We start from the raw sequence: 57,069 nt of genomic DNA, 5'->3' as shown, positions 1-57,069 counted from the left end.
AGTAGGGGCGGGGCCACCAATGGCCTCGATCCGGCACTATTGCGGGCCGCCCGCCCCATCGGCGGCCATGGGATGATCACTGTCGTCGGCGAGTTGCGCCAGAACCAGCCTCGCATAAGGCCCGTTCGCTGCAACGAGATCGCGATGCCGACCCGATTCGACGAGTGCCCCGTCCTCGAGCACGCAGATGAGGTCCGCATTCTGTACCGTCGAAAGGCGGTGCGCGATCACCAACGTGGTCCGGTTCCGCGCGAACCGCGCCAGCGCTTCCTGCACCGCGCGCTCCGATTGGGTGTCGAGCGCGCTGGTCGCCTCGTCGAGCAGCAGAATGGGCGCCCCCTTGAGGATCGCGCGTGCGAGCGCGATACGCTGGCGCTGGCCGCCGGAAAGGCGCATGCCGCGATCGCCGAGCACTGTCTGGTAGCCATCCGGCAACTGGCGAACGAACTCGTCCGCCATCGCCTGCTCGCTGGCCGCCACGATCTCGGCCTCGCTGGCGCCGAGGCGGCCGAGCGCGATGTTGGCGCTCACCGTATCGTTGAACAGAGTGATGTCCTGGCTGACCAGGGCGATCGCCTGCCGTAGGCTCGCGACCGTCACGTCGCGCACGTCCTGGCCATCGATGAGGATCGCCCCCGCGGTGACGTCGAAGAGCCGTGGCACGAGGTTGATGATCGTCGACTTGCCGGCCCCCGACCGCCCGACGAGCGCCACTGTCCGCCCGCCCTCGACCGCGAGGCTGAACGCGCGAACCGCCGCAGGCTCGTCCGCCGCATAGGCGAACGACACGTCACGAAATTCGATCGCGCCCGCCGGAACCTCCAGCGGCCGCGCCCCGGGCTTGTCGACGATGGTCGGCTTCTCGTCGAGCACGGCATAGATGCGCTCGACCGCCGCCAATCCCTCCTGCAGGCGGGCGTTGAGATTGCCGAGGCCACGGATCGGCTGCGCCGCCATGAAGAGCGCGGTGAGGAATGCCATGAAGTCCCCGACGGTCAGCACGCCGGCCGCGATGCGATAGGTGATGAGCGCGATGACCCCGGCGACCGCGAAGCCGCCCAGCGCCTCGAGCATCGGATCGAGTGCCGAGCGCGCGCGCACCGCCTTCATGCGCAAACGGAAGATGTCGTCGAAGCGCCGGTTGAGCCGTCCGGCGACATGCTTTTCGAGCCCGAATGCCTTGATGAGACGTACCCCCGAGATGCTCTCGGACAGTTCCGCCGTCATGTCTCCGAGGCCGGACTGCGTGCGCCGGGCATTGCGCCTCAACCGCTTGCCGATCGCCACGATCGGCCAAGCCGCGACGGGATAGACGCAAAGCACGACCAGGGTCATGAGCCAGTCGGTGTGGAACATCACCGCGACGACGGCCAGAATGGTCAGCGTGTCGCGCACGGCCGAATTCAGCACCGTCAGCAGCGCCGTCTGCACGAACTGCACATCGTTCGTCAGCCGCGAGACGACATGGCCAGGGCTGTCGCGCGCGATGCGGGCGAAGTCGGCCTCGACGAGTTGGGCGAACACCGCCTTCTGGAGATCGACCGAGATCGCCAGGACCAGACGGTTGGCGGCGACCGATTGCAGATAGAGGACGATTGCCCGGAACAACGTGACGCCGATGATGAGCGACAGGACGAGGCCGAGCGCTCCGAGGTTACCGGCGGTCAGCGTGTCGTAGGAATAGCGAATGACCTGCGGATAGGCCCCGGCCGTGGCCGCAACGCCGGCCATGAGCAGCAGCGAGACCACGATCTCGCGGCCACGCCCGGCGATCCAATCGCGCCAGAACCGCCGAACGAGCGCGCGCGTGCCCGCATCGATGGGAAGCGGTGCTGCGGGCGCTGCCGGGTTGTCTCGATCCTCGCTCATGCGCCCCTATGCAGGTTCCCCGAGCGCGATCTTATCCGGTTTTCGAACGGAACGATTGCTCGACGTGAGGACCCGAACCGTTCTCCACGCCCGAGGCCGGGCGAGGCGCCAATCACTCCTCGTCTTCCTTGGGTCGCATCGAGCGACCGCCGAGGTTTGCGAAAACCGTGTCGGCGTCTGGCATCACGTCCGCCTTGCGCACCTCGGGTTCGGGCGCTTGTGGAGCGGCTGGAGCGACGGTTTCCTCGGTCGGCAGGATCGTGCCCGCCGGCGCGGGACCGCCGCCCTTGGCCTCGCGCTCGGCAGCGACCCGCTTTGCGGCCTTACGAACCTCGGAATCGAGATCGATCTGGCTGCACAACCCCAGCGTCACCGGATCCTGCGCGACGAGGTTAGGAGAGTTCCAGTGCGTGCGCTCGCGGATCGCCTGGATCGTCGGCTTGGTCGTCCCGACGAGGCGGATCACCTGGCTGTCGAGCAATTCGGGATGATGCTTGACGAGCCAGAGAATGGCATTTGGCCGGTCCTGTCGGCGAGACACCGGCGTGTAGCGCGGCGCCTTCTTGCGCTTGACGCTCGGGATCTGCACCTTGGGACCGGAAATCTTCATCCGGTAGTTCGGATCGGCCTGGGCGCGCTTGATCTCCTCGCGCGTCACCTCACCGGCCGAGATCGGATCCATGCCCTTGATGCCCTGCGCCACGTCGCCGTCCGCGATTCCCCTCACCTCGAGCACATGGAGGCCACAGAATTCCGCGATCTGCTCGAAGGAGAGCGAGGTATTCTCGACCAGCCAGACGGCCGTCGCCTTGGGCATCAACGGTGTGGCATTCATCGGCAACTTCCTCCTGTCGGCCGCATCGGGGGGATGCGCGCCCGCAGCTTTGCTACGGTTGATTGGATCATCCACCTATAAGCCGAGGCGCGCTCCGCATGCAATCGCTTTGCGGCCCGCACGAAGCGAGCCTGCCGCCCGCCGCTGGCCGAAGCCAGAACCCCACTGCAATCCCCCTGAAGACAAGGTGAATTGTTGCCGAAATATTCATCGTGATCGGTTAGACGATTGGGGGTATCGACGCACAGCTGCGCCGCGATAGAGGGGTGGATTGTTCGGCCGGTGCTCATCGCAAGGGGACGGCAGCGCTTGCCGTGGTCGGCCGCGAGGGCGAGACGATGGATGCGTTGGTGAGGCAAGGTTATTATTTCGAGGACCTCGCCGTCGGCATGTCGGCGGAGCACCGAAAGCAGGTCACCGAGGCCGACATCCTCGCGTTCGCCGAAGTCTCGGGCGACTTCAACCCCGTCCATATCGACGCCGACTACGCCGCGACCACCATTTTCAAGGAGCGCATCGCGCACGGCATCCTCTCGGCGAGCCTCATCTCGGCGATATTCGGCATGCAACTGCCGGGACCGGGCGCGATCTATGTCGCCCAGACGCTCAACTTCAAGGCGCCGGTACGCATTGGTGACGAGGTCGTCGCCCGGGTCGAGTTGCAGGAGCTGTTTCCGGCCAAGCGCCGCGCCATGTTCCGCTGCGAATGTGCCGTCGGCGAAACCCGGGTGCTGGAAGGCGAGGCCGTCTTGCTGGTTCCCCGCCGCCCCTGAGGCACCGGATTGGGCGAGCCCGCGGGCCTGCGATCCCGCCACCGCACGACCACCTCGCCAAGGGCCGGTATCCGGTCTAATAGCTCGCCCATGAGAGTCCTTCGCAGCTATCGCGAGATGCCCGGCGAACTGGCCGGCGCGAGCCTCGCCATCGGCAATTTCGATGGCGTCCACCGCGGCCACCAGGCCGTGATCGCCCGGGCGCGCGCCCTTGCCGCCGAGCGCGGACGACCCGCCGGTGCCCTCTTCTTCGACCCCCATCCGCGTCGCTACTTCAACCCGGATCGACCGCACATCACCCTGACTCCGATCCCGCTGCGGCTCGATCTCCTCGCCGCGCTCGGCCTCGACCTCGCGGTCGTTCTGCCATTCGACGCCGCGCTCGCGGGCATGCCCGCCGAGGCCTTCGTTGCCGACGTCCTCGCCGCTGGCCTCGGTGCCGGTCAGATCGTGGTCGGTGCCGACTTCCATTTCGGTGCGGGCCGCCGGGGAACGCCGGCGCTGCTCGCCGAACTCGCCCCTCGGCACCGCCTCACGGTGAGCCGCCTCGAACCGCAGGGCGAAGGTGGTGAGGTCTTTTCGTCGAGCCGGGTACGTGCGGCTCTGGCGGCCGGCGACGTGCGCGCCGCGGCGGACGTTTTGGGCTACTGGTGGTGCGTGCGCGGTCAGGTCGTCTCAGGCGCCGGCCGTGGCCATGGCCTCGGCTTTCCGACCGCGAACATCCACCTCGCGCCGGACCAGACCCTGGCGCACGGCATCTACGCGGTTCGCATCCGCGTCGGCGCTGAGTATTTCGATGGCGCCGCCTATCTCGGCACGCGGCCGACATTCGACAACGGAGCGCCGGTCCTCGAGACGTTCCTCTTCGCCTTCGATCGCGACCTATACGGCCGCGAGATCGAGATCGAGTTCATCGCGCACCTGCGGAGCGACCGCGCATTCGAGAACGCCGGAGCACTCGCCGCGCAGATGGACCGCGACTGCTCCGAAGCCCGCCGCATCCTGGCCGACCTTCGCCGGAACGATCCGATGCGCGCCTATCCCCTCGGCCGCCGTCACGACCGGCTCGGCTGAGTGCGGGACGGGAAACGACCAAGACCGCCGCCCCCACCCGCCGCACTCAACCCTTTCAGTTGGCCAGTTCGGGGTAGCGCTTGGCGCATTTTTCCCCAATGAACTCGTTGACTTCGCTTGCCATTTCAGACTGGAACATGCCGAGCGAGCTTTCCAGTTTGGCCGCCGTCCAGAGCACACCCTGGATGAGACTTGGACCGACGATATCCCCGACCCCGAGTGTCACACTGCTCGCCTGGCCATCCTTGAAAGTGATTTTCGGCGCAAGCGTGAGGCCGACAGGCGTCGCCTCGCCCTCGCCCTCGATCGTGCAAGCGACCTCGTGCTTTGGTATTGCAAGTTCGTAGCTGGCCTTCGTCAGCGCCTCGACGATCGCCGCCTGCGCGACCGAGAGCGCCACCGAGCAGCGCGCATCACCGAAGCCCCAGTCGATGCTGCGTGCCTTGGCACCGTCGTCGATGTCCTCTCCAGCCCAGGTCTTCTGCAGGTCGCAGGTGACGAACTCTTCGCTCGCCTCCTTCTTGAGGATCACCGCGCAGAGCGCCTTCTCACAGTCCTTGAGCCTCGTGCGCTCTTCGGGATCGGCCTCGAGCGCCTCGGCGGCACCCACCAGGCACGCCAGCGTCAGCAGCGCCCCGGCAATCGTCATTCCACGCGCCCGGCGCGCCGCCCCCGACCACTTCCGCTCACCACCATTCCGCATCCGATACCCCTCCCATGGAGTAGCCCCATCCCCGCCCGCGGACCGCCGGTCTCACACCGGCTCGACAGCGAGCGACCCGTCCCTACCGTGGACCACTCGCGCCAACCAGTCGCGTGCGGCTTTTCTTTGGCAATCGCGCGGCCGAAACGGCAACCACCCTTGGCAACGCGGCCGTCATTCGATAACCGCATGGATTGGAATACGTGAGGGGGGCACGCGGCCGGCTGGCATCGCGCCGACGGCCCGGGACCTGCCACCGAAACGAGGGGACCCCATGGATATCGACAATATGAAGGGCCATCCGGCCATGGACTACGCGGAGCATGGACGCACCTACAAGGGGTTCGTGAGCGCCTTCGTTTGGGGCACCATAGCCTGCGTCGTAATTCTTGTGGGCATGGCCTGGACGCTACTCTGATTGCATTCGCCCACGGCGGACCGTTGGGGCGATGTCCCGGCCCGCCGTTGCAGCTGACGGTTCGCGCCACGGCGCCACGACAGCTGCCGTCAGTTTCGACCCCGAACCATTGGATGATGCCACGATGCCGACCATCGCCGTGACACGGGAGGGCCCCGACGAGCCCCGCGTCGCCGTCACCCCGGAGACGGCCAAGAAACTGATCGGCCTCGGCTGCAAGGTGCGCGTGGAAACCGACGCCGGGCGCCGCTCTGGCTTTCTCGATCAGAGCTATCGCGAGGCCGGCGCCGATGTCGTCGGCTCGGCCGGCGAAGCGCTCGCGGGCGCCGACATTCTCTTGAAGGTGCGCCGGCCGGGCGATGGCGACCGCGCCTATCTGAAGCCCGGCACCATTGTCGCCGCCATCGTCAATCCGTTCGACGACCGTCCCGACCTCGAAGCCCTCGCCGGCCTCGGCATCCGCACTTTCGCGATGGACCTGATGCCCCGCATCACCCGCGCCCAGTCGATGGACGTGCTCTCCTCCCAGTCGAACCTCGCGGGCTACAAGGCCGTCGTCGATGCCGCCGCCGCGTTCGGCCAGGCCATGCCGATGATGATGACGGCGGCCGGCACCGTGCCCGCCGCCCGTGTCTTCGTCATGGGGGCAGGTGTTGCCGGCCTCCAGGCCATCGCCACCGCCCGCCGCCTCGGCGCGGTCGTCACCGCGACGGACGTGCGCCCCGCCGCCAAGGAGCAGGTCGCCTCGCTCGGCGCCAAGTTCATCGCGGTCGAGGACGAGGAGTTCAAGGCAGCCGAGACCGCCGGCGGTTACGCCAAGGAAATGTCGGACGCCTACAAGGCCAAGCAGGCCGCGCTCGTCGCTGGCCACATCGCCAAGCAGGACATCGTGGTCACCACCGCGCTCATCCCTGGCCGCCCGGCGCCCCGCCTCGTCTCTCGGGCGATGGTCGAGAGCATGCATCCTGGTGCGGTCGTCTTCGACCTCGCCGCCGAGCGGGGTGGCAACTGCGAACTGACCGTTCCGGGCCAGTCGATCGTCACCGACAATGGCGTCACCATCCTCGGGCCGCGCAACGTCGCGGCCGGGCTGCCGGTCAACGCCTCGTCCCTCTATGCCAAGAACCTCCTTTCGTTCCTCTCACTCATGGTCGGCAAGGACAAGGAGGGCGTCGTCGTCGACATGGCCGACGAGATCATCAAGGGCACGCTGGTGACCGATGGCGGCGCCATCGTACACCCGGCCCTCGTCAAGAAGGAGCAGGCCGCATGATGCCCCGCCTCGCCACGCTGGCCACGATGGTTGCAGCGCTCGTATCGCTTGCCGGCCCGGCGCTCGCGGCGGGCGGCGACCAGATCGACCCGACCGTCTATCGCTTCGGTCTTTTCGTCCTCGCCATTTTCGTCGGCTACTACGTGGTCTGGAGCGTGACGCCCGCGCTGCATACGCCGCTTATGTCGGTGACCAACGCGATTTCCTCCGTGATCGTGGTCGGTGCGCTGCTCGCCGTTGCGGTACCCGCCATCACGGACGGCTCCACTCTCGCCCGCGTCTTCGGCTTCCTCGCTCTCGTGATGGCCTCGGTGAACATCTTCGGCGGCTTCCTGGTCACCCAGCGCATGCTCGCCATGTACAAGAAGAAGGAAAAGAAGTGAGCGTTTCGGCGCGCCATTGCGCGCCTTGGCACCTGCTCCCTCTTCGCCACCGCCCGAATTGCACAGGCCCCGTGGCCAACCTCCTAGGAAGCTGACATGAGCGCCAACGTCGTCGCCCTTCTCTATCTCGTCTCCGGCGTGCTCTTCATCATGGCGCTCCGTGGACTTTCCTCTCCCGAAACGTCGCGCCGCGGCAACATGCTCGGCATGGCCGGCATGGCGATCGCGATCCTGACGACCCTGGCGACAGCCGGTCCGATCGACACGATGTCGTGGCTGCTGATCCTCGCCGGCCTCGGCGTCGGCGGCGGCATCGGCGCCTACATCGCCGGTCGCATACCGATGACGGCGATGCCGCAGTTGGTCGCCGCATTCCACTCCCTGGTCGGCCTCGCCGCGGTGTTCGTTGCCGCCGGCGCGCTCGCGGCACCGGGCGCCTTCGGTATTCTCGATGCGAACGGCGCCATCGTCGGCGCCAGTCTCTTCGAGATGGCCCTCGGCGTGGCCATCGGCGCGATTACTTTCACGGGCTCCGTCATCGCCTTCGCCAAGCTCGACGGTCGCATGTCCGGCGCGCCGATCATGCTGCCGGCCCGCCATCTCATCAACATCGCGCTCGCCGTCGCCATCGCCGTGCTCGTCTGGTGGTTCATCTCGAGTGGCTCGCAGCTCGCCTTCTGGCTGATCGTCGCGGCCTCCCTCGCCCTCGGCATCCTCATCATCATCCCGATCGGCGGCGCCGACATGCCGGTCGTCGTCTCGATGCTGAACTCCTATTCCGGCTGGGCAGCCGCCGGCATCGGCTTCACCCTCGGCAACACGGCGCTCATCATCGTCGGCGCGCTGGTCGGCTCCTCGGGCGCGATTCTCTCCTACATCATGTGCAAGGGCATGAACCGCTCGTTCATCTCCGTCATCCTCGGTGGCTTCGGCGGCGAGGCGGTGGCGGCAGCCGACGACGGCGTGCAGCGCACCGTCAAGCGCGGCTCGGCCGAGGATGCCGCATTCCTCATGAAGAACGCTTCGCGCGTCATCATCGTGCCCGGCTACGGCATGGCGGTCGCCCAGGCCCAGCACGCACTTCGCGAGATGGCAGACAATCTCAAGAGCGAAGGTGTGGAGGTCAAATACGCCATCCACCCCGTCGCCGGCCGCATGCCGGGACACATGAACGTCCTGCTCGCAGAGGCGAACGTGCCTTATGACGAGGTCTTCGAACTCGAGGACATCAACAGCGATTTCCCGCAGTCCGACGTCGTCTACGTGATCGGCGCCAACGATGTGACAAATCCCGCCGCCGAGGACGATCCCTCCTCCCCGATCTATGGTATGCCGGTGCTCCAGGTCTGGAAATCCGGCACCGTGCTGTTCAACAAGCGCTCGCTCGCCTCGGGTTATGCCGGCATCGACAACCCGCTCTTCTATCGCGACAACACCATGATGGTGCTGGGCGATGCCAAGAAGATGACGGAGGAAATCGTCAAGGCGCTGGCGCACTGATCGACCTGGCCGGATCGAATCCGGGGTGCCTGACGCGTCGCCGTGCGCCCTGGCAGGTCCCGACCGACGGCCGGGCGTGCGAACGAGCAGCCCGGCCCGCCATGTCCCGGCAAGTTACCCGCGCGTCTACTCGCAGCCATGCTTGACGTACGCGGTCGTGGCCCCGCGCCGGCGGGCCTGGTTCTCGAAATCCTCCGCATCCGCCTTGTCGTAGCCCCGGTAGACCGCGCAGAACCAGCCGGGCCTGAACCCGTCGACGTCGTTGGTGTCGATGACCTCGCCGCCGTAGTTGTCGACGCCTGTCTGGGCCCCTTGCCAGTTGCGCGAACAGACGGTGATAGCGAACCAGCTGCAATTGCCGTTGTCGCTGACGGGAACGAGCGACTGCGCAACGGGCGCCAGCTGCAGGGGCCGCACGGCCGCCTCGACGGTGGCCACCCCAGCCGTCATCGTCGTCGCCGCAAGAATTGCGAACGCCATCGCTTTCAATCGCATCGCTGTGTTCCCTTGAAACCCGGGCGTCGTCGCACCCGGCTCGGCCAGCCTGTCCATCCATTGGGCGAGGCTCGACCATCCGTATACAGCAGTTGGCCGCCGACCTTTCACAAATCCGAAAGTGTTTTCGTCCGATGGCGCGCCCACCACAGCCGTCCGCATGTGCGCGCCCCCTGCTTCATGCGCGCCGCTTCGCGCTTGCGCGTGCCGCACCGGAGAGGCACCGTGCGCCCATGGCGCGAACGATCCTCTTCAACAAGCCGTTCGACGTGCTCTCGCAGTTCACCGATCGGCTCGGAGCCGAGGCAGGGACCGCCCGTCGCACGCTCTCCGATTTCATTCCCATTCCCGGCGTCTATCCGGCCGGCCGCCTCGACCGCGACAGCGAGGGGCTCCTCGTGCTGACCGACGACGGCCGCCTCCAGACCCGCCTTGCGGACCCGCGCAGCAAGACGCCCAAGACCTATTGGGTGCAGGTCGAGGGCGAGCCCGATGCCACGGACCTCGCCGCGCTATGCGCCGGCATCACCTTGAAGGACGGCCCGACCGCGACCGCCCGTGCACGCCGCATCCCCGAGCCCCCCCACCTCTGGCCTCGCACGCCACCGGTTCGCTTCCGCAAGAGCGTGCCCGACTGCTGGCTCGAAATCACCATCACCGAAGGCCGCAACCGTCAGGTGCGCCGCATGACGGCCGCCATCGGCCATCCGACATTGCGCCTCGTGCGCTTTTCCGTCGGCCCATGGACGCTCGCGGGGCTTGCGAGCGGCGCTTGGCGTTGGGTCGACGCCGAATGAGCCTAGCGATATTCGCGGAACACATGACCGGAAGGCACCGACGCGTCTTGTCAAGGTCGACGGTCCGTCGCAGGCTGGAGGATCGTCGAACCAAAGGGAGCCACCCCATGTCCAACGTCCAGCGTATTGCCGATCAGGGGCCCGGCCACCGACCGGACATGAGTCCGGCGGAGTGGCAGACCCGCATCGAACTAGCCGCCTTTCATCGCCTCTACGTTCACTTCGGCTGGACCGACCTCATCTACACCCACCTCAGCGCCCGCTCGCCCGACAACCCCCACCACTACATCATCAAGCCGGACCACCTGATGATGGACGAGGTGACGGCTTCCAACCTGATCAAGATGGACCTCGACGGCAACCTCGTTTCGGGCGACTGCGAACCGAACCTCGCCGGCCATCTCATCCACTCGGCGATCCATTCGGCACGCCCGGAAATCAGGTTCGCGGCACATACGCACTCGCGCGCCGGTGCGGCGGTTTCCTGCATGGACTGCCCGATCCTGCCGCTCTCCCAGCACGCCAACATGATCATTCCGACGGTCGCCTACCACGACTACCAGGACGTGACGACCGCCGAGGAGGAATGCGCGGCACTCGCCCGCGATATCGCGGATAAATATCTCCTCGTCATGCGCAATCACGGTCTCCTCGCGGTCGGGCGCAGCGCCGCCGAGTGCTTTTATTATCTCTACTATCTGGAGATGGCCTGCAAGATTCAGGTCGACGTTCTGGCGAGCGGCCAGAAGCCGGTGCTGGCCTCGGATGCCATCGTCGACGGGTTGTTCCGCTACAAGGGCGCGCCGGAGGTTCCACCTTCGGGTATTCGCGTCTGGCCGTCGATGCTTCGCCTCCTCGACCGCAAGGGCGAAAACTACCGGGATTGACCGCGACCGCAGTATGGTGGGGGCGCTTCATGACACGCATCGAGGCAATCCGGCTTTATCCCCTCGACCTCGCCTTCGTCGGCGGAGGCTTCGCCACCTCCTACGGTCATCGCACGCATCTCGGAAATTGCCTCCTCGAGGTCGTGACGGCGGACGGCGCTACGGGCTGGGGTGAGATCGCAAGGAAGGCCGGCAATTCCCCGGTGCCGAGCAAACCGGAGCGGATCGCGCTCTTTCGCTCCCGTCTCGCCCCTGTCCTCGGCGCGGATGCCAGCAACCGGGCCGAGGTTTTCGACCGCCTCGGCCCCGTTGCCTTCGACTTGTCGAACCTGACGATGGCCCTGGACACGGCCCTATACGACGTGGTCGCCCGCGCCGCGAACCTGCCGATGTCCTCTCTTCTCGGCGGCGCGTGCGCCGCCGCCATCCCGACCTACCGCTCGATCAGCCAGGCATCGCCGACCGCGATGGCCGATGAGGCCGCTGCCGCCCGCACGGACGGCTGTCGCGTCTTCCAGATGAAAGTCGGGGGCGAAACGCCGCCCGCGGACGACATCGCCCGCATCGAGCGCCTCGCCGGTGACCTCGTGGCGGGCGATGTTCTCCTCTGCGATGCCAACGGCGGCTGGTCACCGGAGACCGCCCGCAGCGTCATGCCCCGGTTTTCCGACCCCCGCATCCTCTGGGAGGAGCCGACGGACAGCTTCGATGAGAACCGCGCTCTCGCTGCGGACCTCGGCGTGCCCGTCGTGCTCGACCAGTGCGTGACCGGGCTGGACGTAGTGGCAAGGGCCTGCACCGCTGGCGTTTTCGCCGGCATCGGCATCAAGCCGACCTTCCAGAGCGGGCTCGCACCGGCGCGCACCGCGCGCGACCTATGCATCGCCCATGGTCTCAAGATGAAAATCGACGACAGCTGGGTGGCCGACGTGGGAACGCACGCTACGCTCCATCTCGCGATGGCAACCCCGCCGGACCTGCTCATCGCCGGAATCGACATGCGCGTTTATTTCGAGACGCGCGTCGCGGAAGGTGGCGGCCACCTCGAACGCCACCAGTTTTCCCCTCCGTCTGCTCCCGGCCTCGGGATCGTTCCGGACCGGGCGCGCCTCGGAGCGGCGGTGGAGGTGGGGTGAAGGCCCCCCGCCCCCCTCTACATCCCCGGATAGACCGGTCCCTCGCCGCCCTGCGGTACCGTCCAGTTGATGTTCTGGTTGGGATCCTTGATGTCGCAGGTCTTGCAGTGCACGCAGTTCTGCGCGTTGATCTGGAAGCGTTTGCTTCCCGCCCCGTCGTCCACCCACTCGTAAACGCCCGCCGGACAATAGCGGTTGGACGGCCCCGCGAAGATCGCGAGTTCGCTCCGCTTCTGCAAGTCTGAGTCGCGCACCTTGAGGTGCACCGGCTGGTCCTCGTCGTGGTTCGTGCCGGAAAAGGAAACGTTCGTCAGCCGATCGAACGTCAGGACGCCATCGGGCCTCGGATAAACGATCGGCTTGTGCTTGGCGGCCGGCTCCAGCGCCGCATGGTCCGGCTTGCCGTGCCCGAGCGTGAAGAGCCCGCCCGGGATGATCGTATTGATCCACATGTCGAGGGCGCCGAGCGGAATGCCGATCCACGTGCCGAAACGCGACCAGAGCGGCTTGACGTTGCGCACCTTCTTGAGGTCGCGCGCGATGTCGGAATGCCAGAACGCCTCCTGGTAGGCATCGAGCTGATCGCCCGAGCGCCCCGCCACGATCGCATCGAACGCCGCCTCCGCCGCCATCATCCCGGAGAGGATGGCGTTGTGCGAGCCCTTGATGCGCGGCACGTTGACGAAGCCCGCCGAGCAGCCGACGAGGGCACCGCCCGGAAAGACGAGCTGCGGCACCGACTGCCATCCGCCCTCCGTGATCGCGCGCGCGCCGTAGGCGATCCGTTTTCCTCCCGAGAACGTCGGGGCGATCGCCGGGTGCGTTTTGAAGCGCTGGAACTCCTCGAACGGGCTCAGGTGCGGGTTCTTGTAGTTGAGATGGACCACGAAGCCGACGGAGACGAGGTTTTTCCCATAGTGGTAGAGGAACGAGCCACCGCCCGTCCGGCTGTCGAGCGGCCAGCCGAAGGAATGCTGGACGAGGCCCGGGCGGTGGTTCTCCGGGGCGACCTCCCAGAGTTCCTTGAGTCCGATGCCGAACTTCTGCGGCTCGCGCCCCTCGTCGAGATCGAACTTGCCGATGATCTCCTTGGCGAGAGAGCCGCGCACGCCTTCGGCGATGATCGTGTACTTGGCATGCAATTCCATGCCGCGCGTGAAGTTGGCCGTCGGCTCGCCGTCCTTGCCGATCCCCATGTCGCCGGTCGCGACGCCCTTGACCGAGCCGTCGTCGGCATAGAGCACCTCGGCTGCGGCAAAGCCCGGGAAGATTTCGACGCCGAGCGCCTCGGCCTGCTCGCCGAGCCACTTGGTGACGGCGCCGAGCGAGACGATGTAGTTGCCATGGTTGTTCATGAGCGGCGGCATGGCGAAGTTCGGCAATCGCATGTCGCCCGCCGGCCCGAGGAAGAGGAAGCGATCCTCCTTGACAGGCGTTTCGATCGGCGCGCCCTTCTGCCTCCAATCCGGGATGAGACGATCGAGCCCGATCGGATCGATCACCGCGCCCGAAAGTATGTGCGCTCCGACCTCGCCACCCTTCTCGAGAACCACGACGGAGATTTCCTGCCCCTTCTCGCCCGCGAGTTGCATCAGCCGGATCGCGGTCGCGAGGCCGGCCGGCCCCGCGCCCACCACCACGACGTCGAACTCCATCGCCTCGCGCTCGGGCAGCGCGTCCGTGCTCCTGGCCATGACCGCCTATCGTCCTCTCTGCAATCCCACGCCCCGGCACGTGCGCTCACACCGCCGGGTCCCCGGTTCAATCCAACCTCGAGGGCCTGTATAAAGAGACCGTACGGCCTTTCAACTGCGCGTCGGCTTGCGACATGATCGCCGACCCGTTCCGACGCTCGAAGGTGCGACCGATGACCCCCGACCGTGAACTGCAGGCGGTGACCGCCTTCATCGATTGGTATCGCGAGGCCGGCGTGACGCTCGACTTCGGCGAGACGGCCACCGACTGGTTCGCCAAGTCCGCGGCGCTCGCACCAGGCGGGGCGGGTGACCCGATTATCTCGGGCGGCATCGCCGCTCCAACCGCACACCGCGCACCGGCGCCTGCCTCCCGCCAGTCGGTTGCCCAACCAGGTGCGAACGCGCGCGTTGCGACACCACCCGCCCCCACGGGCGCGACCACGTCTCGGCGCCCTCTGCCCGATGCCCCTGCCGCCAGACCCGGGCCTGCCGCACCGAAAGCCCCGACCACCCTCGACGAGGCCACCCGCGCACGCATTCTCGCCGCCCCCTCCCTCGCCGCCCTCCACGCGATCCTGGCGAATTACGACGGCTGCCCCTTGAAGCGCACCGCCCGCTCGCTCTGCTACTTTCGCGGTGTCGAACGGGCGCGCCTGATGGTCATCGGCGAAGCGCCCGGTGGCGAGGAGGATCAGCGCGGCAAACCCTTCGTCGGCCCCGCCGGCCAGCTACTGGACCGCATGCTGGCCGCCATCGGTCTCGACGAGGGCGATGTCCACATCACCAACATCGTCTACTGGCGGCCACCCGGAAACCGCAACCCGACCGCCGAGGAGGTCGAGGCCTGCCGCCCGTTCCTCGAGCGCCAGATGGCGCTGGTCGATCCCGAATTCGTCTTGCTGCTCGGACGGCCGGCCGCCAACCATCTGCTCGCGAACGAAGAAAGCATCAAACGCCTGCGCGGCCGCTGGATGGCGCTGCCGTTCGCCGCCGGGGCCGGGCGCAGGGTCCTCGCGACCTTCCATCCCGCCTACCTGCTCCGAACTCCCGGCGCGAAGCGCGACACCTGGTCGGACCTCCTGCGCCTCAAGCTCGCGCTCGAGGGCGCACCGGAATCGGCCAGAACGCACTGAGCCAGCGCGCGACGTTGACCGGCTCGAACCGAAGGATCAAGAGGCCACCATGAACCGCATCGACGAGAGCCGCCCCTTCATCGCCGTCCGCATTGCCGTGCTGACGGTTTCCGACACGCGCAGCCTCGCGGACGACAAATCCGGCACCCTGCTCGCAGAACGGGTGCGCGGCGCCGGCCACACGCTCGTCGAACACGCCATCGTACGCGACGAGGTGGCCACGATCCGCGCCAGGGTCACGGCCTGGATCGCCGATCCCTCCGTCGATGTGGTGATCACCACGGGCGGCACGGGCTTCACCGGCCGTGATCTGACACCCGAGGCCGTCCGCCCACTCTTTGAAAAGGAGATCGAGGGCTTTTCCGTCGCCTTCCACATGCTGAGCTGGGAGAAGATCGGCACATCGACGCTGCAGTCGCGGGCCTGTGGCGGCCTCGCCAACGGCACGTACGTCTTCTGTTTGCCGGGCTCGCCAGGCGCCTGCCGCGATGCCTGGGACGGCATCCTCGCCTTCCAGCTCGACAACCGCCACCGGCCCTGCAACTTCGTCGAGATCATGCCGCGGTTGTCGGAACGCTGAAATCTTACGCGCGCCTGCTGAACGCCAGTGCCGCAAATGCCGAGGGCGCCGCGATCGCCGCGGCGCCCTCTCTATTCATCGTATCGTGTTCGCAGTCCGCGTCAGCAGAAGTTTCCATAGCGGTTGCACTGCCGGTTGAGGCCGGGGTTGCTGCTGCCGGAACTGCTGCTGCCGCCACCGATACCGATTCTGATGCCGCCGATACCAATGGTCGCGCTGCCGCCACTGGTCGTCGTTGTCTTCTTCGGGGCGGTGCGTGTAGCCGTCCGCGTCGTCGTCTTCTTGGGCGCGGTGCGCGTCGTGGTCGTACGCGTGGTCCGCTTGCGCGGCGTCGCCTCTTGCGTGGTGCTGGCACGGCGCGTCGTCGTGCGCGGGGTCACCTTCTTGGGCGCCGCGGTGGTCTCCCGCCGCGTCGTCGTGCGGCGCGGCTGGTTGACGGTCCGCGACGGCGCCTCACAGACTTGATCCTCGATCTCCGAGGCGAGGGCATAGGCCTCCAGCGAAGGCTCGTCCGTGTCGAAACGGCCCTCGACCTCCTTGGCGAAGCGCTGCAACGCACCCCGGCTCTGGTTACCCCAGATTCCGTCCACCGCACCATTGAGGCAGCCGACGCGCTTCAGCTCTTCCTGGAGCGCGAGTGCCAGATTCTCCGGCTCCACGATCGCTTCAGCCTCTTCCGCCGCGGCATCGGCACGCGCAACGGCCGCACCCGGCGTGGCGGGCGTGCCCGTCGCCGCGGGCGCCGCACCGGTGCTTCCAGCCTGGTCTGCCGCGGCCGTGCCCGCGTTCACGGCGCCGGCCCCGGCGTTGCCGGTATCGGTCACGGTCTCACCGCGCAGCGAGGCCACCCGGGACAGCAATTCGGCCTTGCGTGCGCAGCACTCGCAATCCTGGTTGAAGACCTCGATCTCGGCGACCGTGCCGTTTTCGAGCAGTCGCTCGACCGTTGCCGCTTCCAGCGCGCAGACCTGCGCCTTACGCTGGTTGTCACGCACCGCCGCACGCAGTTCGTCGCCCCTCGGGCAGTAGATGCAGGTCCGCAGGTAGTCCTGGATGCCGTCGATGTCGAGCCGCGCCAGAAGCGAACCCGACTGCAGCTTCTCGCGATGCTGACGGGTGATGACCTGGGGCGGCATCGAAACCACGCTCGCCGTCTCCACGAGGATATCGCCGGCCGTGCCGCCAGCGATGTCCGGCACCTGACGGACGCCCGGCTGCAGGGCCTGGAGGCGGGTTGCGACGCGGTTGGCGACGAACGACTCGATCTCGCCAAGCGTCACGCTGCCGTCCGCATTGCCGCCGAAGCGGCTGTCGTCGGCCTCGCCGAACATGCCGAGCACGAGCGCATCGGTGAACACGCTCTGCTTGTACTCGGTATCCCAGACCGCGAATTCGTCGCCCTGCGCGGCGGCGAGGATGAGGAAGCCATCGTCGGCGACCGGTGCGCGCTTGGTCACGATCACGGGCGCACCATGGATCGGAGCGCTGCGGTTGGTCAGCAGATCGCCGGCCTGTGAGCGCCCGGAAAAGCAGCTCTCGAGAACCAGGGTCACGCGGCCTTCCGGCAGCTTCTGATCACGCAGGCGCTTCAACTGCTCGATCATGTCGTCGAGCGAGAAGCCCGTGTGCACGAGATTGTCCGGTCGCGAATCGACCGCCATCAGGAACGGCTTGGCATCGCCGCCGCCACCGACCGTCTCCTTGGAGCCGTGGCCGGCGAAATAGACGAACACCTCGGCATCGGGCTGCGTCACGATGTTCTGCACGCGGCCCGCCGCGCTCTGACTGCCGAAAAGCGCGCGCATGTCGCCGAGCGTCGCATTGTTGATCCGGATGACGTTGCGCGCCGGCACGCCGAGAGCTCCGGTGACCATGGTCTCGATGGCATCGGCATCGCGCATCGCGAAATCGACGCCGGCCGCGTGCGTGTAATCCTTGTTGGCGATGATGATGGCATGTCGTTCCTTGGCGTTGGCCAGGGTCGGCGCCGTCAGCGCCGCGAGCATCGCTGCCGCGATACCGACAATTCGTCTCAAACTGAGCATCGCAAACTCCCGTTGATGTTTCGACACCGTCCGCCGTGGTGTGTGACAGCGTCTCGAGTTGCCGCCCGTGTGCGTGATGGCCGCATCTTAGAGCAGAGTTCTTCAAAAATCTTCTGGAACAGCCAGAAAAGTTTGAGCGGAACGCCGTTCGCTGTTCCTCGAGCGCGCACCCCCTGTCGCGCGGGCGCCCGCTCAACTCTTGGTGAGGTGGCACGGAGGTGCGCCATGGGCGTTGCCGACCGGCTCGTCTTCGGCTCTCTATCGGTCGGCTCCTGCAGCCCGCGCGGCACTCTCGCCACCGCCTCGCGCTCGCCGGACCCGGACGACCTCGACGCGACCTTGAAGAAATCGCAAAGCAACACCAAAGCACACCGAGGTGCGCTCGAAGCACCCACCAGCACCCGACACCATCGAGCCCCGACAGCATCCAGCAAAGCACCCAAGGAGTTCGCGATGACCCGGTTGACCTCCCTCGATCGCCGCCAATTCGTTCTCGCCGCCGGAGCCGCCGCCACACTACCGGCGCTCGCGACCCTGACGGCACCGACCCCCGCCACCGCCAAGGCCCCGATGCTGGGCCCGGCAGCGCCCACCTTCCGCCGCTTCAAGCTCGGCGCTTTCGAGGTCACGACGATCTTCGACGGCGCCATTCAGCTCGACGGCCCCCATCCGATTTTCGGAGAGAACGTTTCGCAGTCCGAGGTCGCGGCGCTCGTCGAGGAGCGCTTTCTTCCGGCGACCAAACTGGAGATCGGTTTCACACCCGTGGTCGTCAATACTGGCGCAGCGCTCGTCATGTTCGACGCCGGTAACGGTGTCGGCCGCCGACCCAACGCCGGCCTGCTCGCGGCCCGCTTCGCCGAGGCCGGCATCGCACCCGCCGACGTCGACGTCGTCGCCATCACACACATGCACCCGGACCACATCGGCGGTTTGATGGAAGACGGTAAGCCGCTGTTTCCCAACGCCCGCTACGTGACCGCGGCCGCTGAATACGACTTCTGGTCGCCGGCCGAGCGCGCCAGTGGCCCGACCGAGCGAGTCGGCAAGCTCGTGCAGTCGAATGTCGTCCCGCTCGCCGAAAAGTTCACCTTCCTCAAACCCGGCGACGATGTCGTCACCGGCATCTCGAGCGTCGATGCCAGCGGCCACACGCCCGGACACATGGCCTTCCGCCTCGAGAGCGAAGGCAAGGGCATGCTGCTCTGGGGTGATGCCTGCAACCACTACGTGGCCTCGCTGGAGCGCCCGGACTGGCACGTCCGCTTCGACATGGACAAGGAGCGGGCCGTCGCCAGCCGCAAGCGCATCCTCGACATGGCGGCGACCGACAAGCTGCTGTCAGCGGGCTACCATATGCCGTTCCCCGCGGTCGGCTACGTCGAGCGCCAGGGTGCAAGCTACCGCTGGGCTGCGGCCACCTATCAACTCAACCTCTAGATCACACCGATCGGGCGCGGTGGCACGCTGGCGCCACCGCGCCCTGCGGCCGGCAGAACCCGCCGGCCGATCAGCCGCCCGAGCCGATCGAGATCCGCGCGCGTATCGAGATCCCCGAGCGTCGCGGCGTGAGCCACCCGCCGGCCTTCGAGATTGGCCTTGGTCTCGGCGAGCGTCGAGGACACCGACCAGGTGACCCCCTCGAACAGATCGGGCATCGCGCGTCCGCCCCGCCAGCCGACCAGCCAGAAGCCCCCGTCCTCGGCCGGCCCGAGGACGGCATCGGCTCCCTTGAGGCGGGCGAATGCCGTCGCCAGTACCGGCGCATCGACCGCCGGCAGATCGGTGCCGATCAGGATCGTCGCCCCGCCCGGACGCCCGGCCTCCTCCCCGGCCAACGCCCGCTCGAGGAGACGCTGCATGCGCACGCCGAGGTCACCGGCGCCCTGTGCCGTGCGTGCGAGGTGGCATGGCCAGAACCGGTCGGCCAGGGCATTGTCTGGGCTCACCGCCAGCACCACACGGAACCGGGGGTCACGCCCGATGCGCGCGACCAGCCCCGCCACCATATGGCGATAGAGCTGGGTTGCCCGCCCGCGTCCGATCGCGCGCCCGAGCCGCGTCTTCACCCGCCCGACCCGCGGCAGCTTGGCCATGACGATGACGGTCGCCGGAACACGCCCGTTGTCGGCGCCATGGCGCACCGCATTCACGCCCCGCTTCGGCACATGCCTCACGAGCCGTAGAGCCTTGCGAGCATGCGCGGCGGCACGCGGAGATAAAAAAGCGTGAGGCAGAAGAGATTGCGGGCCGAGCGCTTGACGTAGCCGCTCCGGCGAAAGCGCTCGGCGCTCGTCACCGCACGCGTCCGCAGCATGACGATGCTCCCGCGACCGAGCCGGCCGACGAGGTCGACATCCTCCATCAGCGGGATGTCGCGAAACCCTCCGGCATTCTCGTAGCGCTGGCGATGCACGAGCAGGCCCTGATCCCCGTAAGGCAGACCGAGCAGCGCGCAGCGCCAGCCGACGAGTTGCTCGAGCACCCTCGGCCCGGCGCCATGATCGTCGAGCGCGAAGCGAAAGGCCGCCGCCCGCGCATTCGCACTCCCGCTGGCACATCGCACACGCTCGCTCTCGACGAGCCCGCGCACCTCCCGCACCCATCCTTCTTCGAGCACGGTGTCGGCGTGGATGAAAAGCAGCCAATCGCCGCGCGCGGCCTCGGCCCCTACCGCGAGCTGCGTTCCCCGGCCACGCGCCGAGGCAACGAGCCGCGCGCCCGCCTCCTCGACGATCGCGAGTGTCGCGTCGCTCGAGCCGCCGTCGACGACCACCACCTCCTTGACGATGCCCTCCACCATGCCCGGCACCAGCGATGCGAGCGTGTGGGGCAGCGTGCGGGCCGCGTTGAGCGTTGGAATGACGACCGAGATCATGCCCCCTCGCGCGCGAGCGCCCGGGTGCCCGTGGCTGAAGTCGCGCACCCGGAAATTTGGCCCCGCCGATCGTTACAGGCGGTTCGTTCCGCCGGCAAGTCGCAGTCACGATGATCTCGGGCGCGTGCTTCGATCGTTTTATGTTCTTGATATGTTCGTTTCGGTTGACTAAGATTCGATCGGCGGACCGGCTCCGATGATTGCGTCGGTGCCGCGCGAGTGGAGCGGCGGCGACCATGCACGAGGAACAGCCCGACGATTTCCCAAGCGGCGACGGCGCCGTGATCGCCGGGCCGCGTCGTCGCGGCCGTGGTGCCGTCAGCAACGCAAGCGGGCGCTTCGAGAGCGAGCGGCGCGAGCAGTTCGACGACGGCTGGCAATCGCTCGCCGAACTCGAGCCGCTGACCACCGTCGTAAAGGAGGAAAAAGCGCGCTCCGTCATAACGCGAAACGACAGCCCCGACATCAGCTTCTCACAGTCCATCAATCCCTATCGGGGCTGCGAGCACGGCTGCATCTACTGCTATGCGCGCCCGCCCCATGCCTACCTCGGCCTCTCGCCGGGCCTCGACTTCGAAACCCGTCTGACGGCCAAGGTCGATGCGCCCGAAGTGCTGACCCGCGAACTCTCGGCCAAAGGTTATCGGCCCATGACCATCGCGCTCGGCACCGTGACCGACCCCTACCAGCCGGTCGATCGCGAGCGGGGCCTGACGCGGCGCATCCTCGAGGTACTCGAAGCGGCCCACCATCCCGTCGGCATCGTCACCAAGTCGGCCCTCGTGCTCCGCGATCTCGACATCCTTTCGCGCATGGCCAAGCGCGATCTGGTCAAGGTGGCGATCTCCGTCACCACGCTCGACCGGCGCACCGCGCGATCGATGGAGCCCCGCGCGGCAACCCCGGGCCGCCGGCTCGAGGCCATCGCCCGGCTCGCGGAAGCGGGGGTGCCGACCTCGGTCATGGTCGCCCCGATCGTGCCAGGCCTCACCGACCACGAGATCGAGGCCATTCTCGAGAAGGCCGCCGAGGCTGGTGCGAGCGAAGCCGGTTACGTCCTCTTGCGTCTGCCCCTCGAGATCGCGACGCTGTTCCGGGAATGGCTGACGGAGAGCTTCCCGGACCGGGCCGCTCGTGTCATCCACCTGATGCAGTCGATGAGGGGTGGGCGCGACTATGAGTCCGAGTGGGGTGTGCGTCAGCGGGGCCGCGGCCCCTTCGCCGAGCAGATCGGCATGCGCTTTCGTCTCGCCTGCCGCAGGTTCGGCCTCAACGCCGATCGTCGGATCCTGCGCACCGACCTTTTCGTGCGCCCCGACGCGCCGGGCGAGGCGCAATTGCGCCTTTTCTGACGACCTTCGCCGAGTGGACCACGAAGGAGCGCGCGATCCGAGATGAAGCCGAGGCAACCGAGACTGGCAGCGAGCCTTGCCGAAATCGTTGCCGAACTCGCCGGGAGCAGCCGGCCGGTTGAGGTCAGCGGGCACCAGGCGCTGGAAGCGATCGCCGCGCGCAAGCCCGCCCCCGCGATCGTCGGCATCGACGAAGCTGGTCGCGGACCGCTCGCCGGGCCGGTCGTGGCCGCAGCGGTCCGTCTCGGCGCACGCACCGACTGCACGGGCATAGACGATTCGAAGCGCCTCTCGCCCGCCGCGCGCGAGCGCCTGTCCCTCGCCATCCGCGAAAGCGCCAGCGTTGGCATCGCCATCGTCGACGTCGCGACCATCGACCGCGTCAATATCCTCGAGGCGACCATGCTGGCGATGGAGGGCGCGCTCACCGATCTGCTCGATGGGCCCACCGCCCGAGCCAGGAACCCGCATTCGCTTCGAGCACCCCCCATCCCCACCCTCGTCCTCGTCGACGGCAATCGGCTGCCGCCCGGCCTCGCCCGTCGCGTCGAGTGCGCTCTGCCGGTGGTGGACGGCGATGCGCGGATGGCCGCCATCGCAGCCGCCTCCATCATCGCAAAGACCGTGCGGGACGCTTTGATGACCGATCTTGCCCGCCGCCATCCGGGCTACGGCTGGGAAAGCAACATGGGTTACGGGACCTCGGCCCACCTCGAGGCCCTTGCCCGCCTCGGCCCGACCCCGCACCATCGCCGCAGCTTTGCCCCGGTGCGCCGCCTCTGCGCTCCGTCCGCCGCCCCTTGGAACCGGCATGACTGAGAGCACGACCGACGCGCACGCTCCTCGTGGCGCGAGCCTCCAAGCCACACCACCCGGGAGATCCCATGCCGACCTATGATGCTCGCTCCGCGCTCCCCGATGGGCGCCCCGGCCCGTGGTCCGAACCGCTCGAAATCACCTACGACCAGCGCGACGTCCTGCTCTACGCCGTCGGCATCGGCTCGATCGCCCTTCGCTTCATCCATGAGCGGCACCCGCAATTCGCGGTCTTTCCGACCTTCCCCATCCGTTGGGGCGGCCGGGGCCTGCGGCTCGATCCGGCGCACGTCCCGCCCTCGATCGGACCCCTCGACCTCGATGCTGAACGTCACATCACGTTCCTCGCTCCAATGCCGGCGGCCGGCAGCGTCCTCGTGCGCTCGCGCCTCACCGCCCTCGTCCCGCGGGGCCAAACCAATTGCCTGCTCGAAACTGAGACCGAGGTGTTGGACCGCGACGGCACCCCCCTCGTGCGCATGGTCAACGGCTCATACCGCCGGGGCTTCGCTGTGCTCGGCGACATCCCGCCCTTCGAGGGCAGCGGCGAGACGGCCTTTGCCCGCCACCCGGTGCCGGCCCGCCTACCCGATTTCGAACTCACCACGACGGTCGCCCCGAACCAGGCCCACATCTATCGCCTCTCCGGTGACCTCAACGCGCTCCATATCGATCCGGGCGCAGCCCGGCTCGGCGGCTTCGGCGCGCCCATCCTGCACGGCCTGTGCACCCTCGGGATCTGCGCCCGAGAGTTGCTCGCCCATGTCTGCAACGACGAGCCGTCTCGCCTCATCACATTCGGTCTTCGCTTTTCAGCCCCGGTCCACCCAGGCGACACGCTCGCTATCAATGTGTGGCGCGATCGCCCGGACCGAATCCTGTTCGTCGCCCATGTCGGTGAGACCTGCGTCATTTCGAACGGCACGATGTCCCATGCGCCGCACTGAGTGGCGACCGTCCAACGTCTCGCACGCTCGCACGACTAGTCCCGCGCCCCAGTCTCTGATGACCAGCGCGTCGGGAATGCTGGCCAAAGCGGCGCGGACTTGGCTAGACTCCAACCCGCCGACCGGCATGCCAGCCCCTAGGCTTCGTTGTTGACCTGTTGTCGCGGCCCGCGCCCTGGCGCCCGAGCCGCCGTGTAGTCGAGTTGCCGATGCCCAAGCGTCCGTCCCGCGTTGCCACACGTGCCCCGCGTCTCCCCCTCGACAGCGTCCTCGTCGGCGACTGTATCGAGCGGCTTGCCGACCTGCCGGACGCGTCCGTCGATCTCGTCTTCGCCGACCCGCCCTACAATCTCCAGCTCGAACGCGAGCTGCTTCGCCCCGACAATTCGCGCGTCGATGGCGTCGACGACGAGTGGGACCAGTTCGACAGTTTCGCCGAGTACGACAGCTTCACCCGGGCCTGGCTCGGCCAGTGCCGCCGCGTCCTGAAGCCGAACGGCGCGATATGGGTGATCGGCTCCTACCACAACGTCTTCCGGCTCGGCGTTGCGCTCCAGGACATCGGCTTCTGGCTGCTCAACGACATCGTCTGGCGCAAGACCAATCCGATGCCCAACTTCCGCGGCCGCCGCTTCACGAACGCCCATGAGACGCTGATTTGGGCAACCCACTCAAAGAGCGCGCGCTACACCTTCCACTACGACGCCATGAAGGCCGGCAACGACGACCTCCAGATGCGCTCCGATTGGCTCTTTCCGATCTGCTCGGGTGCCGAGCGCCTCAAGTCCGGAGATGGCCGCAAGGCCCATCCGACGCAGAAGCCGGAAGCGCTGCTCTATCGGTTGATCCTGGCAACGAGCAATCCGGGCGACGTGGTGCTCGACCCCTTCTTCGGCACCGGCACGACTGGTGCCGTCGCCCGCCGTCTCGGCCGGCGCTGGATCGGCATCGAACGCGATCAGGGTTACGCCACCGCGGCCGAGCGCCGCATCGCCGCGCTTCGCACCCTGCCGGCGAGCCTCCTCGAACCGGCGCCCAGCCGGCGCACCGACCCACGCGTACCGTTCGGCACCATCGTCGAACTCGGCATCATCGAGCCTGGCGCCACGCTCTACGATCCGACCGGTGAGCGGCCGGCCGAGGTGCATGCCGACGGCACGCTCGCGGCGGGTGGCCTGCGCGCCTCGATCCACAAGCTCGGCGCCATGCAGCTCGGCCGCGAGGCATGCAACGGATGGACCTACTGGCATTACCGTGCCGGCGCTGACGCAAACCTCGAGCCGATCGATCGCTTGCGCGTGATCGCCCGCCGCCATCTCGGCCTCACCGCGGGGGCGTTGGCGGATTAGTGCGCCGCCGTGTCCGAGAGCCGAGGTCGGGCCTCAATCGTCGCCCGCCTCCTCGAGACCGAAGGCGAGGGCCTTGCGCATGACACTCGGCAATGCCTCGCCCGCGAGGTCGCCCCGCGCCACCCAGCTGCAACGTTCCTGCCCGGCCCAAAGCGTCAACTGCGCGTCGGCCGGCACGACAGCGCGGTAAACCGCGAGTTCCAGACGGAAGTGCGTGAAGGTGTGGATGACCTGCCCGGGCACCGCCCACCACTGCGCACGCACCGGCACGGTGCGCAGCACCTGGCGCCGATCAAGGGGCTCCTCCGTCCACTCGGTGCAAGGCACCTCCATCATGCCGGAGAGCAGCCCGCCCTGCGGCCGCCGCCGCAGGAGCACATGACCGTCCTCGCGTAAGGCGACGAAAGCGGCCCCCCGGCGCACCGGTCGCTCGACCTTCACCGCCCGGGCCGGCAACTCGCTCTGTCGTCCCAGGGCGCGCGCCCTGCAGACACCCTCGAGCGGGCAAATCATGCAGGACGGCCGGCGCGGCGTGCAGACGCCGGCCCCGAGATCCATCATCGCCTGGGCGAAATCGCCGGCTCCGGTCGCAGGCGTCAGACGCCGGGCGAGATCGCGCAGCACATCCTTGGCACCCGGCAGCGGCCGATCGACGGCAAAGAGGCGCGCGACGACCCGTTCGATGTTCCCGTCGACCGGCGTCGCGCACTTGCCGAAGGCCATCGCGGCGATCGCCGCCGCCGTGTAGGGGCCGACGCCGGGCAGCTCGTTCAGCTCGGATTCGCTCTCTGGAAAGCGCCCACCGTGCTTTTCCACAACCAACCTGGCGCACGCATGTAGATTGTTGGCGCGCGAGTAATAGCCGAGGCCCGCCCAGTGCGCGAGCACCTCCTCTCGCGGCGCCGCGGCCAGTGCTCCGACCGTCGGCCAGCGCGCGACGAAGCGTTGAAAGTACGGTAGCGCGGCTTTGACCGTCGTCTGCTGCAGCATGACTTCCGACAGCCAGACACGGTAGGGATCGCCGAGTACGCCGGGCTCCATTCGCCACGGCAGATCGCGTCGCGATTCTCGATACCAGACCCTGAGCAGGTCCGCGACCGCCCCTGCAATGGTCTCGTCGCTTGGTGATCGTGCCATTTCCGCAACAGCGTCCACAGCTTGCGCTCCCGCCCGTCTCGCACGCGATTCGCCGCTCATGCTAGTTTGGAGGGGTGATTCGCGAAAGCGCGCCAGACCATCGTCGCCACCACGCCTGTGTCCTTCGAGGCACGGTGAGCAAAGTGGGGAATGGTCCGGGAGGCCACTTCCGTCGGGAAGGCCTACAGGCCACCTTCGGACGGCCTCGGGTTGTCATGTTGCGTTCCGTGTTGGGGTGGGGCTCCGCCGACGGTCTGGTCACGGATATGGCCACCGTTCGCGGATGATCGGGGATTCGCATGACGCAACATCGTCGCAAGTCGACGCCCTCCGAGACGAGGCGGGCGCCAGACGAGGAAGCCGAGGGATTCGGAGCCGCCGCAGGCAAACGCCGCGCTTTCGCACCGGCCCAGCCGACCGCGGTCGGGGCATTCGTGCCGGCCGTCGCCCGTAAGGCATTCGAGAAATATGGCTTCCACGCCGCGAGCCTGATCACCGATTGGCCCGAGATCGCCGGCGACGAGTTGTCCGCCTTTACCAACCCCGAGCGCCTCACCTGGCCGCGCATGGCGGAAGCCGCGCTCGCCGAGCCCACGCTGGAGAGTGATCGCGCGGCCGGCCAGCGGGGGGCGACCCTCGTGTTGCGCGTCGACGGCGCCCGCGCCCTCGAAATCCAGCACCGCAAACCGCAGATCCTCGAGCGGATCAACACCCATTTCGGCTATCGCGCTGTCACCGACCTGAAGATTCTCCAGGCCCCGGTGGTCGCGCGCTTCATGCCCAAGCCGCACTCGGGCGGTCCGCGCCAAGTGCTGACGGCACCAGCGCCATCGAGCCGGGCACCGCGCTTCGACACCAGCCGCCTGCCGAGCGAGCCACCGTCCCACCGCCTCGGCTTCGTGCGCCAGACGCCGCAGGCAGGGGCGGGCACAGCCCCTTCGGAGGCCGGCGATGCCCGCCTCGAAAGCGCCCTCGGCCGGCTCGCCGCCGGCGTCGCACGGCGGCTGAGCTGACGTCCGGCGGACGGTCCGCCCGAAACTGCCGGATAACGGGCTTTTGAGCGCGGCCACACAGGCCGCGCCACACTGGTGCCCCTTGGCTGAATTATGACTATATACCGATGACGACGGGGCGCCCCCCTGCGGCGCTCGCTCGAGCCATGATGGAGTGGACGGTGGACGATTTGACAACTCGTGGTGCGATCCCCGGTCGCGACGGCGCGGTGACCAAGCGGGATGTCCTGGCTGGCTTCGGCTCGTGTCTCGGCGCACTGACACTCGCCACCGGCTCAGGGTTGTCGGTCGGCCTCTTCGGTGGCAGCGGGCCCGCGCACGCCCAGCGCCTTGCCGATGCCCCGAAGTTCGAGCTGGCCGACATGCTCCAGACGGGCGAACTCGCCGACATGGCCATCGGCGCCGCCGAAGCCCCTGTCACCATCATCGAATACGCTTCGATGACGTGTGGTCATTGCGGCAATTTCCACCGCACGGTGCACCCGGAACTGAAGTCGAAGTACATCGACACCGGCAAGGTCCGCTTCATTTTCCGCGAGTTTCCGCTCAACAACTACTCGGCCGCCGCTGCCATGCTGGCGCGCTGCGTCGCGGCTCGCTCGCCTGACGCCTTTTTTCCCTTCCTCGACGTTCTCTTCAAGCAGCAGGACACGTGGGCCTTCGTTCCCGGCGACCAGCGCGTGGATGCCCTCTTCGGTTACGCCAAGCAGGCCGGGATGACCCGTGAAGTCTTCGAGGGATGCTTGCGCGATCAAAAGCTCCTCGACGACATCAAGTGGATCCAGAACCGGGCGCGCGACACCTTCGGTGTCGATTCGACCCCGACCCTGTTCATCAACGGCATCAAGTTGTTGGGCGGCCACAGCCTGCAGGAGATCGAAGAGGTCATGGCGCCCTTCCTCGACAGTTAGGCGCCGACCCCTTGCCCAGCCTCGCCGATTGCTTCACCTGTGAGCGAGGAGGCGCCCGCGCGGCTCCCATTGGATGCCATTCGTCGCGCCAGTCAGGGTAGCTTATGCCGCCCGGCCAGACGAAAGCCGTGGAGCCACACGTGATGGAATTCGGCGCATCGGGCCTATCCGGAGCACCGGGCCGCTCCGGGCGCCATACGCTCGCTCCGGCCATGGCGCTCGTTGCCGCGTTGCTTGCCCTCGGCGGCTGCCGGCCGGGTGGTGAAACCGGCACGCTCGGCGCCACCGCCGCTCCGGTCGAGACCGCGCTGGTCGCCGCCCCCCTCGGTCGGGACGCAACTCCGACGGCGTCCTTTTCCGGGCGGCCGGACCGCATCGCGGAGCCAACCGTCGCGGACGTCATGACCGCCGGCCCGCTGGGCGAGATCACCCTCGGCCGCAGCGACGCCCCCGTGACGCTCGTCGAGTACGCATCGCTCACATGCCCGCATTGCCGGGCCTTCCACCAGCAGACATGGCCCGCCTTCAAGCGCGCCTACGTGGACACCGGTAAGGTGCACTACATCCTGCGCGAATTCCCCATCGGCCGCAGCTCCGGCAATGCTTGGCTCGTCGCGCGCTGCGCGGGGGGAGAGCGCACGTACCGGCTCTTCGAGCATTTCCTCGCCAATCAATCCCGCTGGGTCTCCCAGGAGGTCCGGCTCGACGCGATCTTCGCGGTGGCGCGTGAGGTGGGCATGACGCGGGCCGAGTTCGACGCCTGCCTCACCGATCAAAAGACGATCGCGGCGATCAACTGGGTCAAGGAGCACGGCCGCCGCCTCGGCGTGATCGGCACGCCGACGTTCTTCATCGGGGCCGAGCAGTTCCGCACCGTTCCGACCATCGAAGAACTGCGCTCTCGCATCGACCCACTGTTGGCGGCCCGAGTTGCCGCTTCGTCGGGGTAAAGACCGTTGGAGGGTGCCGAACCGGGGCACCGCCACCCCGTCCCCGGCGGCTGCGGCGGTGCCGATCGGCCTTGAGTAGCCCCCGAATCTGTTGTGCAATAGGATCTTGAACGCTCGCCAGCCGCGTGGTGAACGGGCCGTCCCGGAGGATCGCATTGCAGATCACGCGACTGAGGTTGCAGGGCTTCAAGTCGTTCGTCGACCCCGCGGAGCTGGTGATCGCGCCTGGCCTCACGGGTGTCGTCGGCCCGAACGGCTGCGGCAAATCGAACCTCCTCGAGGCGCTGCGGTGGGTCATGGGCGAGACCTCCCACAAGAGCATGCGCGCCGCCCTCATGGACGACGTGATCTTTTCCGGCACCGATCGCCGGCCGGCCCGCAACATGGCCGAGGTCGTCGTCACCATCGACAATGCCGGGCGCACCGCCCCTGCCGCCTTCAACGACAGCGACCTCATCGAGATTTCGCGGCGCATTGAGCGCAGCGCCGGCTCGGCCTACCGCATAAACGGCCGCGACACGCGGGCGCGCGATGTCCGCCTGCTGTTCGAGGACGCTGCAACCGGCGCGCGGTCCAACGCACTCGTCCGCCAGGGTCAGATCGGCGAGATCGTCAACGCCAAGCCGGAGCAGCGTCGGCGCATCCTCGAGGACGCTGCCGGCATTGCCGGACTACACAGCCGCCGGCGCGAAGCCGAGTTGCGCCTCGAGGCGACCGAGGCCAACCTCGCGCGTGTGGACGACATTCTCGGCCAGTTCACGACACAAATGAACGGACTGAAGCGCCAGGCGCGACAGGCACGCCGCTATCGCGAGCTGAGCGAGGAGATCAAGCGCCTCGAGGCCCTGCAGTTCCACTATTCTTGGCTCGCCGCCGAGCGGGCCGTCGAGGATGCCGAGACCGGCCTGCGCGCGGTTCTCGCCGAGGTCGGACGCGCCAGCGCCGCCGAAACGGCTGGACGGACCGAGCTCGAGCGCCTCAACGAAGCGCTCGGCCCGCTTCGCCAGCAGGAAATGGTGCGCGCCGCGGTCCTCCAACGCCTTCAGATCGAGGTCGAGGGGATCGCCCGCGAGGAGGCGGACGCCCGCGCCCGGCTCGACGAGGTTCAAGGCCGGATCGCGCAATGCCATGCCGACCGTCAGCGTGCCGAGGAGGCTCGCATCGAGGCCCATCACCACGCCGAACGGCTGGCCGAGGAGAAGGAGCGTCTGAATGGCGCACTGGCCCGCCTCGGAGAAGGTGTCGGCCCAGCCCGCACCGCGTCGGCTTCGGCCCGCGAGGCGAGCCTTTCGGCCGATGCTGCACTCGAGACGCTGAATGCCCGCCTCGCCGAGGCGACCGCCGAGCGCCGCCGCATCGAGAGTTCCATCAGCTCGGCCGAATCGGCACTCGAACAGGCGCGCCGCCAGCAGGCGGGCCTGACGCGCGACCGCGATGGGCTGACAAGCGAGCGCGCGGCGCTCGGCGATCCCCATGCCGCCGCGGCCGCCACCGAGGCGGCGCGCAAGGCCCTCGTCGCCGCGATCGAGGCTGCCGAGGTCGCCCACCGAGTGGCCGCCGCGACGTCCGACCGGCGCGACGCCGCCCGCGAACGCGATGCCGAAGCCAGATTGGCTGCCGCCACGCTCGCCTCGGAGGTCAAGGCCCTGCGCCAATTCGTCGCCGCATCGGCGCTCGACGACACGGCCAGCCCCAGGCCAGTTCTCGATCTCGTGACGGTGGCGCCCGGTTACGAGAAAGCACTCGGCTCTGCACTTGGCGACGATCTCGTCGCGAGTCTCGAGGCCGGTGCTCCGGTCCAATGGACCGACGATCCCGCGAGCGAGACCGCGAGCCGCTCCGATCCACCCCTCCCGGAGGGAGCCGAGCCGCTCCGCGGTTACGTCGAGGCGCCGCGCGAACTGCACCGTCGGCTGGCTCAGATCGGCATCGTCGCGGACGAAGCGACCGGTGACCGGCTCGCGCCGGCCCTTCGTGCGGGGCAACGGCTCGTCTCTCCCGCCGGCGCTCTATGGCGTTGGGACGGACTGCGTGCCCGTTCCGAGGCACCGAGCGCGGCGACCGTCCGCCTCATCGAGCGCAATCGCCTGGCCAGTCTCGAGTCGGAACTCGCCGAGCGTGAGGCGACCGCCGCACGCTTGTCCGCCGCCCTCGCGGATGCCATTCGAGAGGCCGACGCGGCCCGGGCCGAATCCGCGACCCGCGACGTAGAGCGCCGCGGCGGCGAAACGACACTGCGCGCGGCCGAGGAGCGCGCCCGCGCGCTCGAGACCGCCATCGCGCGGCTCGACGACCGCCTCGCCGCCGCGGCGACCGCCATCGCCCCGCTCGGCGAACGCATCGACGAACTCGAGCGTCACCTTGCCAGTGAGCGCGCCCTCGTCGCCGACGAAGGTGGCCTTTCGGCCGTTCGCGACCAACGCGCCGCCGCCATGCTCGACGCCCAGGAGCGGCGCCGGCAGTGGACCGAAGCCGAGGCCCTGGTCCGCAGCCTCGAGCGCGAACTCGCCCTCGTCACCGAGCGCAACGCCGCCGTCGATCGCGAGGTCACCCAAACCGCGAACCGCGCCGAACGCGCGGTCGTCCAAATCGAAGAACTCGCCCGTCGCCTCGCGAATCTCGGCGAGGAGGAAGGCCGCCTCGCAGGCATGCCGGGCGAGATCGAAGAGCGCCGTATCCGCCTTCTGGCGTCGCGCGCCGGCGCCGAGAACGAGCGCGCCGCCGCCGCCGATGCCCTCGCCCGTGCAGAAGGCACCTGCCGATCGTGCGCGGAGGCACTCAAGGCACTGCAGCAGGCCATGAACGCCGCCCTCGAGGAGCGCGGCCGCGCCGAGGCGCGCCTCGAGGCAGCCCGCAACCGCCGCGCCGAGCATTCGCTCGCCATCCGCAACGCCCTCGACGTAACCCCTGAAGCGTGTCTCGCGCTCGCCGGCTACGGTGACCCTGCCGATGGCGAGGCGAACCGGTCCGTTCCCACTCCCGAGGAGACCGCCCACCAATTGGAGCGCCTGCGCGGCGATCGTGAAAGGCTCGGGGGCGTCAACTTGCGCGCCGAGACGGAACTCGACGAGCTTAGCGTCGAGCACGACCGTCTCGAGGGCGAGCGCGCCGACCTCGTCGAGGCGATCGCGAAATTGCGCCAGGCGATCCAAAAGCTCAATCGCGAGGGCCGCCGCCGCCTGCTGGAGGCGTTCGAGGCCGTCAACGCCTCGTTCAGGCAGCTCTTCACGACCCTTTTCGACGGCGGCACCGCCGACCTGCAGCTCATCGAAGGCGATGACCCGCTCGAAGGCGGTCTCGAACTCATCGCCCGTCCCCCGGGCAAGAAGCCAGCGACACTCTCGCTGCTGTCGGGCGGCGAGCAGGCCTTGACGGCCATGGCACTGATCTTCGCGGTGTTCCTGACCAACCCTTCACCGATCTGCGTGCTGGACGAGGTCGATGCGCCACTCGACGACGCCAATGTCGGGCGCTTCTGCCGGCTCCTCGAGGACATGGCCAAGCGCACCGACACGCGATTTCTCGTCATCACACACCATCCGATGACGATGTCGCGGATGGATCGCCTCTACGGTGTGACGATGCTCGAGAAGGGGGTCAGTCAATTGGTTTCCGTCGATTTCTCACGTGCCGCGGCGCTGCGCCAGGCGAGCTGATCGACGCCGCTTTTCCAGCTTTCCGCTCCGAACCCGCCGTCGCCCCGCTCGACTTTTGGTGCGCCCAAGAAAAACCGTTTGTTTTCATGAGGTTGATTTCAACCGACCGTCCTTGACACGGTATGGCCGCAAATCTAGATTGCGCGCGAGCAGGAGGGGGCGGGGAACGGCCGCATGCAGTGGGCGTTTCCATGACCGGTCGGAACGACGAGCAGCGACGCGCCGGACAAGTCAGCCCTGAGGATCGGGACCGCCTGAAGCGCGATCTCGAGGATCTGGGCGAGCGGATCGGTGACGCGCGTGCGCATCACAATCCACGCGTCGATCCGACACGTGGCAGGTCCATCGGGTACGCCCTCCGCTTGGCGATCGACTTCATTGCGGCCGTGGTCGTCGGCGGCGCAATCGGCTGGTTCATCGACGACTGGGCGGGCACCAGACCCGCATTTTTGTTGTTGTTCGGCGCGCTCGGCTTGGCCGCTGGCGCGCGGAACGTGATGCGGACCTACCGCCTGATGGTGGCGGAAGCGACGGCAGCGGGCACACCTCCGGGTTCGGGGCGAACCGCACGGGCCGACGAGGGCGATTGAGGGGAGCTGAGGCGTGGCGAGCCAGGAGCATGGGAGCGGCACGGGCATCGACCCGATGCACCAGTTCGAGATCAAGCGCCTGTTCGAATTCGAGCTGTTCGGGCTCGATGCCTCGTTCACGAACTCCGCGCTCTGGATGGTAATTGCCGCGGTAGTGACGACGGCTCTGCTCACGCTGTCCATGCAGGGGCGCGCGCTCGTGCCGACACGTCTCCAGTCCGTCGCCGAACTCTCCTACGAGTTCGTCGCCAACATGATCCGGGAGAACGTGGGAACCGAAGGGATGAAGTTTTTCCCCTTCGTCTTTTCACTGTTCATGTTCGTGCTGGCCTGCAACCTGCTCGGCATGATCCCCTACTCTTTCACGGTGACGAGCCACATCATTGTCACGTTCGCCCTTGCCGCGGTCGTTTTCATCGGGGTGACCATCGTCGGCTTCGTCAAACACGGCGTCGGCTTCCTGAAGTTCTTCGTGCCGTCGGGCGCGCCCGTCGTGCTGATCCCGCTTCTGATCGTGATCGAGGTCATTTCCTATCTGACCCGTCCGGTGAGCCTTTCGGTCCGCCTCTTCGCCAACATGCTGGCCGGCCACACCATGCTCAAGGTGTTCGGCGCTTTCGTCGTCGGCCTCGGCTTCCTTGGCGGTTGGGCCCCGTTGGCCTTCATGGTTGCGTTCACCGGTCTCGAATTCCTGGTGGCGTTCTTGCAGGCCTATGTCTTTGCCATCCTGACGTGCATCTACCTCAACGACGCACTTCACATGCATCACTGACCCCGGTGCGTGGCGCGTTGCGCCACGCACCGAGCCTCGCCACCCGGTCTCCGGGCACGCGCCCGGCGGCCGAACCGCAGAACGCCCGACGCGATCGGGCCCCTGGATAGTGAACGAAGGAGAACACAATGGACGTCGAAGCAGCAAAGATGATCGGTGCGGGCCTCGCCTCCATCGCCCTGGTCGGCGCCGGTCTCGGCATCGGCAACATTTTCGGCAGCTACCTGTCGGGCGCCCTGCGCAACCCGTCGGCCGCGCCGGGCCAGTTCCCGAACCTGCTCCTCGGCTTCGCCCTCGCCGAGGCGACGGGCCTCTTCGGTCTCGTGATCGCGTTCATCATCCTCTTTGCGTTCTGATCGAGTGCCAGACCGGACGGGGCGGACGCGGTCACCTTCCCGCAGCGCCCCTCCACCACTGCATTGCCGGTCGGTTCACGGTGACGCGCCCACCGCATCCGAAAGTCCGGGCCGGTAACGGTCCGGTCGGGCGTCGTCCCAGTGTGCCGATTGCGCAGGGGCGCCGTTCGAGACCTCGGGGCCACCGCTCCGACGGTTGCCGCGGCACCAATGCTCCCGCGAATCAGCCGGACGCCGCAGCGCGTTCGCGACGCATGAGGCACGAACTCGAGAGCGCAGGCCAAGCACGATGCCACAGTTCAACATCCCCGATTACGCTCCCCAGGTCATCTGGCTCGCGATCGTCTTCATCACCTTCTATCTCGTCATGGCGCGCCTCGCCCTGCCGCGCATCGCGGATGTGCTGGAGCAGCGCCGAGACCGCATTCAGCGCGATCTCGACGAGGCCGAGCGCCTCAAGGGCGAGACCGAGCAGGCCATCACCGCCTACGAGCAAGCGCTCGCCGAGGCACGTGGCAAGGCCCACGTCATCGCCCAGGACAACCGCGAGCGGCTGACCGCAGATGTCGAGCGCGAACGCCAGGAGACCGAGCGCCAGCTCGACGAACGGCTCACGGCCGCCGAGGCGCGCATCCAGGCCACCAAGGCGGCCGCCCTCAGCGAAGTGACGCGTATCGGCTCGGAAACGGCCGGCGCCATCGTCGAGCGGCTGATCGGCGCGAGCCCGAGCGACAGCGAGCTTGCCACCGCCGCGGCGCGCAACACACCGCGCCGCTGACAACCCTATCCGGCCCCGTGCGCGGCGCGGCGGCCCACAACGGAACGCGGAGAGTAAAATGGGTGCGGACGAATGGGTGGCCGTATCATTCGGCCTGTTCATCCTGCTGCTGGTCTACCTCAAGGTTCCAGCGATGGTGACCAAGGCGCTGGACGACCGGGCGGATCGCATCCGCGATGAGCTCGAGGCCGCCCGCCGGCTGAAGGAGGAAGCGCAGAGCGCGTTGACGGAATTCCAGCACAAGCGCGAGGAGGCAACCCGCGAGGCCGAGGCCATCATCGCCCAGGCCCGCCAGGAGGCCGAACTCTACGCCGAGGAGACGCGCCGCAATCTCGCCGAACAGCTCGAGCGCCGCACCCGCATGGCCGAGGACAAGATCGCCCGCGCCGAGGAGCAGGCGACGAACGAGGTTCGCAGCGCTGCCGCCGAGGTCGCCATCGCGACGGCACGCGAGCTGATCGCCAGTCGCGTCGGCACGGGCGCCGGCGGCTCCGAGCTGATTGCCCGCGGCATCGCCGAACTGAAGGGCAAACTGAACTGAGTGCGCTCGGCACCCGGTTCGCAGGTAAACCACCTCGCTCCCACCGTCGCAGCGCCCCGTTCGGCATCGCCGACCGGGGCCGCCGCCACCTGTGCTAGGCCCCGCCCTCGTCGATGATCCCGACGTAGGCATCGAACGCCGCCCAGAACTGGCGCCGGATGTCTTCGGCCTCCTGCAGGACCTCGTGGCGAGCACCGGGGATGAGCACGTAGGTCGCCATCTTGATCCGGACCGCGATCTGCTCGATCGCCCGTGAATCGACCACGGCGTCGTCACCTGCGGCAACGAACAGGATCGGCACATACACTTCACTCGCGAACCGTGCCGACGAAACCAGCGCCATCGAACGCAGGGCCGCACGCATCCATCCGAACGTCGGCGCCCCGAGCGACAGGCGCGGTTCGGCCTTGACGATCGCCTGATTGCGCTCGTAGCGATCGCGGCTCGAGGTCAGCACGTTGCCCTCGAACGGCTGGCTCTCCCAGCCCGCATCGGTTCCGCCCGGCACGTAGAGCCAGCCGAGGCCCGCCGTCGCGGTGCTCTCGGCAGCGGTGCGCGCGACGGCCGACGGCAGCCCCAGCCCCTCGCGCGCGAGCCGCACCATCGGCGCACAGAGGACCATGCGCTCGAACCAGGTGCCGGGCGTGCGTGCCGCCCTGAGGAGGACATTGCCACCCATGGAATGCGCGAGTGCGATGTAGGGAGGCGGGCAATCCGGCAGCACGACGTCGCGCATGAACCGCACGACATCGCGGTCGTACTCCTTGAAGTCGCGCACGTGTCCCTTGTGGCGGTTGGGCAGCAGACGGTCGGAGCCGCCCTGCCCGCGCCAATCCATGGTCGCGACGGCAAAGCCCCGGCGCCTGAGGTCCGCGACCACCTCGAAATACTTCTCGATGTATTCCGTTCGGCCGCCGAACAGACAGACCGTGCCACGCCTCGGGCCCCTGCTCGCCTCCCAGCGCGCCGTGCGCAGCTGCACGCCGTCGTCCGCCGTCAGCATCGCCACATGGGCGCCGCTCGGCACCGGGTTCTTCGCCAGCGCGACCAGCTCCATCCCCACGTCCTCCCACGCTGTTGCCGACGCTCCGAGTGGACCGCTTCGCTCGCCCGGGCAAGAGGTCTTGAAACTCTGTCCCGATATCCCAAATCCGTTGCTGTGCAGGCCATATCATGGCTGCACGCTTCGAGGTTCCGCCCTCCGGGGGGACCGACATCATATCGCTTCAAATGGAGGATGTGTGATGAGACATACCGATCTCAGCCCGCTTTATCGCTCGACCGTTGGCTTCGACCGTCTCTTCAGCCTGATGGACGGCATTGCCGGCCGCGAGGCCGACCTCGGCTACCCGCCTTACAACATCGAGCGCACCGGCGAGAGCGCGTACCGCATTACGATGGCCGTCGCCGGCTTTCGGCGTGACGAACTGTCGATCGAGGTCAAGGAGAATGGCCTGACCGTACGCGGCCGCAAGGCGGAGGAAGCTACGACCGCGCAGTATCTGCATCGCGGCATTGCCGAGCGCGCCTTCGAGCGTCGCTTCCAGCTCGCCGACCATGTGGAAGTGCGCAGTGCCGACCTCGAAGACGGCCTCCTGCACATCGACCTCGTTCGCGAGGTTCCGGAGGCCATGAAGCCGCGCACCATCGCGATCGGCGCGGCGAGCACGCCCAAGGCGATCGAGGGCTGATCCCAGCAAGGCAACACCAATAGCCGGGCGGCCGCGCGTGCGGCCCGCCCGGCCACCGCGATTGGGACCGACGGCTGAACAGGGTGCGGCCCTCACGCGCCCTCGCTACTCCTATCGCGACGCCCTTCGAGCCGTTCGCGCTTGCCGCCGAAGCCCGCGACGCGCTCAACAGCGAACCCGGCGGCCGCGAGATTGCGGCGAACGGCACCGGCCGCAGTATAGGTGGCGAACGTGCCACCGGGCGCTGTCCGATCATGCACGAGCCGCATGAGGTCCGCACCCCACATCTGCGGGTTGCGTGCCGGGCTGAAGCCATCGAGATACCAGGCATCGGCAACGAGCGGCTTGGCGGCGAGCGTCTCGCGCGCATCGCCGATCACCACCTCGAGGCGGACCTTGCCGACAACGGCACCGACAGTCCCGGCCGGCGCCTGCGGCCACTGGCTGGCGAGCGAGCGAGCATGGTCGGCCAGTTCCGGCCAGGGTGCCGCCGCGCGAACGATGGCATCGCCGGCAACGGGATGATGCTCGAATGAAACGAAATCGAGCCGCGCCGGACAGGCCGGATCGCACTCGGCAGCGAGCGCCGTCGCGAGCAGGTTGAGCCCGGTCCCGAAACCGAGCTCGCCGATGACGAAATGCTCCCGCCCTCGCCAGCGCTCCGGCAAGCGGTTGCCGCCGAGGAAAACCGCGCGAGCCTGCCCGAGGCCCCCCGCCACCGAATGATAGGCCTCCCCGAAGCGAGGCGAGAGGGGGACACCGCCAGCGGACCAGGTGACCCGTTCGCTCGCCTCCACGCCGGCACAAGGCAATCGCGCCCCTTCCGACATCGCTCTCTCACTCCCGCACGCCAGGTTGTCCGACAGCCCCGGAGTGTGGCAGGTCCACACCGACGGGCAAATGCCCGAGCGACCTCGGGGAGTTGGATGGTTCGCGCCTATGACATCGCCGTAGTCGGCGGCGGCGTGATGGGGCTCAATGTCGCCCTCGCCGCGGTCCGTGCGGGCCAATCCGTCGTCCTCATCGAGCGCCACCGCTGCGGGGCGGGCGCGAGCGCGACGCCACTCGGCGCCCTGCTGCCCCATATTCCCGATGCTCCGAGCGAGCGCAAGGCCTTCCAATTCGCTGCCCTGACCAGCCTGCCGTCCCACCTCGGCTCGCTCGAGGCCGAAACCGGCCTCGCCATCGGCTACCACCGCCACGGGCGGCTCGTACCGATCCGCCGAGCTGGTTTCCTCGCTCGCATGCGCCGGGCCGAAGCACGCTTCGGCGAGATCTGGCGCACCGACGAGACCGGTTTTTCCTTCTCGATTCTGCCACCCGACGCCCGGCGGGACCTGCTCGACCCCGCGAGTTGCCCGCTCGGCATCGCCCACGATACCCTCTCGGCGCGCCTTTCCGCCCCGGCTTACGTCGAAGCGCTGCGCACCGCACTCGCCGGTCGCGTCACTCTGCTCGAGGGAGAGGAATTTCAGGATTTCGACACCGCCACTGGACGACTCCGGGGCTCCCCTGCCGTTTCCGCCGTTTCCTGCGGCCGGCTCGTCGTCGCGGGCGGCTGGCAGTCCTACCCCCTCCTCGAGCGGCTTGGCACACCCGCACTCGGTGCGCCCGTCTGGGGGACCGTCGCCCTCGTTGCCGCGAGCCTGCAGCCGGCGGCGCCCGTGATTTGCGACGACGGGCTCTATGTCGTTCCACAAACACAGGGACGCGTCGCAGTCGGCAGCACCGCAGACGGCGCGCCGCCGCCGGAAGGTGAACCTTCACATGCGCTTTCGGCGCTCCTTGCCCGTGCCCGCGGTCTCGTCACCGGGCTCGCCGAGGCCCCCCTTGTCGCCACCTGGTCGGGCGCGCGCCCCCGCTCATCCACCGGCAATCCCCTCGTCGGGCCGCTCGAGCCCGAAGCACGTATCTGGGCCGCGACCGGCGGCTATAAGATTTCCCTCGCCATCGCCCACGTCGTCGCCGCCGCGCTCGTCGAGGAGATGACGGGCGGCGAGCCAGGAATTCCGCTCCCCGCCTCCTTTCGTGCCGCGGCGCATTTCCCAGTGCAGCAGCGCTAGAGTGCGCGAGAGCGCATCAGACCAGTGGTTCACCGACTTCGCTGATGCAGAAGAACAGACGGAATTGCCCGGTACCGCGGATCGGAGGTGAGCGGTGTACGAGCGCCTCCTCTCGTAATTGCGAGCCGGAAAAGAGCCCGACCGCGAACCGCGGCATCTCGCAGATCGGACCCCGATACCGCTCCTGACGCCAGAGCGCTTCCGGCGCCTCCGCGCTGCCGACCCATTGCGTTCCGGGTCCAAGATAGGTCGTCACGAGCCGAGCCCGGGTGACATCGACATGGAACCTGCGGCATGCGTCATCCAGCACCGCTTCGCACCGCACCTCCATATGCTCCGCCCCGGTCGCCACGGCAAAGAGCAGCACGAGCCCGGCCATGTCGACCTCCAGCGCTCTTGCAAGCGTGTCGTCCAACAGCCTGGAGCCACGAATGGCCTCGTCGAATTGTGCCGTGATATGGGCCGGGTTTCCCGCGACCCGAAAGGCGGGCAGTTCGTGCGGCGTAAGCCGATCGAGACGCGACGCGACGTCGGACGGAAGGCTACGCCGCCAGAGCGCCATCGCAACGTCGGGTTCGTGCCAGCGCATCAGAACCCCCGCCGATGGCGCCGCCAGGATCCTCGACCCGGACCGTGTGCCCCGTAAGGTCGGCTCCTGCTGTCCGGCGGCGGGGGCCGCACCGATATTGGAAATTGCTTCGATCTGCCCCATCACGGCTCGCTCCCTGTTGAACGCCGCCACGCGGTGGTGGGACGAACTGGCTGGGTTGTTTTAATGTTACGTTATAACGTAAGTCAAGCGCGATGTTGGCCCGGAGCGCCAGCACGGTCGAATGGCAAGAGCCGAAGCGGCGCGCACATCGCACCACAATCGCCGACCCGCACCCCCCCACTTCACACTGTCGCGCAAGATCGGCGCCTTGCCTCAATCCGTCGGCACGAGGAAGCGGTCCAGCACGTTGCGCGTGATGCGCTCGACGAACGGGTCACGATCGATGAGGCCGGCCACCCATTCGCACGTGCCCGCCGTGAAAACCTCCCCTCGTCCCTTGCGCATGGAGACCATCATGCCCGAGCCATAGCGCATGAGGTCCATCGTCTCCGGCGTCGCATTGCCGTGCACCGCGCTCGCCGCGAACTCGAGGTCCTCTTCGCCGAGGAAATGATCGACGCCGCGATAGCCGTGATTTTCTTCCGCACAGACCGCGACACCCATGGCTACGATTTCGATTCCTTCTGGAGCACCATCCTCGCCCGTGGCGTAGGGCAGCCCGTTGCGAACACCGTAGCTGAGGCCGTCCACCTCGTAGCCGAAGATGCGCGAGGCTCCACCGAAGACATCCCCGTAGTAGAGATCGGTTCCCTCGAGCGACCAGTGCGAGGAGCGATAGACCGTGAAGCCGCCGGCATGGCGCGGCGCCGCTCCTCCCCACCCGACATAAATTCCTCGCAGCGCGTTGACTCCGAACGTGAGCGCCCCCGGCCGCCCGACCTCGATTGCCTCCCACGCCGTGGTCGTCAGCGTCCGCGTCGCCGGATCGCGATAGAGCGGATCCTCCTCGCGCGCTCGGTACTTGTAGCAGACCTGGGTCGTGCCGCCGTCCTCGATGCGCGTCTGCCAAAGGAAATTGCCGGCGAACCGTGCCGCCCGGCCGCCGGCCTCGATGAAGGCATCCACCGCATCGCGCATTTCCTTCGACCAGTATTCGTCGTGTCCGACGAAGACGGCGAGCCTGTAGCGCGAGAGAATGCCGGGATCGGCGCCGAGATCGTGCAGGGCGCAGACGTCGATGTCGTAGCCCGCCGCCTCCGCCCATCGCGCGAAGTGCCGGTCGTAGCTCGCCCACCCGGCGGAGGTATATTTCTTCGAATAGCCGTTCGCGTACGCCCACTCCATGTGCGGATGGCGGAGCGCCGCTCCCATGACCGGCGGCGTGCGCAAGGGCACCCGCGGTGCGCCATCCGGCAGCACGACGAACCCGCGCGAAAATGGCCGCAGCATCGAAACACGCGGTGAAAAACGGTTGCGGTCCGGCCCCGTGATGCCTTCGTAGTGGTTCGAGCCGCCCCAGTCGTTGTAGGCGAGCCAGGTGCCCGTGGCGGCAACCAGCAGAAGGCGGCCCTCATGGCCCGGCGTCGCCCGCACGATGATGAGGTGATGGTGCTCGAGGAGCCGCCCGTCGGCGGTTCGCCCGCTCACCCGGATCACATATCCCCCCGAGCGCCATCCGCTCGTCCCGCCGGCGTTCGGGATCTCGATGTCGAGCGCCTTCGGCCAGCGGCAGCCGGAGACCGAGCAGTCCTCGGGCGTCGGATGAAAGCGGCCCGCGAGGCCGCGCACGGTGAGCACGTCCTCGCGCAGAGCCCCGTCGCGCCAGATTTCCAGATCGTAGGCATCGAGTGTCGTCGACACGTGGAGCCCGACTGCATCGCCTGGCGCCGCGCTCCAGCGGTCGGTATAGCACCAGAGCTGCGGCTCACCCGGATCGTTCGACGCCCGCTCGTGGAAGTTCTCGAGGATCGACGAGGGCCAGAGACCTCGTGTCGTCGCCCCGCGTTTGCCGGCGGTTGCACCTCCCCCGCCGGTCCCGCCGGCCTTCGGTTCACCGGACGACGTCTTTGCACCCTCCCCTACACGCGAGAGCCGTCGCAGAGCGCTGCTCGCTTCCCCCGACCGACACCGAACACACCCGCCCGGTGCCGCCACCCGCGAAAACCACGTGGCCGACGGCCGGGCCGCGATCGATTGCTCAAAGCCTGGCCAGTTCCACTTCCGTGCCCGCCTGCTTCAGTCGATCCGCGATCTCCGGCGGTGGCGGACGGTCGCACACCAGGCGATCGAAGTCACTGAAATCACAAACCTTGACGAGCGCCGGCCGCGCGAACTTCGTGTGATCTGTAATGATGAGGCGCTGCTCGCCGCATTGCAGCACGGTGCGCGCGAACTCGGCCTCCTCGAGATGGAAGTCCATCGGCCCGACACCGGCATCGACCGCACCGATAGAGATGATGGCGAAGCGCACACGAAAGCGCGCCACGAAATCGATCGCCCATCGCCCGAAGGCGGCGCCGTTGTCGCCGTGCAATTCTCCGCCGGCCATGTAGACCTTGTTGCCGTTGACGGTGGCCAGCGTGCGCGCGACGTCCGAAGAATTGGTGACGATGGTGAGCCCGCGCTTGCCGAGCAGCGCCCTTGCCAGCAGGCTCGTGGTCGTGCCGGTATCGAGCATGATGCTGTCCCCGTCGGCGATCCCGGCAGCGACATGGCGGGCGATAACGCGCTTTTCCTCCGCATTCTCGCGCATGCGGCGCTCGAACGGGACCTCGGCAAGGCCGGCCGGAAGACGCACCTGACCGTGCAGTTTGATCAGTTCGCCGGCTTCGTCGAGCGGGCGGATGTCTCGGCGCACGGTTTCCAGCGAGACATCGAGATCGCTAGCGAGGTCGGCGATCCGGATGGCGCCATGCTGACGCAAGGCGGCGAGGATCCGGGTCTGGCGGTCGCTCCACTCCATGTGGGAAATCCGTCCGGCTTGTGTGGTTTTCCTCGACACTTAAGCTCATAAAACCACAAAATACAACGTCTGTCCTGCCGTTGTGGCGATCAATGCCTCGGATATGCCTCGCGCACTATTGACAACGATCGACCCCGGCTCGCAATCTGTCGACTAACCTGGCGACAAGCTGCCACCTTCGAGGCGGCCAGCGGACCGGGTCGGGAGGAGGATTATATTTATGCCGAGAGTGGTTCGAGACAGTATTGCCATGGCGGCCTTTGCCGCCGGTCTCGCGCTGGTGCCGATGGCGGCTGGCGCCGAGGCCGAATCGAGAGACCCCATCAAGTTGACGCTGCACGATTGGACCGGTCAGTTCATCACCACCAAGATCATGGGCGAGGTGTTGAAGAAGGCCGGCTACAATATCGAGTATGTGCAGGCCGACTACATCGCGCAGTTCGCCGGGCTCAAGACCGGTGATCTGCACGTTGCCATGGAGATCTGGGAGACGACTGGACGCGACGCCATGGACGAGGCCACGGGGACCGGCAATGTCGAGAACCTGGGCGAGACCGGGATGCAGGCCATCGAGGAATGGTGGTTCCCCGAGTACATGAAGGAGAAGTGCCCTGGTCTGCCGAACTGGGAGGCCCTGAAGGACGAGGCCTGCGCCGAGGCGTTCTCGACCGCGGAGACAGCGCCGAAGGGACGATATCTCGGTGGTCCGGTCACCTGGGGCGGATATGACGACGAGCGCGTCGTGGCGCTCGATCTGCCGTTCGAGGTCGTACACGCGGGAACCGACGCGGCCCTGTTCGCCGAGCTCGAAAGCGCCTACCAGCGCAAGGCCCCGATCATGCTCTGGGTTTATGCTCCACACTGGGCGCCGGTGAAGTACAAGGGCGCCTGGGTCGATTTCCCCACGTACACGCCCGAGTGCTACAGCGATGCCGGATGGGGCGGCAATACGAGCGAGAAGTACGACTGCGGCAAGCCGCGCGGGCCGATCTGGAAGGTGGCTTGGTCCGGCGTGCGGGACAAGTGGCCGGGCGCCCACAAGGCGATCATGGCCTTCAACGTCAGCAATGACGAGATGGGCGCGATGGTCGCCGCGGCCGACCTCTACGGCAAGAAGGTCGACGATGTCGTGGCCGAGTGGATCGCCGCCAACGAGGCCCGCTGGTCCGCTTGGATCAAATAGCAGCGGGGGTTCGTCCCGGTGTTCCGGCGGCCACGGCTGCCGCAGGAACGGGCCGCGCTTTCACTCCCTCCGGCGCCGCGGGCAATGCCCCGCGGCCCGGGTGACCCACCCGGGTCCTCGTCTGTCGGGTTTTCGTCCGGCTGGTCCCGTCGAGACGAACCGGCCCGCTCGCGGACGACGCTACGCGAGCGGCTCGTCGCCGATGCTCCCGCCGACGTCTCTGGCTCCTGCTCCACCACGCCCGCGATTGAGGTCGATGACGTGACTGAACTCGACGACGGCAAGGGCGGCAGGGCTTCGAGACAGGCGGTGCGAACCGCGCCTCCGCCGCGCGACGTGAAGCTGTCCTGCCGTCGCGTCTGGAAGCTGTTCGGCCACGGTGGGGCGGAAGTCATCGCCCGCCATGGCGGCAGACCCGGCGATGCCGACCTCGCCGCCGCCTCGCTGATCGGCGCGGTGCGCGACGTCAGCATCGACATCCACACGGGCGAAATCTTCGTCATCATGGGGCTCTCGGGATCTGGCAAGTCGACCCTGGTGCGCTGCATGTCGCGGCTGATCGAGCCGACCAGTGGCGAGATCCTCTTGAATGGAGAAAATCTCCTGGCCGCCAGCCCGCGGCGGATGATCGAAATCCGCCGCCACCAGATGGGCATGGTGTTCCAGCATTTCGCGCTGCTGCCGCACTTGACCGTGCTCGGCAACGTCGCCTTTCCCCTGGAGGTGCAGGGGGTGGCGCGGGCCGAGCGGGAAAAACGTGCCCGCGAGGTGATCGAACTGGTCGGCCTCGCCGGCCGCGAGGCGTTCTTTCCACGCGCACTCTCGGGCGGCCAGCAGCAACGCGTCGGCATCGCCCGCTCGCTGCCGGTGCGTCCGGAACTGTGGTTCCTAGACGAGCCGTTTTCGGCGCTCGATCCGCTCATCCGCCGGGAGATGCAGGACGAATTCATCCGCCTGCAATCGGTTTTGCAGAAGACGATCGTCTTCATCACCCACGATTTCGACGAGGCGATCCGGCTGGCCGACCGCATCGCCATCATGAAGGACGGCGCGGTCGTCCAGGTCGGCACACCCGAGGAACTGGTCGTCAATCCGGCCACCGGCTACGTTGCTGAGTTCACGCGTGAGGTCTCCAAGGCCAAGGTTGTACGCGTGCGCTCGATCATGCGTGAGCCGACCTCTGAGGAGGGAAAAGACGGCGCTTCCGCAAAGGCGATCCACGCCATCAGCGCCGACAGCACCGTGGCCGAGGCCGCCGCCCGCTTCGTCGATGGCGTCGAGACGCTGGCCGTTCTCGGTCCCGACGGCACCACGATCGGCTGGCTTCGGCGGGGCGACGTGATCGATATCCTGATGCGGGCCGATGCGAGATGAGCGAACCGGCCGCCAGCCATGTCCCGCCTCGAACATCGATGCCGATGGTCGCGGGCCTGCGCCTCACGCCGCGGCACGCCCTGTGGGCGGCTGCCGGCATCACCTTCTTGCTACTCTGGCTCTACGGCAAACCCTATGCGGGCTGGGCTTTCAAGATGCCGCGCGAATGGCGCATCCCCCTCGACCGTTGGATCGGCGACGCCATGAAATGGCTCGTCGAGGAGGCCAGCTTCGGCCTCTTCAGCTTCACCGATCTGACACGCTCGATCGCCTGGCTGGTGGAGCTGCCCTACACCCTCGTGCTGAGCCTGCTCTCGACCGGATTTCTTTCCGGCCAGGGCTCGGACGCGGTGCAGATTCTACCGCCCCTGAGCTGGATCGCGGTGATCGGCATCTTCGCCCTGATCGGCCACTATGCCGGAGGTGTGCGTCTGGCCGCGCTGGCGGCTGGCTGCATGGCATTCCTCGCCGTGTTCGGCCAGTGGGACAATGCCATGGTCACCCTGGCCTCGATCCTCATCGCCGTGCCGATCGGCGTGGTGTGCGGCCTCCTGCTCGGTATCGGCGGTTACCGCTCGGCCTTGTTCGAGCGCATCCTGATGCCACTGCTCGACCTGATGCAGACCATTCCGGTGTTCGCGTATCTGGTCCCGATCCTGTTCATGTTCGGCTTCGGACCGACAGCGGCGGTCGTGGCGACGATCATCTATGCCCTGCCACCGATGACGCGGATCACCCTGCTCGCGCTTCGCAGCGTGCCGTCGGAGTTCAGTGATCTCGGCCACATGGTCGGCTGTACGCGCCGCCAGATGATGTGGCGAGTGCTGCTGCCTTCGGCGATGCCCGGCCTGATGGTCGGCGTCAATCAGGTCATCATGCTCTCGCTCAACATGGTGATCATCGCCTCGATGATCGGCGCCGGAGGTCTCGGCTTCGAGGTCCTTTCAGCGCTCCGCCGCCTCGACATCGGCCGCGGACTGGAGGCCGGCTTGGCCATCGTCGCGCTGGCCATCGTCCTCGACCGCCTCTCCCAGGCCTTCGCGACCAAGACCCGCAGCCATGCCCAACCCGAGGAGACAGCGAGCGCCGCGCCAGCCATCGTCCGGCGCCATCCCTACACGTCCGCCGCTCTCGCCCTGGTGCTGGTGACCGGTCTCGGCGGGCTCGCCGTCGGCGCACTGCAGAGCTATCCCGAAGCCGCCCGGATCTCGACCGGCAGTTTCTGGTCGGAGGTCGTGGGCTGGATCAACGTCAACTTCTTCGACCAGCTCGAGGCGATCAAGACGGCGCTCTTGCTCAACGTCCTGGTGCCGCTCAAGCGCTTCCTGTTGTCGCTACCCTGGGCGGGGGTGGTGGGGCTACTGGCGCTGGCCGGCTACGCGCTCGGTGGCTGGCGTCTGGCGTTGCTGAGCGGCGGCCTCAGTTTTCTCATTGCCGCCACCGGCCAGTGGGACAAGGCGATGATCACTGTCTATCTCTGTGGCATCTCGGTGGTGATCGCCTGCCTGATCGGCATCCCGGTGGCCATTGCCGTCGCCGATCGCGAGCGTGCCTGGAAGGTGGTGCTCGTCGTCATCGACACACTCCAGACCCTGCCGTCGTTCGTCTATCTGATGCCGGCCGTGATGCTGTTTCGCGTGGGCGACTTCACGGCGATGATCGCCGTCGTCGCCTACGCCATCGCCCCCGCCATCCGCTATACGGTGCATGGCCTCAAGCGGGTCGATCCGCAGCTCATCGAGGCGGGCACCGTCGCCGGCTGCACGCCCTGGCAGCTGCTGACCAAGATCAAGCTCAAGCTCGCGCTCCCCGAGATTCTGCTCGGCATCAACCAGACCATCATGTTGGCGCTGTCGATGCTGGTCATCACCGCCCTCGTTGGGACGCGGGACCTCGGCCAGGAGGTTTATATCGCGCTGACCAAGGCGGATACCGGGCGCGGTCTCGTGGCGGGCCTCGCCGTCGCCTTCATCGCCATCATTGCCGACCGGTTGATCACGGCAGGATCGCTGCGCCTGCGCCGTCGGCTCGGTCTCGTCGGCCAAGGGAGTTGAACATGAGCGAACCCGGCGCACGCATCGGCGGTCTCGGGATCTGGAAAGGGCCGCTCGAGTGGCAGCTGCTCGAGGGCGGCCTCTCCAACGAAAGCTTCATCGTCCGCGATGGAGCGGAAAAATACGTCGTGCGCTTCGGGCGCGACTTTCCCTTCCACCACGTCTCGCGCGAACGGGAGGTGATGACGACGCGCGCGGCCCACGAGGCGGGCTTCGCGCCCGAGCTGGTGCATGCCGGACCGGGCGTCATGGTCTCACGCTTCATCGAGGGCCACACTTATGGTCCTCGGGACGTTGGCGCCAACATCGCGCGCATCGCCGCGCTGGTACGCCGCTTCCATACCGAAATGCCGCGCCACGTCAGCGGGCCCGGCTTCATGTTCTGGGTGTTCCACGTCATCCGCGACTATGCCCGCTCTTTGCGCGCCGCCAGGAGCCGCCATGCCGAGCGGCTGCCGGGCTTCCTCGACCTCGCCGAACGCTTGGAGAGGGTGCAGGTGCCGCTGCCGATCGTCTTCGGCCACAACGATTTCCTTCCGGCCAATTTCATCGACGACGGCGAGCGAATCTGGTTGATCGATTTCGAATATGCCGGCTTCTCCACGGCGATGTTCGATCTCGCCGGCATCGCCTCCAACGCGCAATTCGCGGCCGAGGAATCCGAAGCGCTGCTCGCGGCTTATTTCGGCCGGTCGCCGGACGCCGCGCTCATGCGCAGCCATGCCGCCATGCAGTGTGCCTCGCTGCTGCGCGAATCCATGTGGGCCATGGTCTCGGAGATCCACCTGGAAGCGCCCGGCGTCGACTATGTCGCCTACACCAAGGAAAACCTCGACCGCCTCGACGTCGCCCTCGACGCCTACCGGTCGCGTTATGGGATGGCCTGAACCATGTCACTGCCAAGCCACGCACAAGTCGTCATCATCGGCGGCGGCATCATCGGCTGCTCCACCGCCTATCATCTGGCGCGCGACCACAAGGCCGATGTCGTGCTCATCGAGCAAGGCAAGCTGACCAGCGGCTCGACCTGGCATGCTGCCGGCCTCGTCGGGCAATTGCGCTCCTCGGCAGGCATCACCCAGGTGCTGAAATACTCCGTCGACCTCTACAAGCGCCTCGCAGGTGAGACCGGGCTCGAGACCGGCTGGCGGATGACCGGCTGCCTCAGGCTCGCCTGCAATGCGGACCGCTGGACCGAGTACCGCCGGCTCGCCACCACTGCGCGCAGCTTCGGCATGGAAATGCATCTGCTCGCACCGGGCGAGGTCGCGGCCATGTGGCCGCTGATGGATGTGTCGGATCTGGTCGGCGCCACCTTCCTGCCGACCGACGGTCAGGCGAGCCCGTCGGACATCACCCAGTCACTGGCCCGCGGCGCGCGCATGCATGGCGCACGCATCTTCGAGGAGACCCGCGTCACTGGTTTCGTCATGGATGGCCCTCGGATTACCGCCGTGGAGACGACGAGTGGGCGCGTCACCTGCGACAAGGTCGTCAACTGCGCCGGCCAGTGGGCACGCCAGCTCGGCGCCATGGCCGGCATCAACGTGCCGCTGCAGCCGGTCAAGCACCAGTACATCGTTACCGAGGCGATCGCAGGACTGACACCGCAGACGCCGACCGTGCGCGATCCCGACCGTTTCACCTATTTCAAGGAGGAGGTCGGCGGGCTGGTCATGGGCGGCTACGAGCAGAACCCGATCGCCTGGACGACTGGCGATGTGCCCGGGAACTGGCAATTCCAGCTCTTCGAGGACGACTGGGATCATTTCGAGCAGCACATGGAGCAGGCCGTGGCCCGCGTCCCGGCGCTGGCGACGGCCGGCGTCAAACAGATGATCAACGGGCCGGAGAGCTTCACCCCCGATGGCAATTTCATCCTCGGTGTGGCGCCGGAATGCGCCAACATGTTCGTCGGCGCCGGCTTCAACGCCTTCGGCATCGCCAGCGGCGGCGGCGCCGGTTGGGTCCTCGCCGAATGGGTGATGTCGGGCGAGGCACCGATGGACCTCTGGAGCGTCGACATCCGCCGCTTCTCGGGCCTGCACCGGGATCGCGCCTGGGTCTGCGAGCGCACGCTGGAGGCCTATGGCAAGCACTACACCATCGGCTTCCCGCATGAAGAGTATAAAAGCGGCCGCCCGCGCATCGTCTCGCCGCTCTATTCGCGCCTCGAGCGTCACCGCGCCGTGTTCGGCTCCAAACTCGGTTGGGAACGGCCGAACTGGTTCGCTCCGCCCGGCATGCCCGCCGAGGATGTTTATTCAATGGGCCGGCAGAACTGGTTCGAAGCGGTCGGCAAGGAACACCGGCTGGTGCGCGAGGCCGTTGGCATTTTTGACCAGTCGTCCTTCGCCAAGTTCGAGATGCGCGGGCGCGATGCCGGCGAGGCCCTCGAGCGGATCTGCGCCAATCTCGTTTCGCGCCCGGTCGGGCGGCTGACATACACCCAGTTGCTCAACTCGCGCGGCGGCATCGAGTGCGATCTCACCGTCGCCAGGCTCGCCGACCATCTGTTCTACATCGTCACCGGAACGGGCTTTCGCACCCACGACAGCGCTTGGATCGCCGATCATGTGGCACCGGGGCTCGACGCCACGCTGCACGACGTGACGGAAGAATTCGGCACGCTGTCGCTGATGGGGCCGCGCGCCCGCGACGTTCTCCAGGCGGTCACGGCCACCGACTGCGGCAATGGCGCATTCCCCTTCGGCCATGCCCGCGCACTGGAGATCGCCGGGCATCAGGTGCGCGCCCTGCGCATCACCTATGTCGGCGAACTCGGGTGGGAACTCCATGTGCCGCTCGCGGCGACGGGAGAGGTTTTCGATGCCCTGATGGCGGCCGGTGAGCGCTACGGCATCGCGCCGGTCGGCTATCGGGCGCTCGAGTCGCTGCGCCTCGAGAAGGGCTATCGGGCCTGGGGCTCGGACATCACACCCAACGACTCGCCCTACGAGGCCGGGCTCAGCTGGGCGGTCAAGCTCGACCATGCGGTCGATTTCATCGGCCGCGCGGCGGCGGAGCGGGCGGTCAACACGCCGCTGAAGAAAAAGCTCGCCTGCTTCACCACCGAGGACGATCGGGTCGTGCTGCTGGGGCGCGAGACCATACTGCGGGACGGCGTCTTCGCCGGCTATCTGACGAGCGGCGGCTACGGCTACACGATCGGCAGGCCGATCGGTTACGGCTACGTGCGCAACGCCGGCGGCGTCGACGACGACTATCTCGCCGCCGGACGCTACGAGTTGATCGTCGCCAACGAGCACGTGCCGGCACGGATTCACCTGGAGCCGCTTTACGATCCCCGTGCAGCCCGCGTCAAAGCTTGAGGTGTGCCATGACTTTTGCCGCGGATCGCTACAGTCGCATCGTCGTCGTCGGCGGAGGCGCGATCGGCACCTCCGTCGCATACCATCTGGCGCGGGCCGGCGAGCGCGAGGTGCTGCTTCTCGAGAAGGCGCAGCTGACCCATGGCTGCACTTGGCATGCGGCGGGCCTGGTCGGGCAGCTGCGCGGCAAGCGCAACCTCACCCGGTTGATGCAGAACTCCGTTGCCGTGTTCGATCGGTTGGAAGCGGAGGCCGATGCGCGCATCGATTGGAAGAAGGTCGGCTCGCTGCGGCTCGCCGGCAGTCCGGCGCGCTGGAGTGAAATCCGTCGCTCGATGACGCAGGCCAAGAGCTTCGGCGTCGAGTGCCATGCCCTCTCCGCCGACGAGGCGGCCGCCATGTTTCCCTACATCGACCGGCAGGGCATCGAAGGGGCCGCATTCATCCCCGGTGATGGATATGTGGACCCCTATTCGCTGACCCAGGCCTACGCCAAGGCCGCCCGCCGCTACGGCGCGCGCATCCAAGAGGGCGTGCGCGTCGAGGATATCGTCCGCGATGGCCGGCGCGTCGTCGGCGTGGTGACCAATTCCGGCAACATCGGCTGTGAGATTCTCGTCAACTGCGCCGGTCTCTGGGCCAAGCGCGTCGGCGAGATGGCCGGCGTTCCGCTAGCCGCCGGGGTGGTCGAGCACCAGTATTTCCTCACCGAAAAGCGGCTCGACCTGCCGGCGGATCTGACCACGCTGCGCGATCCCGACAACAATTTCTATCTCAAACCCGACACCGGCTCGTTCGCGATCGGCGGCTGGGAGGCCGGCACCAAGGGCTGCTGGCGCGGCCGCCCACCTTTCGACTTCGGGCGCGAGCTGTTCGCCGCGGACATGGATCGGCTCGAATTGTTCGCCCTGCCTGCCGCCGAGCGCCTGCCGATCCTCGGGGAGATCGGCATCCAGACGGTGATCAATGGACCGATCCCCGTCTCGGCCGATGGCGAACCGATCATGGGATTGGCGCCCGAACTCGACAATTGCTTCGTCGCCTGCGGCTTCACGGCCGGCATCGCAGCTTCCGGAGGCGCCGGCCAGGCGATGGCCAACTGGATCCTCGAGGGCGACCCGGGCATGGATCTGTGGACCTTCGACGTGCGCCGTTTCACCGGCGTCCAGGCCCAATCGCGCTATCTCGAAGCGCGCGCCATCGAGGCATACGGAGCCTATTATCAGATCCACTGGCCGGGCGAGGAGGCGCGGTCCGGGCGCGGCCTGCGCCGCTCGCCCCTCTACGAGCCGCTGAAGGCGGTAGGCGCCGTCTATGGATCGAAGTTCGGCTGGGAGCGACCGAACTGGTTCGCCGTACCGGGGCTCCAAGCCACCGAGCGCCCGAGCTTCGAGGAGAGGCCGGGCTGGTTCGCCGCGGTCGCGCGCGAGCACGAGGCGATACGAACGCGCTGCGCGCTGATCGACCAGAGCTCCTTTGCCAAATTCGAGATCACTGGACCCGGTGCGCAGGCGGCACTTCAGGCGATTGCCGCAAATGATCTCTCCGGTCCGCCTGGACGCGCCGTCTACACCCAGCTCTGCAACGACCACGGTGGCATCGAGGCGGACCTGACGATCGTCCACCGCGACGCGGGCGATTTCCTCGTGGTGACCGGCTCCGGTTTCGGCCCGCACGATGCCGGCTGGATCGCCCGCCAGTTGCCCGCTAACGGCTCCGTTGCCATGCGCGAGGTCACCGCGGCGCTCGCCACCATCAATCTCTGCGGTCCCGCCGCGCGCCACGTGCTCCAGGAACTGACAGATGCCGATGTCTCCAATGATGCATTTCCCTTCCTCGCCGTGCGCCGGCTCGAGCTGGCGAATGCCGAGGCACTCGCCGTGCGCATCGGCTATGTCGGCGAACTCGGCTACGAACTCTATGTGAGCCCCGAGTTCGCCGGCCATCTCTACGAGGCACTGCTTCAGGCCGGCGCCGCGCACGGAATCACGAATGCCGGCTATCGCGCCATCGAGAGCTGCCGGTTGGAAAAGGGCTATCTCTATTGGTCCGCCGATATCGGACCGGAGACGAACCCCTACGAGGCTGGCCTCGGATTCTGCGTGGCTCTCGACAAGGGGCCGTTCACCGGCCGCGAGGCACTGACCCGCATCCACGAGGAGGGCGTGCGGCGCCGGCTCGTCACTTTCACCATGGAGGGTTTCGTACCGCTGCATGGCGGCGAGCCGATCATGGTTGGCGGGGAGGTCGTCGGCGCGACGACCTCCTGCGGCTACGGCCACACGCTCGGCCGCACGATCGCCTTCGGTTACCTGCCGGCTGAGCTCGACGTCGAAAGCGGCTTCGCGATCGAGGCCTTCGGGCAGAGCCATGCGGCAACGCGCGGTCCGCGCTGCCTTTATGATCCGCACATGACACGGCTGAAAGCATGACGGGAGGACGAGACATGGCTGACGACAGCGATTTGGCGATGGCGCGCCGCGCCCTTGCCCAGGTGCCGGACTTCGCCGGGCGCGATCCCTCCTCCTTCACGATCGAGCGGCTGGGCGGCCTCACCAACATGGTGTTCCGGATCTCGCGGGGACTGGATGCCTGGTGCCTTCGCCTCCCCGGCAAGGGAACGGAAGAATACATCAACCGCGAGAACGAGGCACATGCCGCGCGCGAGGCGGCCCGTGCCGGCGTCGGTCCGCGCCTCGTGTACGTCGAACCGGCGAGCGGGCTGATGGTGACCGAATTCGTCGGGGGCGCGGCGACCATGACGCCGGCGCTCTTCAAGCAGCGCCAGGGCTCGCCCAGCCGCGCCGGGCGCGCCTTCCGCCAGCTCCACGACGCGGGCGTCACGTTCAAGTTCCGCTTCGAATTGTACTCCATGATCGACGGGTATCTGAACATCCTTTCCGGCAAGACGGTCGACCTGCCGGAGGGCTATCACGACGTGCTGGCCGAGGCCGAGGACGTGCGCGCGGCACTGGCGGCGCATCCTCTGCCGCTCGTCGCCTGTCATTGCGATCCGCTCTGTGAAAACTTCCTCGATACCGGGGACCGCATGTGGATCGTCGACTGGGAGTATTCCGGCATGAACGATCCGATGTGGGATCTCGGCGACCTCTCCGTCGAGGCTGGGTTCGACGAGGCGCAGGACGAAGAGATGATCCGGGCCTATTTCGGCGGCGCGCCACGCGCCGACGAGCGCGGGCGCATCGTCATCTACAAGGCCATGTGTGATCTGCTGTGGACCCTGTGGGGCCTCATCCAGCACGCCAACCAGAACCCGGTGGATGATTTCTGGGCCTACTCGATGAACCGCTTCGAGCGCTGCAAGTCGCTGATGGCGAGGCCCGATTTCGCCGATCACGTGGCAGCCGTGCGAACCGGACCGACCTCGGCCTGAGGGCTGGCGCCGCCGAGGGGTCGCGAAGGGGCGCAACCGGCCCCCAATTCGATCCTCTCGCGGCCTCAGTCGATGAGCGTGTCGGCACGCCGGCCCGCGCGTTCGTAGTGGATCGCCAGGGCGCGACCATAGAGCTGGATCGCGCGCTCCGGCGCACCCACCATGTCGGGCTCCTCGACATAGGAGAAAATAGCGACATACCGCGGGGTCGGTCCGGCGAGCGGCGCGACCCGGTGAAGTGAATATCGGCCTCGGAAGATCTGCAGGTCACCCGGCTGCAACTCGAGCCTCACGACCCGGTCGGACGTGCCGTCGAGCACGCGGCGAACCTCGGAAAAATTCTCCCCATCGCTTCGAATGTGCGGAGCATACTCGAACGCGCCTCCCTCCTCGGCGTTCTGGATGGCGAGCGTCACCGTGAAGTTGTTGGTATCGAAGTGCCAGGGAAAGCCACCGCCGGCCTCGGCCATGTTCACGATCACGTCGGCGAGCGGGTCCGCATAGCGATGAAAGTGCGGCTCACCGAGGCAATCGCGGATGAACGGATCGAAGGCGGGAAAATCGTGCACCGCGCGCAGCGCGCCGGTCTTGGCGAAATTGTCCGCGGCGATGAAATTGTTCGAGCGCTCGAAGAACGCGCGGCGCGGATCATCGGGCGGAAGGCTCGGGTCGTCCTTGGTGAAATAGGGATTGGTGCGGTTGAAGGAGCGGTGACCGCGGTCCGAGACACCATCCGCCTCGGCGGCGAGCGCCGTGATGCCCGCCCCTGAGAGGAAGCCCTTGAACACGGCACAGCCGCGCACCGCGAGCGCGGAACGGGCCTCAGCCACCAGGGCGTCCCGCGCTGGCCCCTCGACATCGATGGGATAGCGCCCGAGATCGATCAGATTGCGCGCGTCGAAGGACATTGGACGTCTCCGCCTTGAGCTGCCGGAGCTCTCACCATGCCCGGTTTCCGGAACGCGTGCTTGCCGGTCTGCGACATGTCCCGCGTATCCCTGCGGCCCGCGAACACGTCGCTCGACGATCCGCGACGGTGACAGGCGCCGTCATCGATCCTAGACTTGGCCCCAGAATTCGCGGCAACGCACAGAATTCGCTCGATATGGGATTGCGCCATGACCGACGGCCCACCGCGCTCCAGCGACCGCTTCGATCCGGTGCCGGGCGAGACCACCATGATGGCCGTCGTCACCACCGGCAACGGCGGCTACGACCGGCTCTCCTACCGCGCGGTTCCCGTGCCGAAACCCGCCCCGGGCGAGGTCCTGCTCGAGGTGCTCGCCGCTGGCGTCAACAACACGGAGATCAACACCCGGATCGGCTGGTACTCGGCGAGCGTGGGAGCGGACACGGCTGACGCCGCCGCGGCGCAGGAGGCCGAGGCCACGGCCATGACCGATGGCGGGTGGAATGCGCCGACGCCCTTTCCCTTCATCCAGGGCACCGACTGCTGCGGGCGCGTCGTCGCCGTCGCTCCAGGTGGGGACACGTCACTCATCGGCCGCCGCGCCCTGGTGCGGGCCTGCATGCGCGCCCGCGGCTTCGCCTCCATGGACAACATCTGGATGGGCTCGGACTTCGACGGGGCCTTCGCGCAATACGTCAAGGTGCCGGCAAGCGAGGTTTTCACGCTCGAGTGCGACTGGAGTGACGCCGAGCTCGGAACGATCCCCTGCGCTTACGGCACAGCCGAGAACATGTTGCACCGGGCCGGGGTCCGGGCGGGCGAAACCGTGCTCGTCACCGGCGCTTCGGGTGGGGTCGGCTCTGCGGTCGTCCAGCTCGCAAAGCGTCGCGGCGCAAACGTCGTCGCGGTGGCCGGGCAGGCCAAGCATGCCGATGTGCGTGCGATCGGTGCCGACCGTGTCCTCGATCGCACCGACGATCCGCTCGCCCTGCTCGGTAACGACACCGTCGACGTCGTCGTGGACAATGTCGCCGGGGGCGGTTTCGGCGGCCTCCTCGCGGTCCTCAAACGCGGTGGACGCTACGCCTCGTCGGGCGCCATTGCCGGCCCGCGCGTCGAACTCGACATGCGCACCTTCTACCTCAGGGATTTGACTCTGATCGGATGCACTGCCTGGGACGAGCCTGTCTTTGCGAACCTCGTCGGCTATATCGAGCGCGGCGAAATCCGGCCGCTCCTGGCCAAGACCTTTCCGCTCGCCAAGATCGCGGATGCCCAGCGCGAATTCCTCGCCAAGGCGCATGTCGGCAAGTTCGTGCTGATCCCGCCGCGACCGTGATCGGGCCGGCCGAATTCGGGCTCCAAGACGTGCGGGGGGCTGTCCTCGGACCGAGGCGGCTGCCCACATCTCCAGGCCGGAAAGCGGGGCGATGGTGCCCAGGGCCGGAATCGAACCAGCGACACGCGGATTTTCAGTCCGCTGCTCTACCAACTGAGCTACCTGGGCGCACGCGGCCGGGAGCGTCCACAAGGGCCGTCCAGGCGCCGGGCAAAGCTCTATAGCGACCGCAACCGCCCTTGTCGAGTGCCATTGCCTCGGCCCGCTGGCGCCAACCGCCCGCGTGACGGTTTGAAAGGACCCTCGGATCGGCTACCTGTAGATGGCGCGGAGCACGCTCGGCCGGTCCGAAGGCCCGCCCGCCGCTGAACGACGAGGAGCAGAATGGACGCCACCGCCTGGAAGGAGACGCAATCCGAGAGCCTGCGCGCCTGGCGCCGGACACCGTTCGCGAGCCTCGAGCGCCTGCTGGTCGCCGCCGCGATCGCGGCCGCCTCGATCATGGGCCTCGGCGTCGCCACGGCCATCGTCCGCGGAACGCACCTCATCAGCCACGAGGTCGCGACCGCG

At 67.5% G+C, this 57,069-nt stretch carries 52 protein-coding genes and 1 tRNA gene (2 of these 53 only partly in view); 37 read left to right on the top strand and 16 right to left on the bottom strand.

What is annotated here, in order from left to right; genetic code table 11:
* A protein-coding gene (locus GC150_01310; protein ID MBI1383538.1) for a protein tyrosine phosphatase crosses the window boundary here: on the top strand, nt 1-5 show its 3' portion. It extends 709 nt beyond the left edge of the window; only the last 5 of its 714 coding nucleotides appear in the window; its start codon lies off the left edge, out of view; the stop codon is at nt 3-5.
* Nucleotides 6-36: 31 nt separating this feature from the next.
* Here the strand turns inward: GC150_01310 and GC150_01305 are convergent, their stop codons facing one another.
* On the bottom strand, nt 37-1,869 hold the full coding sequence (locus GC150_01305) for an ATP-binding cassette domain-containing protein (GenBank protein ID MBI1383537.1): 1,833 nt from the start codon (nt 1,867-1,869) through the stop codon (nt 37-39).
* Between the two features lie 112 nt (nt 1,870-1,981).
* Nucleotides 1,982-2,704, bottom strand: coding sequence for a DUF1013 domain-containing protein (locus GC150_01300; protein ID MBI1383536.1), 723 nt, complete (start codon nt 2,702-2,704; stop codon nt 1,982-1,984).
* 338 nt (nt 2,705-3,042) lie between these two features.
* Between GC150_01300 and GC150_01295 the strand changes: the two genes are divergently transcribed.
* Together GC150_01295 and GC150_01290 are read left to right on the top strand one after the other, a co-directional pair.
* A complete protein-coding gene (locus GC150_01295; GenBank protein ID MBI1383535.1) occupies nt 3,043-3,477 on the top strand; it encodes an acyl dehydratase in 435 nt (144 codons plus the stop codon).
* 90 nt (nt 3,478-3,567) lie between these two features.
* On the top strand, nt 3,568-4,551 hold the full coding sequence (locus tag GC150_01290; GenBank protein MBI1383534.1) for a bifunctional riboflavin kinase/FAD synthetase: 984 nt from the start codon (nt 3,568-3,570) through the stop codon (nt 4,549-4,551).
* 55 nt (nt 4,552-4,606) lie between these two features.
* On the opposite strand, the gene GC150_01285 is transcribed toward GC150_01290, so the two are convergent.
* Nucleotides 4,607-5,254: a hypothetical protein gene (locus GC150_01285; GenBank protein ID MBI1383533.1), complete on the bottom strand. Its 648-nt coding sequence runs from the start codon at nt 5,252-5,254 to the stop codon at nt 4,607-4,609.
* A 274-nt stretch (nt 5,255-5,528) separates the two neighbouring features.
* Between GC150_01285 and GC150_01280 the strand changes: the two genes are divergently transcribed.
* From GC150_01280 to GC150_01265, 4 genes are all read left to right on the top strand, one after another.
* Nucleotides 5,529-5,672: an aa3-type cytochrome c oxidase subunit IV gene (locus GC150_01280; GenBank protein MBI1383532.1), complete on the top strand. Its 144-nt coding sequence runs from the start codon at nt 5,529-5,531 to the stop codon at nt 5,670-5,672.
* A gap of 124 nt (nt 5,673-5,796) precedes the next feature.
* Nucleotides 5,797-6,945, top strand: a complete 1,149-nt coding sequence (locus tag GC150_01275) for a Re/Si-specific NAD(P)(+) transhydrogenase subunit alpha (GenBank protein MBI1383531.1) — start codon at nt 5,797-5,799, stop codon at nt 6,943-6,945.
* Complete coding sequence (locus GC150_01270) at nt 6,942-7,328, top strand: NAD(P) transhydrogenase subunit alpha (GenBank protein ID MBI1383530.1); 387 nt, start codon at nt 6,942-6,944, stop codon at nt 7,326-7,328. The genes GC150_01275 and GC150_01270 overlap by 4 nt, the downstream gene beginning before the upstream one ends.
* A 96-nt stretch (nt 7,329-7,424) precedes the next feature.
* Nucleotides 7,425-8,828: an NAD synthetase gene (locus GC150_01265; protein ID MBI1383529.1), complete on the top strand. Its 1,404-nt coding sequence runs from the start codon at nt 7,425-7,427 to the stop codon at nt 8,826-8,828.
* A gap of 126 nt (nt 8,829-8,954) precedes the next feature.
* Here the strand turns inward: GC150_01265 and GC150_01260 are convergent, their stop codons facing one another.
* Nucleotides 8,955-9,323, bottom strand: coding sequence for a hypothetical protein (locus GC150_01260; GenBank protein ID MBI1383528.1), 369 nt, complete (start codon nt 9,321-9,323; stop codon nt 8,955-8,957).
* A gap of 134 nt (nt 9,324-9,457) precedes the next feature.
* Between GC150_01260 and GC150_01255 the strand changes: the two genes are divergently transcribed.
* From GC150_01255 to GC150_01245, 3 genes are read left to right on the top strand one after another with little or no spacing between them, the layout of a single operon-like run.
* The gene (locus tag GC150_01255) at nt 9,458-10,120 is read left to right on the top strand and encodes a pseudouridine synthase (GenBank protein MBI1383527.1); all 663 of its coding nucleotides are present in this window, start codon (nt 9,458-9,460) and stop codon (nt 10,118-10,120) included.
* Nucleotides 10,066-11,007, top strand: coding sequence for a hypothetical protein (locus tag GC150_01250; GenBank protein MBI1383526.1), 942 nt, complete (start codon nt 10,066-10,068; stop codon nt 11,005-11,007). The genes GC150_01255 and GC150_01250 overlap by 55 nt, the downstream gene beginning before the upstream one ends.
* A gap of 29 nt (nt 11,008-11,036) precedes the next feature.
* Nucleotides 11,037-12,143 carry a hypothetical protein gene (locus GC150_01245; GenBank protein ID MBI1383525.1) on the top strand — a complete coding sequence of 369 codons (1,107 nt, stop codon included), beginning with the start codon at nt 11,037-11,039 and terminating at the stop codon, nt 12,141-12,143.
* Nucleotides 12,144-12,160: 17 nt separating this feature from the next.
* Here GC150_01245 and GC150_01240 read toward each other — a convergent pair whose 3' ends face one another.
* Nucleotides 12,161-13,837, bottom strand: a complete 1,677-nt coding sequence (locus tag GC150_01240) for an NAD(P)-binding protein (GenBank protein MBI1383524.1) — start codon at nt 13,835-13,837, stop codon at nt 12,161-12,163.
* Between the two features lie 173 nt (nt 13,838-14,010).
* Between GC150_01240 and GC150_01235 the strand changes: the two genes are divergently transcribed.
* Complete coding sequence (locus tag GC150_01235; GenBank protein ID MBI1383523.1) at nt 14,011-14,973, top strand: uracil-DNA glycosylase; 963 nt, start codon at nt 14,011-14,013, stop codon at nt 14,971-14,973.
* Nucleotides 14,974-15,022: 49 nt separating this feature from the next.
* A complete protein-coding gene (gene moaB, locus GC150_01230) occupies nt 15,023-15,553 on the top strand; it encodes a molybdenum cofactor biosynthesis protein B (GenBank protein MBI1383522.1) in 531 nt (176 codons plus the stop codon).
* Between the two features lie 101 nt (nt 15,554-15,654).
* Here moaB and GC150_01225 read toward each other — a convergent pair whose 3' ends face one another.
* A complete protein-coding gene (locus GC150_01225) occupies nt 15,655-17,598 on the bottom strand; it encodes a hypothetical protein (GenBank protein MBI1383521.1) in 1,944 nt (647 codons plus the stop codon).
* A gap of 453 nt (nt 17,599-18,051) precedes the next feature.
* Here GC150_01225 and GC150_01220 point away from each other — a divergent pair, with 453 nt between their 5' ends.
* Nucleotides 18,052-19,038: an MBL fold metallo-hydrolase gene (locus GC150_01220; protein MBI1383520.1), complete on the top strand. Its 987-nt coding sequence runs from the start codon at nt 18,052-18,054 to the stop codon at nt 19,036-19,038.
* On the opposite strand, the gene GC150_01215 is transcribed toward GC150_01220, so the two are convergent.
* Nucleotides 19,035-19,694: a DUF2064 domain-containing protein gene (locus GC150_01215; GenBank protein MBI1383519.1), complete on the bottom strand. Its 660-nt coding sequence runs from the start codon at nt 19,692-19,694 to the stop codon at nt 19,035-19,037. The two genes, GC150_01220 and GC150_01215, sit on opposite strands and share 4 nt — an antisense overlap.
* A 77-nt stretch (nt 19,695-19,771) precedes the next feature.
* Complete coding sequence (locus GC150_01210) at nt 19,772-20,476, bottom strand: glycosyltransferase (GenBank protein MBI1383518.1); 705 nt, start codon at nt 20,474-20,476, stop codon at nt 19,772-19,774.
* Nucleotides 20,477-20,712: 236 nt separating this feature from the next.
* Between GC150_01210 and GC150_01205 the strand changes: the two genes are divergently transcribed.
* The 4 genes from GC150_01205 (at nt 20,713) to GC150_01190 (ending at nt 24,940) form a co-directional block, all read left to right on the top strand.
* On the top strand, nt 20,713-21,828 hold the full coding sequence (locus GC150_01205) for a PA0069 family radical SAM protein (protein MBI1383517.1): 1,116 nt from the start codon (nt 20,713-20,715) through the stop codon (nt 21,826-21,828).
* Between the two features lie 42 nt (nt 21,829-21,870).
* Nucleotides 21,871-22,647 (top strand): ribonuclease HII, encoded by a 777-nt coding sequence (locus GC150_01200; protein ID MBI1383516.1) that lies wholly within the window; start codon nt 21,871-21,873, stop codon nt 22,645-22,647.
* A gap of 65 nt (nt 22,648-22,712) precedes the next feature.
* A complete protein-coding gene (locus GC150_01195; protein ID MBI1383515.1) occupies nt 22,713-23,591 on the top strand; it encodes a hypothetical protein in 879 nt (292 codons plus the stop codon).
* Nucleotides 23,592-23,800: 209 nt separating this feature from the next.
* On the top strand, nt 23,801-24,940 hold the full coding sequence (locus GC150_01190; GenBank protein MBI1383514.1) for a site-specific DNA-methyltransferase: 1,140 nt from the start codon (nt 23,801-23,803) through the stop codon (nt 24,938-24,940).
* Nucleotides 24,941-24,973: 33 nt separating this feature from the next.
* On the opposite strand, the gene mutY is transcribed toward GC150_01190, so the two are convergent.
* Entirely contained in the window at nt 24,974-26,077 is a 1,104-nt protein-coding gene (mutY, locus tag GC150_01185; protein ID MBI1383513.1) for an A/G-specific adenine glycosylase, read from the bottom strand.
* Nucleotides 26,078-26,376: 299 nt separating this feature from the next.
* On the opposite strand from mutY, the gene GC150_01180 reads away from it, so the two are divergent.
* The 9 genes from GC150_01180 (at nt 26,377) to GC150_01140 (ending at nt 35,644) form a co-directional block, all read left to right on the top strand.
* Nucleotides 26,377-27,090 carry a DUF721 domain-containing protein gene (locus GC150_01180; GenBank protein ID MBI1383512.1) on the top strand — a complete coding sequence of 238 codons (714 nt, stop codon included), beginning with the start codon at nt 26,377-26,379 and terminating at the stop codon, nt 27,088-27,090.
* A gap of 149 nt (nt 27,091-27,239) precedes the next feature.
* The gene (locus tag GC150_01175) at nt 27,240-28,001 is read left to right on the top strand and encodes a thioredoxin domain-containing protein (protein ID MBI1383511.1); all 762 of its coding nucleotides are present in this window, start codon (nt 27,240-27,242) and stop codon (nt 27,999-28,001) included.
* Between the two features lie 212 nt (nt 28,002-28,213).
* The gene (locus GC150_01170; protein ID MBI1383510.1) at nt 28,214-28,951 is read left to right on the top strand and encodes a thioredoxin domain-containing protein; all 738 of its coding nucleotides are present in this window, start codon (nt 28,214-28,216) and stop codon (nt 28,949-28,951) included.
* Nucleotides 28,952-29,106: 155 nt separating this feature from the next.
* Nucleotides 29,107-32,607 (top strand): chromosome segregation protein SMC, encoded by a 3,501-nt coding sequence (gene smc, locus GC150_01165; protein ID MBI1383509.1) that lies wholly within the window; start codon nt 29,107-29,109, stop codon nt 32,605-32,607.
* 122 nt (nt 32,608-32,729) lie between these two features.
* Nucleotides 32,730-33,197 carry an ATP F0F1 synthase subunit I gene (locus GC150_01160; GenBank protein MBI1383508.1) on the top strand — a complete coding sequence of 156 codons (468 nt, stop codon included), beginning with the start codon at nt 32,730-32,732 and terminating at the stop codon, nt 33,195-33,197.
* 55 nt (nt 33,198-33,252) lie between these two features.
* Entirely contained in the window at nt 33,253-33,969 is a 717-nt protein-coding gene (locus GC150_01155; protein ID MBI1383507.1) for a F0F1 ATP synthase subunit A, read from the top strand.
* A gap of 128 nt (nt 33,970-34,097) precedes the next feature.
* Nucleotides 34,098-34,325: a F0F1 ATP synthase subunit C gene (locus GC150_01150; protein ID MBI1383506.1), complete on the top strand. Its 228-nt coding sequence runs from the start codon at nt 34,098-34,100 to the stop codon at nt 34,323-34,325.
* Nucleotides 34,326-34,614: 289 nt separating this feature from the next.
* Nucleotides 34,615-35,103, top strand: a complete 489-nt coding sequence (locus tag GC150_01145) for an ATP F0F1 synthase subunit B (GenBank protein ID MBI1383505.1) — start codon at nt 34,615-34,617, stop codon at nt 35,101-35,103.
* 58 nt (nt 35,104-35,161) lie between these two features.
* Nucleotides 35,162-35,644: a F0F1 ATP synthase subunit B gene (locus GC150_01140; protein MBI1383504.1), complete on the top strand. Its 483-nt coding sequence runs from the start codon at nt 35,162-35,164 to the stop codon at nt 35,642-35,644.
* 94 nt (nt 35,645-35,738) lie between these two features.
* On the opposite strand, the gene GC150_01135 is transcribed toward GC150_01140, so the two are convergent.
* A complete protein-coding gene (locus GC150_01135) occupies nt 35,739-36,701 on the bottom strand; it encodes an alpha/beta fold hydrolase (protein MBI1383503.1) in 963 nt (320 codons plus the stop codon).
* A gap of 187 nt (nt 36,702-36,888) precedes the next feature.
* Here GC150_01135 and GC150_01130 point away from each other — a divergent pair, with 187 nt between their 5' ends.
* Entirely contained in the window at nt 36,889-37,335 is a 447-nt protein-coding gene (locus tag GC150_01130) for an Hsp20 family protein (GenBank protein ID MBI1383502.1), read from the top strand.
* 92 nt (nt 37,336-37,427) lie between these two features.
* On the opposite strand, the gene mnmD is transcribed toward GC150_01130, so the two are convergent.
* Entirely contained in the window at nt 37,428-38,165 is a 738-nt protein-coding gene (gene mnmD / locus GC150_01125) for a tRNA (5-methylaminomethyl-2-thiouridine)(34)-methyltransferase MnmD (protein ID MBI1383501.1), read from the bottom strand.
* On the opposite strand from mnmD, the gene GC150_01120 reads away from it, so the two are divergent.
* Nucleotides 38,058-39,398: an FAD-dependent oxidoreductase gene (locus GC150_01120; protein MBI1383500.1), complete on the top strand. Its 1,341-nt coding sequence runs from the start codon at nt 38,058-38,060 to the stop codon at nt 39,396-39,398. The two genes, mnmD and GC150_01120, sit on opposite strands and share 108 nt — an antisense overlap.
* 16 nt (nt 39,399-39,414) lie before the next feature.
* Here GC150_01120 and GC150_01115 read toward each other — a convergent pair whose 3' ends face one another.
* From GC150_01115 to GC150_01105, 3 genes are all read right to left on the bottom strand, one after another.
* On the bottom strand, nt 39,415-40,110 hold the full coding sequence (locus tag GC150_01115; protein ID MBI1383499.1) for a DUF1826 domain-containing protein: 696 nt from the start codon (nt 40,108-40,110) through the stop codon (nt 39,415-39,417).
* Nucleotides 40,111-40,323: 213 nt separating this feature from the next.
* Nucleotides 40,324-41,919, bottom strand: coding sequence for a hypothetical protein (locus GC150_01110; GenBank protein MBI1383498.1), 1,596 nt, complete (start codon nt 41,917-41,919; stop codon nt 40,324-40,326).
* Between the two features lie 229 nt (nt 41,920-42,148).
* Nucleotides 42,149-42,913, bottom strand: coding sequence for a DeoR family transcriptional regulator (locus GC150_01105; GenBank protein ID MBI1383497.1), 765 nt, complete (start codon nt 42,911-42,913; stop codon nt 42,149-42,151).
* Between the two features lie 250 nt (nt 42,914-43,163).
* Here GC150_01105 and GC150_01100 point away from each other — a divergent pair, with 250 nt between their 5' ends.
* The 7 genes from GC150_01100 (at nt 43,164) to GC150_01070 (ending at nt 54,250) form a co-directional block, all read left to right on the top strand.
* Entirely contained in the window at nt 43,164-44,096 is a 933-nt protein-coding gene (locus GC150_01100; GenBank protein ID MBI1383496.1) for an ABC transporter, read from the top strand.
* Between the two features lie 84 nt (nt 44,097-44,180).
* Nucleotides 44,181-45,470: a betaine/proline/choline family ABC transporter ATP-binding protein gene (locus GC150_01095; GenBank protein MBI1383495.1), complete on the top strand. Its 1,290-nt coding sequence runs from the start codon at nt 44,181-44,183 to the stop codon at nt 45,468-45,470.
* Complete coding sequence (locus GC150_01090; protein MBI1383494.1) at nt 45,467-47,524, top strand: ABC transporter permease subunit; 2,058 nt, start codon at nt 45,467-45,469, stop codon at nt 47,522-47,524. The genes GC150_01095 and GC150_01090 overlap by 4 nt, the downstream gene beginning before the upstream one ends.
* Nucleotides 47,525-47,526: 2 nt before the next feature.
* Nucleotides 47,527-48,411: a phosphotransferase gene (locus tag GC150_01085; GenBank protein ID MBI1383493.1), complete on the top strand. Its 885-nt coding sequence runs from the start codon at nt 47,527-47,529 to the stop codon at nt 48,409-48,411.
* 3 nt (nt 48,412-48,414) lie between these two features.
* On the top strand, nt 48,415-50,856 hold the full coding sequence (locus tag GC150_01080; GenBank protein MBI1383492.1) for an FAD-dependent oxidoreductase: 2,442 nt from the start codon (nt 48,415-48,417) through the stop codon (nt 50,854-50,856).
* 8 nt (nt 50,857-50,864) lie between these two features.
* Nucleotides 50,865-53,288 carry an FAD-dependent oxidoreductase gene (locus GC150_01075; protein MBI1383491.1) on the top strand — a complete coding sequence of 808 codons (2,424 nt, stop codon included), beginning with the start codon at nt 50,865-50,867 and terminating at the stop codon, nt 53,286-53,288.
* Nucleotides 53,289-53,302: 14 nt separating this feature from the next.
* Nucleotides 53,303-54,250 (top strand): phosphotransferase, encoded by a 948-nt coding sequence (locus GC150_01070; protein MBI1383490.1) that lies wholly within the window; start codon nt 53,303-53,305, stop codon nt 54,248-54,250.
* Nucleotides 54,251-54,315: 65 nt separating this feature from the next.
* Here GC150_01070 and GC150_01065 read toward each other — a convergent pair whose 3' ends face one another.
* On the bottom strand, nt 54,316-55,158 hold the full coding sequence (locus tag GC150_01065) for a hypothetical protein (protein ID MBI1383489.1): 843 nt from the start codon (nt 55,156-55,158) through the stop codon (nt 54,316-54,318).
* 270 nt (nt 55,159-55,428) lie between these two features.
* Between GC150_01065 and GC150_01060 the strand changes: the two genes are divergently transcribed.
* Complete coding sequence (locus GC150_01060) at nt 55,429-56,499, top strand: zinc-binding dehydrogenase (protein MBI1383488.1); 1,071 nt, start codon at nt 55,429-55,431, stop codon at nt 56,497-56,499.
* Nucleotides 56,500-56,591: 92 nt separating this feature from the next.
* Here GC150_01060 and GC150_01055 read toward each other — a convergent pair.
* A tRNA-Phe gene (locus GC150_01055) sits at nt 56,592-56,667 on the bottom strand.
* Between the two features lie 216 nt (nt 56,668-56,883).
* Between GC150_01055 and GC150_01050 the strand changes: the two genes are divergently transcribed.
* Nucleotides 56,884-57,069, top strand: the 5' portion of a protein-coding gene (locus GC150_01050; GenBank protein MBI1383487.1) for a hypothetical protein. The gene runs 99 nt beyond the window's last position; the window shows 186 of its 285 coding nt (coding positions 1-186); it begins with the start codon at nt 56,884-56,886; its stop codon lies off the right edge, out of view.

The sequence above is a fragment of the Hyphomicrobiales bacterium genome (genome assembly GCA_016125495.1).
Classification (GTDB): Bacteria; Pseudomonadota; Alphaproteobacteria; order Rhizobiales; family RI-29; genus RI-29.
Note: the sequence above shows the minus strand (reverse complement) of the source record. Positions and strands in the feature narration are given on the sequence as shown.

Bases quoted from the DNA above. Each gene is read 5' to 3' on its own strand.
- GC150_01305 (MBI1383537.1), bottom strand. From the start codon at position 1,869: ATGAGCGAGGATCGAGACAACCCGGCAGCGCCCGCAGCACCGCTTCCC.
- GC150_01300 (MBI1383536.1), bottom strand. From the start codon at position 2,704: ATGAATGCCACACCGTTGATGCCCAAGGCGACGGCCGTCTGGCTGGTC.
- GC150_01295 (MBI1383535.1), top strand. From the start codon at position 3,043: ATGGATGCGTTGGTGAGGCAAGGTTATTATTTCGAGGACCTCGCCGTC.
- GC150_01290 (MBI1383534.1), top strand. From the start codon at position 3,568: ATGAGAGTCCTTCGCAGCTATCGCGAGATGCCCGGCGAACTGGCCGGC.
- GC150_01285 (MBI1383533.1), bottom strand. From the start codon at position 5,254: ATGCGGAATGGTGGTGAGCGGAAGTGGTCGGGGGCGGCGCGCCGGGCG.
- GC150_01280 (MBI1383532.1), top strand. From the start codon at position 5,529: ATGGATATCGACAATATGAAGGGCCATCCGGCCATGGACTACGCGGAG.
- GC150_01275 (MBI1383531.1), top strand. From the start codon at position 5,797: ATGCCGACCATCGCCGTGACACGGGAGGGCCCCGACGAGCCCCGCGTC.
- GC150_01270 (MBI1383530.1), top strand. From the start codon at position 6,942: ATGATGCCCCGCCTCGCCACGCTGGCCACGATGGTTGCAGCGCTCGTA.
- GC150_01265 (MBI1383529.1), top strand. From the start codon at position 7,425: ATGAGCGCCAACGTCGTCGCCCTTCTCTATCTCGTCTCCGGCGTGCTC.
- GC150_01260 (MBI1383528.1), bottom strand. From the start codon at position 9,323: ATGCGATTGAAAGCGATGGCGTTCGCAATTCTTGCGGCGACGACGATG.
- GC150_01255 (MBI1383527.1), top strand. From the start codon at position 9,458: ATGGCGCGCCCACCACAGCCGTCCGCATGTGCGCGCCCCCTGCTTCAT.
- GC150_01250 (MBI1383526.1), top strand. From the start codon at position 10,066: ATGGACGCTCGCGGGGCTTGCGAGCGGCGCTTGGCGTTGGGTCGACGC.
- GC150_01245 (MBI1383525.1), top strand. From the start codon at position 11,037: ATGACACGCATCGAGGCAATCCGGCTTTATCCCCTCGACCTCGCCTTC.
- GC150_01240 (MBI1383524.1), bottom strand. From the start codon at position 13,837: ATGGCCAGGAGCACGGACGCGCTGCCCGAGCGCGAGGCGATGGAGTTC.
- GC150_01235 (MBI1383523.1), top strand. From the start codon at position 14,011: ATGACCCCCGACCGTGAACTGCAGGCGGTGACCGCCTTCATCGATTGG.
- moaB (MBI1383522.1), top strand. From the start codon at position 15,023: ATGAACCGCATCGACGAGAGCCGCCCCTTCATCGCCGTCCGCATTGCC.
- GC150_01225 (MBI1383521.1), bottom strand. From the start codon at position 17,598: ATGCTCAGTTTGAGACGAATTGTCGGTATCGCGGCAGCGATGCTCGCG.
- GC150_01220 (MBI1383520.1), top strand. From the start codon at position 18,052: ATGACCCGGTTGACCTCCCTCGATCGCCGCCAATTCGTTCTCGCCGCC.
- GC150_01215 (MBI1383519.1), bottom strand. From the start codon at position 19,694: ATGGCCAAGCTGCCGCGGGTCGGGCGGGTGAAGACGCGGCTCGGGCGC.
- GC150_01210 (MBI1383518.1), bottom strand. From the start codon at position 20,476: ATGATCTCGGTCGTCATTCCAACGCTCAACGCGGCCCGCACGCTGCCC.
- GC150_01205 (MBI1383517.1), top strand. From the start codon at position 20,713: ATGCACGAGGAACAGCCCGACGATTTCCCAAGCGGCGACGGCGCCGTG.
- GC150_01200 (MBI1383516.1), top strand. From the start codon at position 21,871: ATGAAGCCGAGGCAACCGAGACTGGCAGCGAGCCTTGCCGAAATCGTT.
- GC150_01195 (MBI1383515.1), top strand. From the start codon at position 22,713: ATGCCGACCTATGATGCTCGCTCCGCGCTCCCCGATGGGCGCCCCGGC.
- GC150_01190 (MBI1383514.1), top strand. From the start codon at position 23,801: ATGCCCAAGCGTCCGTCCCGCGTTGCCACACGTGCCCCGCGTCTCCCC.
- mutY (MBI1383513.1), bottom strand. From the start codon at position 26,077: ATGGCACGATCACCAAGCGACGAGACCATTGCAGGGGCGGTCGCGGAC.
- GC150_01180 (MBI1383512.1), top strand. From the start codon at position 26,377: ATGACGCAACATCGTCGCAAGTCGACGCCCTCCGAGACGAGGCGGGCG.
- GC150_01175 (MBI1383511.1), top strand. From the start codon at position 27,240: ATGGAGTGGACGGTGGACGATTTGACAACTCGTGGTGCGATCCCCGGT.
- GC150_01170 (MBI1383510.1), top strand. From the start codon at position 28,214: ATGGCGCTCGTTGCCGCGTTGCTTGCCCTCGGCGGCTGCCGGCCGGGT.
- GC150_01160 (MBI1383508.1), top strand. From the start codon at position 32,730: ATGGCCGCAAATCTAGATTGCGCGCGAGCAGGAGGGGGCGGGGAACGG.
- GC150_01155 (MBI1383507.1), top strand. From the start codon at position 33,253: ATGCACCAGTTCGAGATCAAGCGCCTGTTCGAATTCGAGCTGTTCGGG.
- GC150_01150 (MBI1383506.1), top strand. From the start codon at position 34,098: ATGGACGTCGAAGCAGCAAAGATGATCGGTGCGGGCCTCGCCTCCATC.
- GC150_01145 (MBI1383505.1), top strand. From the start codon at position 34,615: ATGCCACAGTTCAACATCCCCGATTACGCTCCCCAGGTCATCTGGCTC.
- GC150_01140 (MBI1383504.1), top strand. From the start codon at position 35,162: ATGGGTGCGGACGAATGGGTGGCCGTATCATTCGGCCTGTTCATCCTG.
- GC150_01135 (MBI1383503.1), bottom strand. From the start codon at position 36,701: ATGGAGCTGGTCGCGCTGGCGAAGAACCCGGTGCCGAGCGGCGCCCAT.
- GC150_01130 (MBI1383502.1), top strand. From the start codon at position 36,889: ATGAGACATACCGATCTCAGCCCGCTTTATCGCTCGACCGTTGGCTTC.
- GC150_01120 (MBI1383500.1), top strand. From the start codon at position 38,058: ATGATAGGCCTCCCCGAAGCGAGGCGAGAGGGGGACACCGCCAGCGGA.
- mnmD (MBI1383501.1), bottom strand. From the start codon at position 38,165: ATGTCGGAAGGGGCGCGATTGCCTTGTGCCGGCGTGGAGGCGAGCGAA.
- GC150_01115 (MBI1383499.1), bottom strand. From the start codon at position 40,110: ATGGGGCAGATCGAAGCAATTTCCAATATCGGTGCGGCCCCCGCCGCC.
- GC150_01105 (MBI1383497.1), bottom strand. From the start codon at position 42,913: ATGGAGTGGAGCGACCGCCAGACCCGGATCCTCGCCGCCTTGCGTCAG.
- GC150_01100 (MBI1383496.1), top strand. From the start codon at position 43,164: ATGGCGGCCTTTGCCGCCGGTCTCGCGCTGGTGCCGATGGCGGCTGGC.
- GC150_01095 (MBI1383495.1), top strand. From the start codon at position 44,181: ATGCCCCGCGGCCCGGGTGACCCACCCGGGTCCTCGTCTGTCGGGTTT.
- GC150_01090 (MBI1383494.1), top strand. From the start codon at position 45,467: ATGAGCGAACCGGCCGCCAGCCATGTCCCGCCTCGAACATCGATGCCG.
- GC150_01085 (MBI1383493.1), top strand. From the start codon at position 47,527: ATGAGCGAACCCGGCGCACGCATCGGCGGTCTCGGGATCTGGAAAGGG.
- GC150_01080 (MBI1383492.1), top strand. From the start codon at position 48,415: ATGTCACTGCCAAGCCACGCACAAGTCGTCATCATCGGCGGCGGCATC.
- GC150_01075 (MBI1383491.1), top strand. From the start codon at position 50,865: ATGACTTTTGCCGCGGATCGCTACAGTCGCATCGTCGTCGTCGGCGGA.
- GC150_01070 (MBI1383490.1), top strand. From the start codon at position 53,303: ATGGCTGACGACAGCGATTTGGCGATGGCGCGCCGCGCCCTTGCCCAG.
- GC150_01065 (MBI1383489.1), bottom strand. From the start codon at position 55,158: ATGTCCTTCGACGCGCGCAATCTGATCGATCTCGGGCGCTATCCCATC.
- GC150_01060 (MBI1383488.1), top strand. From the start codon at position 55,429: ATGATGGCCGTCGTCACCACCGGCAACGGCGGCTACGACCGGCTCTCC.